Origin of the sequence: Arthrobacter sp. MAHUQ-56, from assembly GCF_019710585.1 — a bacterium.
Lineage (GTDB): Bacteria > Actinomycetota > Actinomycetes > Actinomycetales > Micrococcaceae > Arthrobacter.
The window spans coordinates 169,906-226,805 of record NZ_JAIFZQ010000021.1; the positions used below are offsets into that span (position 1 = coordinate 169,906).

The window sequence follows — 56,900 nt, forward strand, 5'->3', positions numbered from 1 at the left end:
GGAGCAGCTGAGTTCGTCATCAACTACACGGCGGTGCTTTGCTACGTGGTGGGCCTGGCCCTGATCTGGGCCGCCAGGGTGCAGAGCCGGCGAGCCTCCACCGCACGAAAGACATCTACCGAAATGTAACCTTTTCGGCTTTCACAAAATCATTAGAATGTGAAACAATCATAAAAGTGTGAAGGTGGGGCCGCCAAGGGTTCTCGAACGGGGATAAATTCTTGGACGCTGGCCGCCCCGGGGGCCTTCGCACTCATTGGGGGGATGAGTGGTGGCGGCCGTTGGGGACCGCCCCCACTCAGCCTGTTTAAGGCCCTTTACGGCAGCCTAGCCGCGGGCAAACCGCAGCGTCACCAGCTGGAACGGCCGCAGGTTCAGCTCCGCCCCTGTTTCCGTCGCCGCCACTCCGGGCGCCTCGACCGGGCGTTCCAGGAGGTCCGTCGCCAGGACACCCCGTACCGGGAAGTGGGCCGAGACCCTCGCTGTGGAGCGCTGCCCCAGCGACTCGTACAGCCGGACCACAACGTCACCGGAACCATCCTCGGCAAGCTTGACGGCCTCAACCACCACGGCAGGACTGGAGACCGAGAACAGTGCCTCCACCGGCGAGCCACCCCGGACCAGCCGCGGCGCCAGGTTGGTCCGGTAACCCTCCTGCACCGCGTCCATGATGTCCGCCCCCGGGCGGATGGTCACCGCAAGCTCATGGCGTCCACGGTCCGCTTCCGGGTCGGGGAACTTGGGGGCCCGCAGCAGCGAGAGGCGCACCGTGGTGGTGGTCCCGCCGTCGGAATCCCTGATGCTCCTGGCAACATCATGCCCGTACGTGGACGCGTTGGACACGGCAACGCCGTAGCCTGGTTCGCCCACATGGATCCACCGGTGGGCGCAGATTTCGAACTTCGCCGCCTCCCAGGAGGTGTTGGTGTGCGTGGGGCGGAAGACGTGCCCGAACTGGGTTTCCGCCGCCGACCGGTCAGCCCTGACGTCCAGCGGGAAGCCGAGCTTGAGCAGCTTCTCGCGCTCCTGCCAGTCCACCGACGTGGTGATGTGCAGGGAAGGGCTTCCCGGCGCCAGCGTGATGCGCTGGGTCAGGGGCGATGTCCCGGCCAGTCGTTCCACCACGACGACGGCGCTGCCGCCCTCGCACTCCAACCGGACCGCTTGTGCCCGGTCCAGGGGCGTGACATTGCGCCGGTAGAACTCGTCAATGTCCCAGGCGTCCCATTCGTTGGGGGTGTCGCGGTGCAGCTCCAGCAGGTTGCCCCGCTGACCCGGGGCGATGGCTTCCCGGCCGGTGGCATGGTCGCGCAGGGAGGTGAGGAGGCCGTCGGCATCCAGGACGGCGCGGATGATGCCGTTGTCCAGGATATAGCCGCCGCCGGACGCTGTACCCGATGCCGGCTCCGCCGGTTCCCCGGGCTTCCCCGCCGCCAGGGCTGGAACCCCGTTGCGTGCGTGCGGCGCGGCGTTGAGCAGGAATTGCCTGTCACCAGGGCCAAGCAGTGCTGCCGCAGCCTGGCCGATGATGGCTTCGAGTGCGGTTTCGATGGCCTGGTAGTTGCGTTCGGCGTCCTGGTGGACCCACGCAATGGCACTGCCTGGAAGGATGTCGTGGAACTGCTGCAGCAGCACCAGCTGCCAGAGCCGCTTCAATTCCGCGGCAGGATAGTGATAGGCCTCGCCGCACCGGACAGCGGCCGTGGTGCACCACAGCTCCGCTTCGCGCAGCAGGTGTTCGCTGCGCCGGTTGCCCTTCTTGGTCCGCGCCTGGCTGGTGTAGGTGCCACGGTGCAGCTCCAGGTACATCTCACCCACCCAGACCGGAAGCGCACGATAGTCTTCCTCGGCCTGGCGGAAGAAGCTCTCCGGGGAGCCGATCCGGACCTTGGGTGATCCTTCCAGGTCCGCGGCGCGGGCAGCGGCAGCCAGCATCTCGCGGGTGGGACCGCCGCCGCCGTCGCCGTAGCCAAAGGGCACCAGCGACACGCTGCCGCGTCCGTGGTCGCGGTAATTCCGTTCGGCGTGGGCCAGGTCCCGGGCGCTGAGGTCGGAATTGTAGGTGTCCACCGGGGGGAAGTGCGTGAACAGGCGGGTGCCGTCGATGCCCTCCCAGTTGAAGGTGTGGTGCGGCATCCGGTTGGTCTGGTTCCAGGAGATCTTCTGTGTCAGGAACCAGCGGCTGCCCGCGGCCTTGACGATCTGCGGCAGGGCGGCGGAGTAACCGAACGAGTCCGGCAGCCATGCCTCCCGGCATTCGACACCGAACTCGGACAGGAAGAATCCCTTGCCCTCCACGAACTGCCGGGCCATGGCCTCGCCACCGGGCATGTTGGTATCGGATTCGACCCACATGCCGCCCACGGGAACGAACTGGCCGGCCCGGACCTTTTCCCGGATCCGGCTGAAAAGCTCCGGGTAGAACTCCTTGATCCAGGCGAACTGCTGCGCAGAGGAGCAGGAGAAGATGAAGCCGGGGTTTTCATCCATCAGTGACACGACATTCGAGAATGTCCTGGCGCACTTGCGGATCGTCTCCCGGACCGGCCAGAGCCAGGCGGAGTCGATGTGCGCGTGCCCCGTGGCCACCAGCTGGTGCGCAGAGGCATATGCCGGCCGGGACAGGACTTCGGCGAGCGCTTCCCGGCCTGCCGCTGCGGTGCCCGCGACGTCGTCGGGGTCCATCACGTCCATCATGCGTTCGAGGGACCGGAGGATTTCGTGGCGGCGGGGAAGCTCCACGGGAAGCTGTTCCATGAGTCCCGCCAGCGTCCAGACGTCCTGCTGGAGGTCCCAGACGGTCTGGTTCAGCTCGGCGATGGCGATGGTTCCCAGCCGGTACTGCGGCGCATCCCCCGCCGTGGATTTGTCTCCGAGCGGGGTGGCAGCGAAGGTCCAGCCCTGCGCCATGTCAGGGTTGGCAGCCGCCTCGACGTAGAAGTCCACGGCCATGCCGCCGCCGAGCAGCTTCACGGGGATGTACTGGTTCCTGGGCGAGATGGCCTTGATGATGGTTCCGTCCGGCCGCCAGGCAATGCCCTCGCACTGGAAGCCGGGGGCTTCAATGGTGAAGCCCAGGTCCACCACCACCTCAAGGGTGGTGTCCGGCTCGGCGCCCCAGGACTCAGGTACTTCCCCTTGCAGGTGCAGCCACTTGGTGCCCCATGGCTTTCCCCAGGCAGCCCCGTGCTCCTGCGGCTGGAATTCCTGCCTCATCGCTTCCAGCGCGGGGACGGGTTCGTCCGGCGCATCCCAGCTGCTCAGGGCAAGGGGCATGGTCCTGCTGTAGATGGCAGGGGTAAGGCGCTCGCGCACAAACCTCTGCAGGCGGACTTCCGTGATCCGGCGGTCGTCGTGCAATGTGGGTCCTCTTCAACGCTTGAGACTGGATCATCGTGTCCATTCGATGGACAAAAATCTACCCGTTAGTAGTTTGATAAACCACCCCCGCAGCCGAAAGAGGCCGCAGCCGTTTTCAGGCGCGGGCAGTTGCCACAGGCCGGAGCACCCGGTCCACGCCTGCATAGACATTGAAGCTGGTTCCCCGGCTGAAGCCTGCCAGGGTCAGCCCGTTCGCCTCGGCAAGTTCCACGGCAAGGCTGGATGGGGCGCTGACGGCCGACAGCAGGGGGATTCCCGCCAGGGAGGCTTTCTGGACCAGTTCGAAGGACGCCCTGCCGGAAACCTGGAGGACAGTCCCGGCCAGCGGGAGCAGCCCCTCGCGCAAGGCCCACCCCACTACCTTGTCCACGGCGTTGTGGCGCCCCACGTCCTCGCGCAGGCACAGGAGGCTCGCGCCGCCGTCGTCCTCGATCCTGAACAGGCCGGCCGCGTGCACTCCTCCCGTGTCGTCAAAGAGCCGCTGGGATGCGCGCAGCAGTTCCGGCAGGGATGCAAGGACCTCGGCGTCGACCGCCAGGGGGTCCGCCCGTGGACTGTAGTGGGAGGACTTCCGGACCGCTTCAATGGAGTCGGTTCCGCAGATTCCGCAGGAACTGGACGTGTAGACGTTGCGCCCGGTGTCGGGGAGTGGGACGTCCGGCCGCAGTTGGGCCTCCACCACGTTGAACGTCTGGACGCCGTTCTCATCCTCGCCCGCGCAGAACCGCAGTGACACCAGCTGTTCGGGCGCCCAGATGACGCCCTCGGACACCAGGAACCCCGCCACCAGGTCGAAGTCGTCCCCAGGGGTCCGCATGGTCACTGAATAGGAGAGCCTGCCCAGCCGGATTTCGAGCGGCTCCTCGACCGCCAGGACGTCCTCCCGGTGCCGGACCGGGTACTCCAGGGCGCTGGGCGAACCGTCCAGGACATACTTGTGCACCTTCCGGCGCTGGGTTACGCGTCCCATGTTCCACCCTGCCTGTTCATAACTCCATCATGGCACCAACAGGGGCACCTCATCCGAGGAGCGCGCTCCAGTCCACGGGCCCGGCTGGCGCCGGCTTGGTCTTGGGCTGGGCGGCCCTGCCCCCGCTTCGGGGTTTCTGCTTGCCTGGAGCCTCCGGCGGCGGAATTGGCGGCCCCCACGGGAGCGCGAAGGCCGGGACGGGCTCACCCAGCTGCACTCCGTGCGGAGGCACCACCAGGACACCGTCGGCAGACGCCAGTCCGCGCATCATGCCGGGTCCGGTGTGCTGGGCCGGGGATGCCATCCCGAACAGCAGCCGGAACGGCATCAGCCGCGTGCGTCCGGGGTCGGGCTCGATCATCGTTCCGCAGGGCACCTCCTGCACCGCCGGCATGGCGGCGTGTCCCAGCGCGGCGAGCAGCGGAGCCCCGACCGTGGACAGTGCCATCATGGCAGCCAGCGGATTGCCGGGCAGGCCCAGCACGAAGCGGCCATCCGGCAGCTCGGCCAGAACCGCCGGGTGGCCGGGCCGCATTGCCACGCCGTCGATGAGCAGCCGCCCGCCCAACTCAGCCACGGCGCGCCTGAGATGGTCCGTTCCGGAGCGCCCGGTTCCGCCCGTAGTGATGACGACGTCGGCTGGCTGGCCGGGTGCATCCGGATCCTCGGGCACCACGTCTTCGAGGGCGGCGAGCCACTCGGGGTAGGAATCGCCGATCCTCTGCATGCCACCGGGGATTCCGCCCAGCATCCCCACGACGTCCGGAAGCTGCGGGCCGAACGTGTCCCGGACCTGTCCGGGCGCCGGGGTCCCCTGTTCCACGACTTCCGAGCCTGTGAACACCAGGCGCACCACCGGCTTTCCCTCGACGTACAGGTCGTCGTATCCCGCCACGGCTGCCAGTGCCAGGTGGGCAGGGTTGAGGTCAACACCAGCCTTGACCAGGACGTCGCCCTCCAGGGCTTCCTCCCCTGCCTTGCGGATGTGCTCCCCCGCGCGCGGCTCCCCGGGCCGGGCGCTGCCTCCGGTCATCAAAAGGGGCAGTCCTTCATCGTCCTCACCCATCAGGGCACTCTCCGTGCGGAGCACAGCTTTGGCCCCGAGAGGAATAAGCCCCCCGGTCGCGATGGGACTTGCCTGGTGCGGCGCAAGGCGCGTTCCGGGATCCACGGGAATCCAGGGGCCGCTTCCGTTGACGGCCCAGCCGTCCATGGCGGAGGAGGCGTAGTGCGGCATATCCTGCAGGGCCACGATGTCGCGTGCCAGCCTTCGTCCGAGGGCAAGCCGCAGGGGAACCGGCCCGGGTGAAATGGGCGTGGCTGCATCAAAGGCTGCCTGCCGGGCCTCTGCCCAGGTGTGGGCAAGATGGTGGGGGGCGTGCTGTGGTTCGGTTGTGCCCTGCGTCGTCCCCGCTTCGCTGTGGGGTACCTCCGTCATCCGCCGGGAGTCCCGGCGGATTCAGCATCATAGTCGGCGGCGAGGGAACGGGCCACGGCCAGGATCGCCTCCGTGGAGGCGGTGTCCGCTTCGCCCTTGGAGGCCGCCGCCTGCCCGGCGGCAAAACCGGCGATATAAGTGGTGAGGGGCGCGGCGGGCCGGACCACGGAATGGGCGGCGACGCCGGCGAGGGCAAGGACGGCGTTGATATCCACTTGGACGTCCTCCAGCTTGTACGCCTGGAGCAGGGCCCTGCACCACTCTTCCAGTGTTTCGTCCTGGCTTTTCACGAATTGCCTCCCACGTTAGCTCCGCCCGCGCCGGATGTGGCCTCCGCCCCGGTCCCGGCAGCGATCCCCAGTGCGGCAGCATCTTGCCAGGTATCGACGTCGGCGGTGGCACCGGCGGGGACTGTGACAAGCTGCACGTCCAGACTAGCAAGAAGCGCCCGCACGGAACCGTTGACCAGCCTGCCGCGGGCGCCCATCTCTTCGGCGGCCTTTCTTAACCCATGCGTACTATAAAAACCCGCAAGTGGCTGGGCCCTTCCATCCGGGCCGGACGCCATGACTCCTGGCGTGCCGGGGGCTGCCAGCAGGGCGGCGTGCAGCACTGTGACGGCTTCGGACACCAGCGGCATGTCGCAGGCGAGGACCAAGGTGTAGGGGGCAGTGGCTCCGGCTTCAGACAAGGCGTCCAGGCCGGCGGCAATCGCAGCGGCAGGGCCGGCAAAGGCGGGTTCTTCACGGCACCTCAGCAGGCCGGCCGGCAAGGTTCCGGCCGGAACGGCCGCAGTGTCACCCACCACGACGATGCGGCCCGCGCCGGCCGCCGCGGCGAGGGACCGCTCCAGGAGGGACGAGCCCTGGAAGACGAGCGCCTGCTTGGGCACTCCGCCCAAGCGCGAGGACCGGCCGCCGGCCAGGATTACGGCATCAAAGTCACAGCGGCTTTCTTCCACTCCCCCACTGTAGCCACCGCCACGGACTCGGCAGAAGGGAGAAGGAGGCAGCGCGTTCAGGCGGGGCGTTCAAGCAGCGCGATCAGGCAGCACGTTCAGGCAGCAGGAAGGGATCCCAGGCCGGCGTCGGCTTCTCCAGCTCCTTGATCTGCCAGATGGTTCCATGCGGCGGTTCCGGGACAAACCGGAGCGTCCAGCCCATCTCGGAGGGGGTGTGGTCGCCCTTGACGTTGTTGCAGCGCAGGCACGCCGCCACCAGGTTTTCCCAGGAATCTGCGCCGCCGCGGGACTTTGGGTGGACATGGTCGATGGTGTGCGCCGCTTTTCCGCAGTAGGCGCATTTGTGTCCGTCCCGGCGCAGCACCCCCCGGCGGCTCACGGCCGTGGAGTGGTTGTACCGGGGCCGGATGTAGCGGTTGAGGAGGATCACGGACGGGCGGCCCAGGACGTCTGTGGGGCCCACGACGGGGTCGTCCCCTTCGGCTACCACGCTCGCCTTGCCCGTAAGCACAAGCACCAGCGCCCGGCGGAACGTAACAACCGCCAGCGGTTCATATCCAGCATTCAGAACGAGAGTGCGCATGCACGTACCTCTTCACGGCCGCACCCGTCAGGGGCACGAGGGCCGGCTGCCCTCGGCATGTCCGGGCTATGGATCGACACCACAAGAGTAAACAGAGAAATGCAATATCAGGTAATCGGCGCCACATCCAGGCGCGGGAAGGGGCTGCGTCCTGCACCGGTGCCCGGCGGGACGGCAGTACTTAAACTCCACTTAAACTCCAAGGACCCCCGCCTTGCGGCGGAGGTCCTTGGGTACGCGGCGTCCGGTGGTGGCCGGACGAACGGAATGCCTAGCTGACGCGGATGAAGACCGGGCCGGATCCAACGTTCGCGCTGAAGACGACGGTCTGGTTGCCGTTGTAGCCGCCGTGGACTGCCATGCCGTTGCCGGCGTACACGGCGATGTGCGCCATGCCCGCGCCGCCGTCGGCATAGTAGATGAGGTCACCGGGCTGGGCTTCGGATGCACTCACGGTGCGGCCCAGGGACAGGTAACCGGCAGGCCAGTCGTGGAAGTGGATGCCGACGGCGGCCAGGGAGTTGGTGACCAGCATGGTGCAGTCCTGCGTGACGCCGAGCTGGGCGTAGGCGGCGGACAGGATGGCCGCGCCCTTGCCGCTGGCGGACGCCTGGGAAGCGGGTGCAGCAGCAGTGAAAGCCGTCTTGGCAGTGACCTTCGGGGTGGCCGGGGCAGGCGCTGCTTCCTGGACCTTCACCTGGGGCTCGGGTTCGGGTTCGGCCACGGGAGCAGGCGTGGTGGTCACGGCAGGCTTTTCGTAGCTGATGGCGATCGTGGAGGCGGCGGAGATCGGCGCGTCGACGACGGATTCGACTTCCAGTGCAGATGCGGGGGCCGAATCGCGCTTGACGTTGGCGTCGGCAGCGTTTGCCGCGATGCCGCTGGTCAGGACCAGGCCGGATGCGGCGGCGATGACCGCGGCCTGGCGGCCCATGCCGCCGGCGTTGTCGCTGACAGCCTTGGCAATGACAGCGATCGAATTGGTTTTGGTGACCTCGGCGCGGTGCCGTGCGGTAGCACGAGTCGTCATCAGTTCTCTCTTTCGTTTTTCCTCAGGACCGCGGTGGCTTGTCCGAGGGGTGTGGACGCGCCGGCATCTTGGGGGTACGCCGGCGCATCCCGAACGGGGATATGGTGTTGAGCGAAAAGCTTGGGGGCAAAGAAAAAGCCCTAGGACCCGGGGGTCGAAGAACTAGTTCAGGGTGAAGAAGGAAGAGGAGCCGGTAGCCGCTACGGCGTGCAGCAAAGTTCCCTGCGAGGGGTTCAGGGCGCTGATCATCATGCCGTTGCCGACGTAGATGCCTACGTGCGCACCACCGTTCTGCATGACAAGGTCACCAGGCTTCGGGGTGGACGTCGGCTTCATCGCGGTCCACGCGTTCGTGCGGGGGATGCTGATGCCGGCCTGTGCATAGACCCACTGGGTGAAGCCGGAGCAGTCCCAACCGGTCACGGGGCTGGTGCCGCCCCAGACGTACGAGTGGCCGATGCCGGTGTAGGCAATCGCTGCGATGCCGGAGGTGGCTGCCGACGAAACGGCCTCCGCTGCCTTCCCGGCTACGGAGCCATCCTGGCCGGCGGTGCGGTCTGCCGCGGTGGACTGGGTCCGGATGGTTTCCACCTTGGGAGCGGCGGTGGTCTTGACCACGGGACGCTCGAAGGAAACCGTGGCAGTGGGCGCAGCGGTGACAGCCAGGGCGGTCTGCGCAGAGCCGGACTCAGTGGAGGCGGAGACACCAGCGGTGGTGTCCGCTGCGGTGGCCGGCAGTCCCATGCTCAGGATGAGGCCGGAAGCAGCTGCCACAACGGCAGCCTGGCGGCCTACGGTCCCGGCGTTGGCACTAACGGCCTTGGACACGGCGTCCAAGGGGTTGTTGCGAACCGTTTGCGCACGGTGGCGCGCAGAAGTGTGGCGTGAAGACACGAAGGTAGCCTCTCCCAATGCCTGCGAGGTGAGCTGTCGGATTCGGATGGGAGTCACCCGGTCACAGTGCTTCCTGCGAAGCTCGTGACTTAACCCCAAGGCCTTCGAAAATGAAGGCCAAAATTGGTTCCCCCGCCCCTGCCAGACGATGAAATGCGAACGGACCTTGAGCGGTGGCAGAGTTAGGCAATCCACTCAAGAGCGTCAACTTCGGAAAAGTTGACGCGAGTTAGACGGTACAGCAGTTTTGACTGAATGTCACATTCAGGTCACGACCCGTTACCTGAAACTGAGAGCAGACGGTCATTTTCCTAGAGCCAGCCCATCGGATCGACCACTTCGCCGTTGACCTGCACCTCAAAATGCAGATGGCAACCAGTCGAAGCGCCCGTGGTTCCGCTCAAGGCGACAACCTCGCCGCGGGAGACGGTCTGCCCCACCTTCACGTTGAAGGACGAGAGGTGGTTGTAGGTGGTCTCCAGGCCGTTGCCATGGTCAATGACCACCCGGTTCCCACCCCCGAACTCGTGCCAGCCGGCGAAGGTTACGGTGCCCGTGGCAGCCGCAAGGACGGAGGTCCCGCACTGCGCCACGAAGTCCTGTCCACGGTGGAAATCCCCGGAGCCACCCGTGATGGGGCTCACCCGGTATCCAAACGGCGAGGCGGTGGCCAGGGAGGCCAGGGGGGCGGCAAGTGTGCCCGCCGAGGCGGCGCGGCTGACCGAGCCGGCGGATTGGGCACTGAGCAGCTGCTTGAGCTTCCCGTCGGGATCGGCCTGGGTGACGACGGCGGAACGGCTGAAGTCGACCTGGGCGCCGATATCGGCGGAAATCTGGGGCTGCGGGCTGACGGCGGAAGCTGCCACAGGCTTGCCCCCCGCGCCGTCGGTGGCCATGACGGGACTGGTGGCAGGCATGGCGACTGTCAGCGCGATACCGCTGGCGGCAAGGGCGATGCCCGCCTTCTGGCCTATTCCACTGGCGGCCGCAAACTCCGTAACCTGCCGGAAGGGTCCACGGCGGCGGCGCGCGTCGCGGTGCGGATCGCGGGGGCGCTCCGCGGCGGCAACCTCGACGACTCGGGGTGTCGAAGCGGGGCCGGACGCACGGCGGCGGCCCCGGGAGGTCTGCATGGTCAAGTGGGGTTCCTCTCTGGGTAAGCCTGCGGAGTTAGCTGTCGGATTCGGGTCAGAGAGTTCAAAGACCCGGTCCGCCTAAGCAAGCTTCCGCACAGAGGTATCCCCGGAGGATCCTTCACTGGAGAGGCTTGCTGCTGACGGACTTCACCCCAAGGCAGTCCCCCGCTGCCGGTTGTGGTTCCCCCGCCTCTGCCAGTTACGACTCGTGCTCCTGATCCGCTGGCAGAGCTCGGCTCCGGATCAGGTAACGCTTAAGTATCAACGCTCGGTTCAACTATAGGGCCTTAAGTCCCTAAGTAACAATTCTGTTATCTTTGCATGGACGCAGCCCGGTGGGGTACGCGCAGCCTTCCCGCAGCACCCCTACTGGAGGGCAACAAAGACGTGTGCTGCCACTTCCGGCGGCAGTTCCAGTGCACCGTCGATCCCCGGCACACGCACAGAGATGTAGTCGCCCACGCGCTCCAGGGCCACAACGGCGCCGGGCCGGATTCCGCCTTCGTCGAGCTGCGCCAGCAGTTCCGGTTCCACCTGGATGGGTTCTGCCAGCCGGCTGATGGTCACTCCGGAGGAGGGGCCGTAGCTCTTCATTGCCTCGAGCAGGCTGATGGCTCCGTCCGCAAAACCGGGAGCCGGCGGTCCGCCCAGTTCAGCAAGTCCGGGGATGGGATTCCCATAGGGCGATTCCGTGGGGTGGTCCAGCATTTCGTAGATGCGGCGCTCCACCCGCTCGCTCATCACGTGCTCCCACCGGCACGCTTCATCGTGGACGTAGGCCCAGTCCAGGCCGATGACGTCGGCCAGCAACCGCTCAGCCAGCCGGTGCTTGCGCATGACCTCGGTGGCGCGCTTGCGCCCCGTCTCGGTGAGTTCCAGGTGCCGGTCGCCGGATACCACCACGAGGCCGTCGCGTTCCATCCGGCCAATGGTCTGGGAGACGGTGGGCCCGGAGTGGCGCAGCCGCTCGGCAATGCGGGCCCGGAGGGCGACGATGTTTTCTTCCTCGAGTTCCAGGATGGTCCGGAGGTACATCTCCGTAGTGTCAATCAGATCCGTCATCCAGTTCAGCTCCTCGAGCACAGTACCTTGCGTTGTCCCACCGTATCGCCTCTTCCCGCGGCGTGGTCCGGAGGAAAGCTTAGCCTATTTTGACTTTGTCCGAATAGCCGTTCCGGTACGTCTCATTGGCTGGACTATGACAGCCCCGGCTCCCGCCCCTACGGCTGTTCAGGCAGAATGGGAAGGGCCTGTGCTGCCACCCGGTGGCCGGCTGCCACCACCTGTCCGGTCCGATATCCGGACTGAAGCTATGTCACCGCCGAATTGGAGCACCTGTGAGCGAAACCAGCATCACGATTCCCGCCGACCTCCTGCCCAAGGATGGGCGTTTCGGGGCCGGCCCGTCAAAGGTCCGGCAGGAACAGATCGATGCCCTGGCCGCAGTATCCAAGACCATCCTCGGCACCTCGCACCGGCAGGCCCCGGTCAAGAACCTGGTCGGCTCCGTCCGCGAGGGCCTGAGCCAGTTCTTCCGCGCGCCCGAGGGGTATGAAGTGGTCCTCGGCGTCGGCGGGTCCACCGCGTTCTGGGATGTCGCAAGCTTTGGCCTAGTAGAGAAGAAGGCCCAGCACCTGTCCTTTGGCGAGTTCGGATCGAAGTTCGCCTCTGCCACGAACAAGGCGCCGTTCCTGGATGCGTCCTCCATCATCACGTCGGATCCCGGCACCCGGCCCGCAGTGCAGGCCGAAGCCGGCGTGGACGTCTACGCCTGGCCGCAGAACGAAACGTCCACCGGTGTTTCCGCCCCGGTCAAACGCGTTGCCGGTGCGGACGAAGGCTCGCTGGTTCTCGTCGACGCCACGTCGGCAGCCGGCGGCCTGGATGTGGACGTCAGCGAGAGTGATGTCTATTACTTCGCTCCGCAGAAGAACTTCGCGTCCGACGGCGGCCTCTGGCTGGGACTCTTCTCCCCCGCCGCCATTGAGCGTGCCGCGCGGATCAAGGAGAGTGGCCGCTGGATCCCGGATTTCCTGGACCTGCAGACCGCCATCGACAATTCCCGGCTGAACCAGACCTACAACACCCCGTCGCTGTCCACCCTGGTCACTTTGGACGCCCAGGTGCAGTGGCTGAACTCCAATGGCGGCCTGGACTTCGCTGCTGCCCGCACGGCCGATTCCGCGGGCCGGATCTACACCTGGGCAGAGGCCTCGGAGTTCGCGACGCCGTTCGTCTCCAACCCGGACGAGCGCTCCAACGTCATCGCCACCATCGACTTCGACGAGTCCGTGGACGCCGCCGCGGTGGCCAAGGTACTGCGCGCCAACGGCATCGTGGATACGGAGCCCTACCGCAAGCTGGGCCGCAACCAGCTGCGCATTGCCACCTTCGTTGCCATCGACCCCGACGACGTTTCAGCGCTGCTGTCCAGCATCGACTTCGTGGTGGGCGAACTGCGCAAGTAGTCCAGCATTGACGCACGACGGCGCCGCCCGGGTCCTCCCGGACGGCGCCGTTTTGTATCGCCCTGGGTCAGGGGCGCCTAGGCTTCCGGCTGCGGGCCGTCGTCGCCCGTCAGCTCACCGCTGCCGTCAACAGCCGGGGCATCTTCCGCAGCGGGGGCAGCCTCGCCCGCAGGTGGTGATGCCGCTTCCCCTGCGCCGCGGACGTCTGATTCCTGTTCCTGCTCCGGTTCCTGCGCATCCTCGGGCCGGACACGTTCCGCCCACGGCACCCATTCCGGGGCCAGGATCGAATCCTCGGACGGCAGCAGCCCCAGCTCGCTCACCGTCACCGCCTTGGAGCGGGAGTTGCGGGTCAGCACCGCATACCACTGCCAGCCCACGTATCCCGGCAGCCGCGACTCGAACAAGTGCGTCACCAAGCGGTCGCCTTCGCTTTTGGCGGCGAGGTGCGGACCGATCGTGGCCGGCGCCGTGATGCCTTCGATCGCGCTGCGGGCGGCGTCGACGGCGGCGGCCAGGAAGGCATCAGGCTTTCCGGTGCGCCACACGGGCACGCCGGCCTTGCGCTTGGCAGGAGCCTTGGCAGGAGTGTTTGCAGGAGTCTTGGCAGCCTGCTCCTGCACGGGTGTGCCCGGCTGTTCAGCTTCGGGGTCCATGGGCGGCTAGACGTCCAGCTCGTCGGCAACCTTGCGAAGGGCGGCCGCGATTGCCTTGCCTTTGTTCCCGTCCGGGTACTTGCCCTTGGACAGGGTCCCGGACAGGTTGTCCAGGACGGTCACCAGGTCCTGCACCAGCGGTGCGAGGTCCTTGGCGCTGGGACGCTTGGCCTTGGCGATGGACGGCGTCTTGTCCAGGACCCGCAGCCCCAGGGCCTGGGCGCCCTTGCGGCCGTCGGCCACGCCGAACTCGACGCGGGTGCCAGCCTTGAGCTCCGTTACGCCCTCGGGCAGCGACGACTTGGGCAGGAATACCTCCTGGCCGTCCTCGCCCGCGAGGAACCCAAAGCCCTTGTCCTTGTCATACCACTTGACCTTGCCGGTAGGCACGTAATCAACCTTCTTCGTTCTGCTGTCATGAGACACGGCCGGCTGCCACCGCGTCCGCCCTGTTGTGCGGGTTCAAGGTATGGCAACTTCAAACCGTGTTGGTCTGTATCTTTCAAGGTTACCTGCCGGGCGGGCCAATCACGCTTCCAGCCGCCCCGTTCAGCGTTATCTGCACAGTGTTGTCTGCACAGCTCAACGTCAACCCGGCAGTTCAGCCCTCGACCGCCTTGCGCGGTACCGTTACGTCCATGACTCTCTCACGATACCGGCGGCCCCTGACTATCCTCGCCGCCGTTATTGCCGTGCTTTCCCTGGCAGCCGTGGGAGCGGTCATGGCTTATGCCTTCGCCGGGGCAGTGGCCCCCACCTGGGTCACCTACGGCGCGCTTTATGGCCTGCCCGCGGCCTTCGTCCTGATGCTCCTGTTGGTACTGGACGGCGTTGCCGCCCGGCGCCGGGCGGGAAAGCCACAGCGGCGGTAACGTTGGACTGATGTCCCTTATACGCGCGCTTGGCAAGGACCTGGAGGCACGCAGCGACGATTCGTTGCGGGCGCTCTTCGACGCGCGGCCGGACCTGATCTCCCCCGCCGTCCCGGACTTCCCGGCACTGGCTGCCCGGGCCAGTTCCCGGGTCAGCGTGCAACGGGCGCTGGAGCGGCTCAACCGGCCACAGATGCAGGTCCTGGAAACCCTCCACCTGTGCACGAACACGGACACCGGGCACAGCGCGTCAGCGGAAGGGCTGTGCAGGCTGATCAAAGGCTCGTCCCTGGCCACCATTGAACAGCTCCTCGGGTCCCTGCAGGAGCTGGCGCTGGTACACCCCGCCGCTCCCCCGAATGGCACGCCTTCGGCGGGAGAAGGCAGCTATTACCTGCCGGTTGGGTGCCTGAAGGACGTTGTGGGGATCTACCCTGCCGGCCTCGGCCGCAGCTACACGGAGCTGGTCCGCCTGCAGCCGGCGTTCGCCCAGCGGGCCGTGCAGATCGTCTCGGAGCTGCACGCGGGCGGCATGTCCATTCATGACGCCACCACGCCCATGGAGGCAGCCCTGGCTCTGCAGCACTGGACTTCCTCGCCGGAGGCCCTGCAGTCCATCCTCGCCAACGCCCCGGAACGGACGACGGCGTTGCTCGCCCGGTTCCGGAACTGGGCCATGGGTGCCGTCCCCCAGGCGCAACGCAAGGCGTCCGTCACCGCGGAGGGGTCCGACGTCGGGCCCATTGACTGGCTCCTTGCCCGCGGACTGCTCGTCCCGCTGGACGCCGCCCATGTTGAACTTCCGCACAGCGTGGGGCTTGCCCTGCGCGGCGGTGCCATCATCAACGATTTCACCCTCGCTCCCCCGGTCCCGGAGCTCGGCTGGACCACGGCGGCGCTGCGCAGGAACGCTGCCCTGAGCGCGATCTCCGAAACCCTCCGGCTCGTAGCCGAACTGCTGCATGCCGTCCGGGAGCAGCCGCTGGCAACGTTGCGCAGCGGCGGGGTGGGAGTACGGGAGCTGCGCCGCCTCTCGGAGCTGCTCCGGATCGACCAGGGAATGGCCGGGCTGCTGCTGGAACTCGCTGGCCTCGCCGGGCTGATCCGGCTGGACGTCGATTCCTCATCCTGGGTCCAGCCTCCGGAGCTGGAGTGGCTCAACCTCCCTCGCCAGGAACAATGGCTGTGGCTGGTCAACGCCTGGCTGGCCAGCGAGCGCGTCCCGTCGCTGGTGGGGCAGCCGCTGAATGCCTCCCCCGGCGCCCAGGCCGCACGTTCCGCTTCCGGCAGCACCATTCCGGCCTTGTCAGCGGGCGCGCAACGTCCTGACGCCCCTGTGGTCCGCAAGCGCATCCTTGAGATCCTGCATGAGCTCACCACCGAGGCCTCCGCCGCCGACGGCGCAGCGCCGGTGCTCGATGCCGCAGCGGTCCTGCAGCGTGCCGAGTGGTCCCAGCCGCGCATGGCCAGGCGGTTCAGCTCCCTGATCCGCGGCGTCCTCGTCGAGGCCGGGATGCTGGGGCTTGTGGGCTCGGGGGCACTGAGCCAGCTGGGCACCGCCCTCGCCGAGGACCGTCCGGACGACGCGCTGGCCATCCTTGGCGAGCACCTGCCAGCTGCCTTGAACCATGTGCTGCTGCAGGCGGACCTCACCGCCGTGGCCCCCGGCTACCTGGCGCCGGAGCTGACCGGGAAGCTCCTGGCGATGGCGGACGCCGAGGGGCAGGGCCCGGCCACCATCTACCGGTTCTCCAGCGCATCGATCAAGCGGGCGCTTGACGCCGGCTACGATGCCGCAGCCCTGCTGGAGTTCCTGCGCGGGCACTCAGCCACGGCCGTGCCCCAGCCGCTCGAATACCTCGTGGAGGACACCGCCTCCCGGCACGGCAGGCTGCGTGTGGGGCAGATGGCCAGCTTTATCCAGAGTGAGGATGAGGCGGCGCTGCAGGAGTTGCTGAGCGGCCCGAAGGCCGCAGAACTCGGCCTGGTCCGGCTTGCGCCCACGGTGTTGGCGTCGTCGGCGGCGCCGCGGGAAACTGCCGCTGCCCTGCGGAGGCTGGGACTCTCGCCGGCCGTGGACGGCGCGGAACCGGCCGTCCACGGCCGGCGGCCTTCCGCTCCCCAGGACACGCTCCGCCCGGTCTATACGGCGCCGCGGATGGCGCCCGGAGCTGAGGAGGTGGACGCCCAGCTGGACGTCCTGCGCAGGGCAGCCGACGCCGTCGGACACCACCCGGCAGCAGCATCCGGTGGTGAGGCGGCCACCCAGCTGGGACTGGAAGCGCTGCAGCGCGCGATCCGGCTGAAACAGCGCATCAGCATGAACGTGGTGGACAGCCAGGGGAATGCCACCCTGGAAGTCGTTGTTCCGCTATCTGTCAGCGGTGGCCGGGTCCGCGTGTTCGACCCCGCCAGGGAGACCGAGCGCGTCCTGTCCGTCCACCGCATCATCGATATCGAGGCCGCAGAGGAACTGCGCCAGTAAAGGATTCCCCCGCGTGAACGACGGACCCCTGATCGTCCAAAGCGATAAAACGATCCTCCTCGAAGTGGACCATGAACTGGCCACGGAGGCGCGGCACGCCATCGCGCCGTTTGCCGAGCTCGAACGGGCGCCCGAACATGTGCACAGTTACCGGCTGACCCCGCTGGGCCTGTGGAACGCACGCGCCGCCGGCCTGGACGCCGAGAAGGTCCTGGACGCCCTGCTGAAGTACTCCCGCTTCCCCGTTCCGCACTCCCTGCTGATCGACGTCGAGGAGACCATGTCCCGCTACGGCCGGCTGCGCCTTGAAAAGGACCCGCGCCACGGCCTGGTCATGCGGACGGACGACTATCCCGTGCTGGAGGAAGTCATCCGCGCCAAGAAGATCGCCCCGCTGCTCGGGCCACGGATCGACGGCGAGACCGTGGTGGTGCACGCGTCCCAACGCGGCCAGCTCAAGCAGTTGCTGCTCAAGCTCGGCTGGCCGGCGGAGGACCTGGCGGGCTATGTGGACGGCACCCCGCACCTGATCTCCCTCAACGAGGACGGCTGGGAACTGCGCCCCTACCAGCGCCTGGCCAGCGAAAACTTCTGGGCGGGCGGCAGCGGAGTGGTGGTGCTGCCCTGCGGGGCCGGCAAGACCCTCGTGGGGGCCGCGGCCATGGCCACCGGTTCCACCACCACGCTGATCCTGGTCACCAACACCGTGGCCGCCCGGCAGTGGAAGGACGAACTGCTCCGGCGGACCTCCCTCACCGAGGACGAGGTGGGTGAGTACTCCGGTGCGCTCAAGGAGGTCCGCCCCGTCACCATCGCCACCTACCAGGTCCTCACCACCAGGCGCGGCGGCATCTACCCGCACCTGGAACTGGTGGACGGCCACGACTGGGGGCTGATCATCTACGACGAGGTCCACCTGCTTCCCGCTCCGATCTTCCGCATGACCGCGGACCTGCAGGCCCGCCGCCGGCTCGGCCTGACCGCCACCCTGGTCCGGGAGGACGGCCGGGAAGGCGAAGTGTTCAGCCTGATCGGGCCCAAGCGCTACGACGCCCCGTGGAAGGACATCGAAGCCCAGGGCTACATTGCCCCGGCCGACTGCGTCGAAGTGCGCGTGGACCTCCCCAAGGACGAACGGGTGGCCTATGCCATGGCCGAGGATGCGGACAAATACCGGCTGTGTGCCTCCTCCGAGTCCAAGACACTGGTGGTCGAACAGCTCGTGGCCCAGCATGCCGGCGAACAGCTGCTGGTGATTGGCCAGTACATCGACCAGCTGGACGAGCTCGGCGAACGCCTGCAGGCGCCGGTGATCAAGGGCGAGACATCCGTCAAGGAGCGCCAAAAGCTCTTCGACGCCTTCCGGGCCGGCGACATCCAGACCCTGGTGGTGTCCAAGGTGGCAAACTTCTCCATCGACCTGCCCGAGGCATCGGTGGCCATCCAGGTGTCCGGATCCTTCGGGTCGCGGCAGGAGGAGGCGCAGCGGCTGGGCCGCTTGCTGCGCCCCAAGAAGGACGGCAGGGCGGCCCGCTTCTACTCGCTGGTGGCGCGCGACACGCTGGACCAGGACTTCGCGGCCAAGCGCCAGCGCTTCCTGGCCGAGCAGGGCTACGCCTACCGGATCATGGACGCCAAGGACGTGCCGGCGGCGTAGGGCCGCCGGCACGCGTACGCCATGAGGGCACGAATCATCCCCGTCACCCCAGGTCCCGGCCAGGAATCGGTGTGGGACTACCCCCGCCCACCGCGGGTGGAACCCTCCACCGAGCGGATCCGCATTGTCCTGGGCGGCGAAGTCATCGTGGACACCACCGACTCCGTGCGCGTGCTGGAGACCAGCCATCCCCCGGTGTACTACCTTCCCCTGGAGGCATTCAGCCCCGGTGCCCTGGAACCGGCACCAGGCAGCAGCTTCTGCGAGTACAAGGGTGCTGCACGGTACCTGACGGTCCGGGGCGGTGGCGTGGCTGCGGAGGGGGCCGCCTGGCGCTACCCCGAGCCGGCAGCCGGGTTCGAAGCCCTGGCGGACCGGGTGGCTGTCTACCCCGGCAGGATGGACTACTGCGAGGTGGACGGCGAACGGGTCCGGGCCCAGGCCGGGGGATTCTACGGCGGCTGGATCACCGACAGGATTACGGGACCCTTCAAGGGTGAAGCGGGCACCACCGGCTGGTAACCCCCACCAAGCTCCCAACGGACATCCAGACAACTCCCAGTGTCTGGGAGCATGATGGGAACATGAAGAAGAACGGCCCAGAAGCAAAGCTCCTCGTCGTGGACGACGAACCCAATATCCGTGAGCTGCTCTCCACCTCCCTGCGGTTCGCCGGCTTTGAAGTCGTCTCCGCCGCCAACGGCCGCGACGCCCTGGCTGCCGCCGATACGCATACTCCGGACCTGGCCGTGCTGGACGTCATGCTTCCTGACATGGACGGCTTTACGGTCACGCGGCGGCTCCGGGCCGCCGGCAAGCACTTCCCCGTCCTCTTCCTGACTGCCAAGGACGACACCGAGGACAAGGTCACCGGCCTCACCGTTGGCGGCGACGACTACGTCACCAAGCCGTTCAGCCTCGATGAAGTGGTGGCGCGGATCCGCGCCGTGCTGCGGAGGACGCAGCCCCTGCTGGATGACGATGACGCCATCATCCGGGTGGATGACCTGGAGCTCGACGACGACGCCCACGAGGTGCGCCGCGGCGGCACCGTCATCGAGCTGTCCCCCACTGAGTTCAAGCTCCTGCGCTACCTCATGCTCAACCCCAACCGCGTCCTGTCCAAGTCCCAGATCCTGGACCACGTCTGGGAGTACAACTTCAACGGCGACGCTTCCATCGTGGAGTCCTACATTTCCTACCTGCGGCGGAAGGTGGACATCGATCCGGCCGCCCCTGCCCTGATCCAGACCAAGCGGGGCGTCGGCTACGTGCTCCGGACGGCAGAAAAGCGCTGACCTTGCTCAAGCGGTGGAAGGCGGCCTCGCTCCGGTCGCAGCTGGTGGCCATGATTATGGCGCTGCTGATTGTGGCCCTGACGGTCACCGGTGCCGGGACGCTGACGCTGCTCCACAGCTACCTGCAGGCCCAGGTGGATGACAAGCTCAATGCCGCGGTGGAATCGGCCAAGAAGCAGCGCTCATTCACGCAGCTGCAGGCACCCAACCCGACCGTACCCACCGACTATTCCCTGATCCTCTTCGCCCCCGGCGAGGAACCGTATCCGTTCGGCGGGGACCCGGACATCCATCCCGATATCAGCTCCATCAGCGTGGACCAGGCCCAGGCACGCGGCGCGGTCCCCTACCAGGTCCGCGGAACTGACGGCGAAAACTGGCGGGTGGTGGCGGTAACGGTCCAGAACGGCCAGAGTACCGCCGTCGTGGTCATCGGCTTGTCCCTGGAGAGCGTTGACGACGTCCTCCAGCACGCCACCCTGGTGGTCACCGGGGTGGGGCTGCTGACGCTGTTGCTGGCGTCGCTCATTGCGAGCTGGACCGTTTCCCGCGCCTTCCGACCGTTGGCCCGGGTGGAAAAGACTGCCGCCGCCATCGCCGCCGGGGACCTGTCACGCCGCGTGGAATTGGAGAACCCGGCGACCGAACTCGGCCGGCTCAGCAGCTCGCTGAATGCCATGCTGGCCCACATCGAGACGGCCTTCGCCGCCCGCACCGCTTCGGAATCGAGGATGCGGCGCTTCGCCGCCGACGCGTCCCACGAGCTGCGGACTCCCTTGGTGACCATCCGCGGATTCTCGGAACTCTACCGCCACGGCGCGCTGACCACGGACGAGGACGTGGCCACTGCCATGGGCCGGATCGAAAGCGAAGCCAAGCGCATGGGTTCGATGGTTGAGGACCTGCTCCTGCTCGCCCGGCTCGATGAACAGCGGCCGCTGCAGCAAAAACCCGTGGACCTCCAGCTGATTGCCCATGACGCGGTGGTGGACACCCAGGCCAGCGACCGTTCCCGGGTGATCTCGCTGACCGGGCTCGACGGCGGACCGGCCGCGCCCGCCCCGGTGCTGGGTGACGAAGCCAAACTGCGCCAAGTGGTGGGCAACCTCGTCGGCAATGCCTTGCGTTACACCCCCGAAGGCAGTCCTATCGAGTTGGCGGTCGGCGTCCGGCAGGCTGACGGTGCGGCGCGCTCCGTGATCGAGGTCCGGGACCACGGGCCCGGAATTTCGCAGGAGGACGCGTCCAAGGTCTTCGAACGTTTCTATCGGGCCGACACCTCCCGCACGCGCGAGACGGGCGGCAGCGGCCTCGGGCTCGCCATCGTCGCGGCGATCGTGGGATCCCACGGCGGATCGGTGCGGGTGGAGAAGACCGACGGCGGCGGCGCGACTTTGGTGGTAAGCCTTCCCCGGCGGGAGGAGGCACTGCCGGCGCCCGGCGGGGATTCCGCTGCTGCGGCGGCCGTGGACGACGGGCAGGACGCCGAAGGCGGCGGCAGGGTTTTCCACATATAGCAGCCCGCCATGGCACGCTGCCCTGCGGCTCCCTAGGCTCGTGGCAGCAGCCCGGAACCGCCGGGCAGGGAAGCGGCTCCGCCGCGAATCGAAAGGCACGCCATGAGCATCATTTCCGTCGACACCGAACTGCTGCAGCTCAAGTCCGCCAATGTCCAGGCGACCGTGGACAGGATCAGCGCAGACGTGCAGGCCATGAAGTACGGCCTGGATGAGCTGCAGGGTTCCTGGCGGGGATCTGCCGCCACTAACTTCCAGGCGCTCATGACCGAGTGGACCATCACGCAGGGCCGGGTGGAGGCGTCCCTGGCATCGATCAACGCGGCCCTTGCCTCTGCGGCCGCCACGTATGCCCAGGCCGAGCAGGGCAACACGCAGCGCTTCAGCTGATAGCCAGACTAGGTGTACTGCCCAGGCAGGTTGGTTAAGCGGCTGATGGGCGCGTGGCCTCCGATTGCGGTGTGGGGCCTGTGGTGATTGTAGTGGTGCAGCCATGCCGGGAGGGCGTTTCTGCGGGCTGATTCGGTAGCGTAGAAGCGCTTGAATGCCCACCCATCGGCGAGGGTCCGGTGGAAGCGTTCGATCTTTCCGTTGGTTTGCGGGCGGTAGGGCCGGGTCTTCTTTGCCTTTATGTCCAGCTCGCGGCAGGTGTCTCGCCAGAGGTGGGATTTGTAGGCCGATCCGTTGTCGGAGAGAACCCGCTCGACGGTGACGCCTCGGGCGGCGAACCAGGACACTGCACGCCTGAGCACGCCAACTGCGGTGACGGCCGTTTCGTCGCCGTGGATCTCTGCATAGGCGACCCGTGAGTGGTCGTCAATGACGGTGTGGACATAGGCGGTCCCGATCAGCGGGTTATGGTGCCTGCTGCGCGACTTTGGCAGGGTTCCTGCCCGGTTCTGTTTGCCTTGCTGCCGGCCGACGTAGCGCCAGCCGCCGCCGTCGGGGATGTTGCCGAGTTTCTTTACATCGACGTGGATCATCGCTCCGGGAGTCTCGTGCTCGTAGCGGCGGATGACTTCTCCGGTGCGCTTGTCCACGTGATGAAGGCGGTTCAGACGGCACCGGACCAGGACCGCGTGCACGGTCGAGGCCGGCATGGCCAGCTTGGCTCCGATCGCGACCGGACCCAGCCGCTGCTTCCAGCGCAGGTGCACAACCTTGCGCACCAGCTGCTGCGGCGTTCGGTTGGCCACCCTGTGCGGGCACGAGGACCTATCAGCCATACCCGCCTCACCCATCGCGGCGTAACGGGCCGCCCATCGTTTCGCGGTCGGCCAGGAGCAGTTGAACTGCTCGGCAGCCCGGGATACCGGCCAGCCGTGGTCCACGACCAGACGCGCGACGCGTAAACGTTGGCGTGGAGTCAAAGCGGCATTAGCGTGGGACATGAGGACCTCCTGGTCGCTGCAGCGGTTGTCTAAGCAACTCCACTGTGCAACCGGAGGTCCTCACCTTTGGCTCAACGACTCCAGCGAGTCATCACATTCACCGAACCAACGTCCCTGGGCAGTACAACTAGGCCTCGGGGGTGCCCTGGTGGAACCGCAGGCGCCAGCGGCCGCCGTCCAGCACCCACAGGGAACTTCTCAGCGTGGTGCCGGACCGTGCGAAGCTGCGGTAGGTCAGCAGGACAGCGTCGGTGCCTACAGGGTCGGCGCCCAGGATCTCGATCTCCGTGCGTTCCCCCGGGTCCTCTTCGAGGGCCATCATCATCGCATCGCGGGTCCACATCCGCCCGGAGCTGCCGATTTCCATGAAATCCGGGTGCAGCAGGACGGCCGTCCGGCCGATGTCCCCGCGCACCAGCGGGCCCAGCAGCTCGCGTTCGAGTTCCTCCACGAGGGCCTCCGGCGGCACGGCGCTGCCCTGCCGGGTGGCTTCAGCGACCTCAAGTGCTTCATCGTTCAATTCGCTGAACAGGTCAAGCTCATCGAAGGCGGAGACCTGTGCCGGAACGGCACGTGGTGTGCTGCCGGTTGCCGGGGGCAGCCCGACGCCTGAGGGGGCGTGCTCCCCCGCGCCGGCTCCGGTGGCGGGAGCGTGGTGGGCGCCGGGGAACCCCGGACCGGACCGGGCCGCTACGCCCTGCTGGTATGCCGTGGCCGCGGCCCTGGCGCGCTCGTCTGCGGCCTCGTTCAGGTCGTGCCCGGCATGGCCCTTGACCCATTCGAACGTATAGCTCCGGCCTGCCAGTGCCCGGTCGAGTTCCTTCAGGAGTTCCACGTTGAGGACGGGCTTGCCGTCGGCCTTGCGCCAGCCCTTGCGTTTCCAGCCCGGCATCCACTTAGTGATGGAGTTGATCACGTACTGGCTGTCGCAAAGGATCCGCAAGTCCTCACCGGGGAGGTGCGCGGTGGCGCGCAGAAGATCCAGGACCGCCATTAGCTCGCCCTGGTTGTTGGTGCCGTGCGGCCAGCCGCCGGCCCGCCAGCAGTCGTCATTCACATACCAGGCCCATCCGGCAGGACCGGGATTGCCCAAGGCCGAGCCGTCAGCCGCTGCAGTAATCGTCACCGGTCCATCCTGCCAGACCGGGACGGCAATGGAAGGTTGCAGCGCCCCGGGCTCCACCGGGAAGGACGAAATGGCACCGCTGCGCCTTCGCGGGAAAACGTTTACCGAAATCTCTTGACGCCGCCGGGCGGTTCGCGAAACAATCGCTGAACAAGCCAGAAAACGCTTTCTCGTCGCGGAAGCTCACCACTCCCAGGACGAGGGCAACCCTCCCGGAAGGAACATCAATGACGATTCCAGTCGTAAGCCGGCGGAAATTCCAGCTGGGCGCGGCCGCCCTGGCCCTCTCCATCCTGGCCACGGGCTGCGGCGCGCCCGGCGGCTCGGGCGATAACGGCCAGGTCACCCTGCGGTTCGCATGGTGGGGCAACGAATACCTGAACGCGCAGACCGAAAAGGTCATCGCCGCGTTCGAGGCATCCCACCCCAACATCAAGATCAAGACGGAGCCGGGCGAGTGGTCCAGCTACTGGGACAAGCTGGCCACCAAGACTGCGGCCAACGATGCTCCGGACGTCATCCAGATGGACCAGAAGTACATCGCCGAATACGGCGGCCGCGGAGCCCTGATGGACCTCTCCAAGCAAAGCGGCATCGATACCGCCAAGCTGGACAAGGAAGCCCTGGCCTCAGGCCAGTACGACGGCGCCCAGTATGGCCTCAGCACCGGCCAGAACGCCTACGTGATCATGGCCAACACCAAGGTTTTCGAGGCAGCAGGCGTTCCACTGCCAAACGACAAGACCTGGACCTGGAAGGACTTCGTCGACACGGCGGCGAAGATCAGCGCCGCCGGCGACGGGAAGAACTACGGAGCCGCCTATGGCAGCAACGAGGCAGACCTCATCATCTGGCTGCGCCAGCACGGCGAGAATCTCTACTCCCAGGACGGCAAGCTCGACTTTGACACCGCAACGGCCGCGTCGTTCTGGGAACGGCTCAAGGAGCAGCGTGACTCCAAGGCCAGCCCGCCGGCGAACGTGGCCACGGAAGACTCGGGGGCGAGCCTCGAACAGAGCCTGTTCGGCACCAACCGCGTCGGCATGGCCTGGTGGTGGACCAACCAGCTCGGCTCGCTCCAGTCCACCACGGGAAGCAGCATCAAAATGCTGCGGGCTCCAAGCACCGAAGGCGCATCGGCCAGCAACGGAATGTACTACAAACCCACCATGTTCTGGTCCGCGTCCTCACGTTCCAAGCACCCTGCACAGGCCGCTGAGTTCATCAACTACCTCACCAACAGCCCGGAAGCGGGCAACATCCTGATGACGGACAGGGGCGTTCCCACGAATGCCGACATCGTCAGCAGCATCACCGCCTCGTTGAAGCCGGCCGACACCACCGTGGTTGGCTTCCTCAAGGACATTGCCCCTGACATCAAGGATGCGCCGCCGGTGCCCCCGGTTGGCGCCGGCAGCGTCCAGAACGTGATCAAGCGATACACCGACGAGGTTCTGTACGACCGGCTGACGCCGCAGGCAGCCGCCGAAGCGTTCAAGAAGGAAGTCCAGGGAATGCTGGATTCGGCACGGAAGTAGCCTCCCGCCCTGGAACAAAATGCATCCTGGAACAAAAATGCGGCCCCCTCCACGAGGGGGCCGCATTTCATGTCAGCGGGACAGGTCCCGGCAGGAAGGCTTAGAAGCCGCCCATGCCGCCCATGCCGCCCATGTCGTCTCCACCGGCGGGGGCAGAAGCCTTCTCGGGCTTGTCTGCCACCACTGCTTCGGTGGTGAGGAACAGGCCGGCGATGGAGGCCGCGTTCTGCAGGGCAGAGCGGGTCACCTTGACGGGGTCGTTGACGCCGGCGGCCAGCAGGTCGGTGTATTCACCGGTCGCGGCGTTCAGGCCGTGGCCTGCGGGCAGGCCGCGGACCTTGTCGACGACTACGCCCGGCTCCATGCCTGCGTTGAAGGCAATCTGCTTCAGCGGAGCGTCGATGGCAACGCGGACAATGTTCGCGCCGGTTGCTTCGTCACCGGACAGCTGCAGGTTGGCGAACGCCTTGGCGCCGGCCTGGATCAGTGCCACGCCGCCACCAGCGACGATGCCTTCTTCCACAGCAGCCTTGGCGTTGCGGACTGCGTCCTCGATGCGGTGCTTGCGCTCCTTGAGCTCAACCTCGGTGGCGGCACCGGCCTTGATGACTGCAACGCCGCCGGCCAGCTTGGCCAGGCGCTCCTGCAGCTTCTCGCGGTCGTAGTCGGAGTCCGAGTTCTCGATCTCGGCGCGGATCTGGGACACGCGGCCGGCGATCTGGTCGGCGTCGCCTGCACCCTCGACGATGGTGGTCTCGTCCTTGGTGACAACCACCTTGCGTGCCTGGCCCAGGAGTTCCAGGCCGGCGTTCTCCAGCTTGAGGCCAACCTCTTCGGAGATGACCTGGCCGCCGGTGAGCACGGCGATGTCGGCCAGCTGGGCCTTGCGGCGGTCACCGAAGCCCGGAGCCTTGACGGCGACGGACTTGAAGGTGCCGCGGATCTTGTTGACGATCAGGGTGGCCAGGGCCTCGCCCTCGATGTCCTCGGCGATGATCAGCAGCGGCTTGTTGGACTGCATGACCTTTTCCAGGACAGCAACCAGTTCCTTGACGTTGGAGATCTTGGAGTTGACGATCAGGATGTACGGGTCCTCGAGGACCGTTTCCTGGCGCTCTGCGTCCGTGACGAAGTAAGCGGAGATGTAGCCCTTGTCAAAGCGCATGCCTTCGGTGAGCTCGAGCTCCAGGCCGAAGGTGTTGGACTCCTCGACCGTGATGACGCCTTCCTTGCCCACCTTGTCGAGGGCTTCGGCGATGAGGGCACCGATTTCGTCGTCACCGGCGGAGATGGATGCCGTTGCGGCGATCTCTTCCTTGGTTTCGATTTCCTTGGCGGAGTTCAGCAGTTCGGCGGTGACGGCCTCAACAGCCTTCTCGATGCCGCGCTTGAGGGACAGCGGGTCGGCGCCGGCGGCAACGTTGCGCAGGCCTTCCTTGACCAGGGCCTGGGCCAGCACGGTTGCCGTGGTGGTGCCGTCGCCTGCGACGTCGTCGGTCTTCTTGGCAACTTCCTTGACCAGCTCAGCGCCGATCTTCTCGTAAGGATCGTCCAGCTCGATCTCCTTGGCGATGGACACACCATCGTTGGTGATCGTGGGGGCGCCCCACTTCTTTTCGAGGACGACATTGCGTCCACGCGGGCCGAGGGTGACCTTAACGGCGTCGGCGAGGGTGTTCAGGCCACGCTCAAGGCCGCGGCGTGCCTCTTCATCAAATGCAATGATCTTGGCCATAACGGCAGTAGTCCTTTCGGGACAGTCGTTAAGAATGAACCTTCGCTGCAGTGCCCGCGACGGACGATCCTTTGACGGCGGCCTCTGTATGCCTCCGGGCAGGGATCTCACTGAAGTGAGGTGTTTCCTTCGCTCCTTGACCGGTGCCCGCTCCGCCGGCCGGAACCAGGCTTTGCTTAGCAGTCGGTGCGTCAGAGTGCTAAGTCAATAATTAGCACTCCCCAGGTGAGAGTGCAAGCGATAAGGCGCCGCTGCGGCCTCTGGACGGGACACTTCGCTATCGGCGATCAGCCCGTATGTCCTGCCGTCTCGTGGCCGGTGGGAGCGGGGTTGTTGTCCTCGCCGTAGGTGAACACGGTGAAGGTGGCCGTGGTGATGTCCCCGTGGGCGTCGAAGGCAACCGGGCCGGATTCGCCGTCGTAATTTACCGGCCCGCCGCCGGCAAGGCCGGAGAGACACTCTTTGTAGGTGCGGCACGGGGCAGATGGCTGCGCCGCGCCTGCCGCTGCAGGCCCGCCCGGGGTGGCGGCTGCACCTGAAGCAGCGCCGCCCGAGACCGCGACCAGGTTGGCGGCGATGGACCGCCCGGCGTCGTCCTGGGCGCGGGCCGCGGCCAGGGCCGCGAGGGTTACGGCGTCATACGTTTCCGCGGCGTAGGACACGTCCTTCAGGGCACTGTCGACGCCGAGCAGCCTCCCTTGGAAAGCGGCAGTGGGAAGCTGGCCCGGGACTACGGCCCGCGCCCCGTCGAGTGCGCGGGAGCCGAGCCGGGACCCGTAACGCCCGAAGGCGCCGTCGCTGAGGAGGATCCTGGACCCGCTCAGGCCGGCGTTGTTCAGTTCCGCCAGGGCACCCTGCGCCCCCTCCCGCGCCACCAGGACGACGGCGTCGGGATTGGCCTTGCCCGCTGCCGTTGCGGCAGGTGCGGCGTTGCCTGGCTTAAAGACGCCGCCCGGCAGGACAGTGAGCCCGGCTTGCCGGGCCGCGTCGGTCACCGCGGCCGCGACGTCCTTTCCGTAGGCACCGTCCTGGGACACCACGCTGATGGAGGCGGCGCCGGCGTCCTTGGCCAGTTTGGCCAGGACCGGCCCCTGGGCGACGTCGGCCGCCACGGTGCGGAAGTAGAACCCTCCGCTGTCGATTCCCGTCAGGGCGGCGGCAGTGTTGGCGGGCGAGATCAGCGGAGTTCGGGCCCGGGAAAGGACCTCGACGGCGGCGGCGGCATGGCTGGAGTCGGTGGGTCCGATGACCACATCCGCCTTGGCCGCCACCAGGGCGTGGGCCTGCCCGGAGGTGTCCTGGTCCTGGTGGACGGGCAGCAGTTCCACCGGCCGGCCTTTGTGGCCGCCTGCCGCATTGATTTCCTGGACGGCCAGTTTGGCGGCGGCAAGCTGGGGCGCGTTGAGGAAGGCGTTGCCCCCGGTGTTGTCCAGGATCAGGCCCACGCGGAGGACTCCGTCGCCGGAGGCCTCCACCGGTTCCACCCGGGCATTGCCGGTGGTGCCGGCGCAGCCTGTGACTGCGAGCAGAGCGGCCAACGACAGGGTGGCGGCCGCCCGGGAAAAGGCAGCGGAGCGGACGGCCTGCTTCACTCTGCCGGCCGGACGTTTTCCGCCTGCGGGCCCTTTTCGCCTTCGCCCACTTCCAGTTCCACGCGCTGGCCCTCGTCGAGTGCCCGGTAGCCCTCGCCCAGGATGGCTGACCAATGGACAAAAATGTCATCCCCCGAGCCGTCAACGGTGATGAAGCCGTAGCCCTTTTCGGCGTTGAACCATTTGACGGTTCCCAGTGCCATAGTGAACAACTCTTTCCGTTGGGACCGGGCGGGTCCGTGCTGTTGGGTGCAGTCCGGCCGGGCCGGTTGAAAGCCACTCTAGCCAATACCGGTGGCCGCCACGGGCCGGCAGCGTCATCGGTCCGCGAACGTTATCCAGGCGTGACTGGAGCTGCGGCTACCGGTATCCGGGGCCGAGCACCACCACCAGGGGTGACTGGAATTCCGAGCTGTTCACCACCGTGGAAACGTTCAGCAATGCGGCCAGCTCCTGTGCGCTTGCCAGTTGCGCTTCGCCGGCGTAGAACACCACGGAGGTCTTCTGCGGGGCACCCGCCCAGTTGCCTACCGGCCCCAGCTTCCAGCCGTCGGCCTGGACCGTTCCGCCCACCCGGCTCGCCAGGCCGCCAACGCCCGTGGCGTTGTAGACCGCGACTGCCTGCGCCTTGTTGACGACGGCCTGCCGGGTGGCCGAAGCTGTGGGCTCCGGCCCGCTGGCGGCGGAGGACTCCGGGGATACCGACGGCGCTGCCGTGGCAGGGGGCGCGGAGCCGATGGCCTGGGCCGAAGGGGTTGCTCCGGTCACCGCGAGGGGGCTGGCTTCCATGCTTGCCGATGCCTGGCTCCCGATTCCGCCGAAGCCAAGCTTCGGGAGGATGAGGAAGGACACCAGCCCGATGGCCAGCGCGGCCACGCCAACCGCCAGGATGGGCCACAGCCGTACCCGTGCCGGGGCTGACGCCGTCCGGTGGACACCTTGTCGAGACCCGGTTTCCGGAACCTTGTCGAATTCATCGCGGGCGTATTTGGTCATGGATGCATCCTTGGGAATTGCTGCGGGAGGCCTTGGCGGGGGTCCTAGGCGTGGGACCCCAGGCGCCGCGCGGTACGTGCACGGTGGCGCGACGTACGTAGTCTACGCAATCTCTTGACCAGCATGGGATCGTGGGCCAGCGCATCCTCGCGGTCTATCAGGGCGTTGAGCAGCTGGTAATAGTGGGTTGCGGAGAGGTCGAACAGCTCGCGGATGGCCTGTTCCTTGGCTCCGGCGTACTTCCACCACTGCCGTTCCAGAGCCAGCATCTGCTGCTCACGCTCGCTGAGGGAAGACTCACGGAGGGAAAAGTCTGCCAGGAGGGACTTCCGCGGTTCCTGCTCCGGCAGGTGTTCCCGGGCCGGTTCCGCCACGGCACACTCCTTCGCTGGTTACGGTCAATGTCTCACCCCTATGCTACGGGCGAATAACAGCCATGTCATTTGGAGGCCAAAACCCGGCATCGCTCCAGCACTGCCACGGCTCCTGCCAGAATGGAACGATGTTTGAATCCGACGCGCTGTTCGAACTGCGGCAGGACCCCACCGATGCCCTGGCCTTCGCGGACCTGGCTCAGCTGCCGCTGGTTGAGCTCATGGCCCCTGACTGGGCCGCTGCGCTGGCGGGCGTTGAGGGAAAGCTGCGCGCGGTCCTGGACTTCCTCGCCGCGGAAGAGGCCGCGGGGCACGCACTGCTGCCGCCGCCGTCGAACGTCCTGCGCGCCTTCCGCCAGCCGCTCAACGGCGTGAAGGTCCTCATCGTGGGGCAGGACCCCTACCCCACGCCCGGCCACGCAGTGGGGCTGTCCTTCTCCGTGGACCCTCGCACGCGGCCCCTTCCCCGCAGCCTGGTCAACATCTACCGGGAACTCGAATCGGATCTCGGCTTCCCGCCGCGCGTCCACGGGGACCTTTCGGCGTGGGCCGACCAAGGGGTTCTGCTTCTGAACCGCGTGCTCACCGTGCGGGCGGGGGCGGCGGGCTCGCACCGCGGCAAAGGCTGGGAGGAGATCACGACGGCGGCCGTCACCGCCGTCGCCAACCGGCGGGCGGCGGACGGGTCCAGGGTGCCGCTAGTGGCCGTCCTGTGGGGGAAGGAGGCGGAGGGCGTCCGGCAATACCTGGCCGGCACCCCGGTGGTGGCGAGCGCCCATCCGAGCCCGTTGTCCGCCTCCCGCGGATTCTTCGGCTCCAAGCCCTTCAGCCGCGTGAACCAGCTGCTCCGGGAGCAGGGTGCGCTGGACGTAACCTGGGAGCTCCCGGCGGTGGCCTAGCTTAGGCTGGCCTTATGAGCATTGTTCCCACCGCCACCAGCGCCACCAAGAAGAACCGGCCCCAGGTCAACCTGTCGGTACTGCGCACGGAGCAGCTCTCGCCCCATATGGTCCGTATCGTGGCCGGCGGGGACGGCTTCGCCGACTTCGTCAACAACGGCTTCGTGGACCGGTACGTGAAGATCGTCTTTCCGCAGCCCGGCGTCGAGTACCCCTCTCCGCTGGATCTTTGGGCCATCCGGGAGACGATGCCGCGTGAGCAGTGGCCGTTCACCCGCACCTACACCCTGCGGTGGGTGGATCCCGAGGCCAGGGAGCTGGCCATCGACTTCGTGGTCCATGGAGACGACGGCCTGGCGGGGCCGTGGGCGGCAAGGGCGCAGCCGGGTGACGCGCTGACGTTCACCGGCCCCGGCGGCGCCTACAACCCCAATCCTGAGGCGGACTGGTATCTGTTCGCAGGGGACGAGGCCGCTTTGCCGGCCATCGCAGCGTGCATTGAATCGTTGCCCCCCGAGGCCAAGGGGCTGGCCTTCCTGGAGGTCGCATCCGACGCGGACATCCAGCCAATTTCCGCCCCCGCCGGCGTGGCCGTCACCTGGCTTGCCCGCAATGGAGCCCCTGCCGGCGCCAGCGACGTCCTGGTCAATGCCGTGGCCGACGCCGTGTGGCCGGAGGGCACGGTGGACGTCTTTGCGCACGGTGAACGCGGCTACATGAAGGCGCTGCGGGAGGTCTTCTTCAAGCAGCGAGGCCTGGACCGGCGGCAGGTGTCGCTCTCCGGATACTGGGCACAGGGCCGCGTGGAGGACGTCTTCCAGGCGGAGAAGAAACTGCCGGTAGGCCAGATCTAGCGGCCGCTGCCCCTGTGCTGCCTAGCGGCGCCGGGCGCGGCGCCGCTCATTGCTGGCCAGGCTCCGTGTCAGTGGGCGGGCCAGGACGTCGCCCAGGACGATGCCGCCGGCCGTGCCCAGCACAATGGCGCCGGCGCTGAGCATACCCCCGGCACCGGCGAGGATCTCAGCCTCCTCAACGGTCAGTACGTACATGGAACGGAAGATCGTGAGGCCCGGCAGGAGGATCAAAGCCGCCGGGACGGCCACCACCAGCTGCGGGGCACCCATCCGCAGGGCCACCACCCGCGCCAGCAGGCCGATGACAACGGCGGCCAGGGCGGGTGAGAAGCGGTCCCCGATCCCCAGCAGTCCGGCGCCGAGCAGCACCAGGTATCCCGCGACGCCTACGGCTGCCGTGGGCAGCAGGAGCTTCCATGTGGTTTGTTCGGTAATGCCGATGGCCATCACGGCCGCGGCAACGAAGAGGATGAGGACCCACAGGTCGTAGGCGGGCGGGAAGGTCTGCGTGACGTCGATGCGCTGCAGGCCGGTCAACTCCCCCACCACGAAGGCCACCGCGATGCCTGCCACAATGGCGCCGAAGGTCAGCAGGGTCGAGAGGAACCGGCCGGCTGCCGTCACCGGGAAGCCGTTAATGGCGTCCTGCACCGAGGAAACCAGCCTCCCCGTCGGCAGGAGCAGCAGGATGCCGCCCACCACCACGATGGAGGGGGAGTTGGTGAGGCCGAACTGCCACAGCAGCAGGGCGAGCATGGTGACCACGAACGAACAGCTGGCCGTGATGAAGAAGTCGGGCACCCGCCAGCGCCCCAGTCGGCGGGCGAGCAGGCTGACAGCAATGTTGGCCACGAAGGCTATGGCGGAGGAGACCGGTCCCCCACCCAGGACGCCGACGAACACGGCGGCGAAGATGCCAAAGGCCACCGTGACCATCCAGCGCGGGAACGGTTTGGGGCTGGTGATGGCCTCGTTGAGCCGGCGGATGGCCTCCTCACGGCCCACTCCCCCGGCCACGATGTCTGTGACTAGCTGGTGCACCTTGGCCAGGCCCGCGTAGTTGTTCGTCCAGGAGCGCACCACGCGCAGCAGGGCGATGGGTGTCTGGTCCTTGGGCGCATAGTTGATGCCGACGGACTGGTTGGTGATGTCCACTTCGATGTTCTTCAGCCCCAGGGCCGCGGTGACGGCAATAATGCTGGTCTCCACCTCCAGGGCGCCTGCACCGTAGCGGAACATGGTTTCGGCCAGGTGCAGGGCGAAGTCAAGGGTCTTCCGGGCGGACGTGTCCACCCCGCCCACCTGGATGGTGGGATTCGCATAGGGGCTGCCGGCCAGCCTGTCCACGATGCTCAACGGTGCTGTGGGCGGGTTTTCACCCTGCACCAGGCGGCGCAGCATCCTCTTGGCCGCAGCATCCTGGCGAAGTTGCGCGGGGGTCAGCGGCTCGGTTTTGGGCAGGCCGTCAGTCTTCGGCCGGCGGCCGGGGCGTTCTGGCCGGTCAGTCAAGGTCGCCTCCTCCCAGTGCGCGATCTACGTTCGGTCAGGCTTTCCGCTTCAGTGGCAGCTTGCCCAGGATGGTGCGGGCTGCCGCTGCGGCGTTCCTGGCGATCCGGTTGGCGTGGAAGGCGGCAGGCCGGACGGGCAGGACGAAGTCGCCCACCAGCTGGACCACTTCCCCGCCGAAGCCCTTCTTGAATTCGTACCCGCCGTGGCCTTCCTCATCCTGTCCGGAGATGCCGAACGTGCCGTAGAAGTTATACCGCGGGTACCCCTTCTCCAGCGCGTGCAGCATCATCCCCCAGTAGAGGGAGGTGGCGCCGTTGAAGTAGATGTAGTCCTGGACGGTGCCGCCGATGACGCACACCACCTCGTCGCCGTAGCAGACGAAGTGGATGGCTGCGACGGTGGCCGTGCCTACTGAGTCGGGGAACCGTTCGATGTCCTTCAGGCTGCGCTCGTAGCTGTCTACGAGGTCCTGGACCACCTTAAGCCGGTTGGCTTTCTTCTTGCTGCCGGTTTCCTCCACCTCACGGCGGAGGTCGGCGGCGGTGGCCGACTCCGCGGCCAGGCGTTCGGTGATGGATTTGCGGTAGGCCGGGATGTCGATCTTGGCCATCATGAGCTTGGTGAACTCGGGCGAGGTGGTGCGGAGCAGGTGCTCGTAGTAGGCGCGTTCGCGGTAGACGAACCCCTTTTCGTCACCGGCCCGGCTCAGTGCCCCGTAGAAGTCGTCCAGGGTTTCCAGGGTGGCCTGTTCCAGGAAGACGCCGTTCTTCTCCGCTTTGCGGATCGCTTTGCGGGTCCGGTAGCTGGTGCTCATGATCAGTTCCTCGGCATCCTGGATGCCTGTGAGGTCCTTGATGAACATCCAGTTCACGTTGACGAAGTTCATGTCCAGTCCCTGGTGCCGGAACCCGAGGCGTTCCAGTTCCGCCACCAGCGGCCGGTTGTCCTCGATTTCGGGGTGCTCGGCTCCCTCGGCATCACGGGCAATGTAGTGCAGATTCGGCGAGATGCGCAGCTCGGCAGCCTTGCGCCCGGCAGCGTGCTTGCGGAGAAGTTCGACGACGGCGCCCACCAGTTCGCGGTCCGTGTAGTCCATCAGGGGGCCCTTGGCGCATTCGCAGACGGTGTAGCCAAGCCGGGTGGTGGTGTAGTTCAGCTTTCCGGCAGCCACAAGCTCGCCGTCGCGCCGGACTCCGAACAGTTCCACCTGTTGCCCCCGTGCGCGCTGGAAGCGGGCGAAGTCGATGGACTGCAGGAAGCTGTTCTGCGGGTGCTTCAGGACGAAGGCCTCGAAGTCGGCGTCGCTGAGGATGGCGTACTCGAGTTCGGTAGCGGCGGAAACTGTATTCAAGGAATGACCTTCTTCTGAACTCTTCGCGGCCTGGCGGGGCACGCGCTGGGCGGGACGTTGTGCGGTGGCGGGAGCCGGGCTGGCGGCAGACGGCGGTGGCGCGGCAGCGCCGGACGCCGGGCCGGACCGGTCAGTAGAACTGCTGGCCCGTGCGGGCGGTTTCAATCCGGCGGAAGACCTTCTCTCCGCCGTTGACCCAGAGCCGGTGCTTGAGCGGGGCAAGGACGTAGTCGTAGCAGCCCACGAAGTCGGTCACAGTCTTGGTGAAACTGGTTTTGAACATGCCCATGCCGTACAGGTTGTGGCTCTTGTCCTTGATGCGGGAGGAGGGCGGGGTGCCGCAGAAGTCGTACTCGGTGCAGCCGAGCTCCTGCATCCGGCTGATGGCCGCCCACTGCACCAAGTGGGAATCGCCGTACTGCTTGCGGTTCTGGGTGGAGCCGCCGTCCTTGTAGGTTGCTTTCGCGCCGTAGTTGATCACGAAGGCTCCTACGCTGGGCTTACCGTCCTCGTAGGCGAAGAAGAAGTTTCCCTGGCCGCGGTTGCAGAATTCGTCCCAGAAGCGGGCGTAGTAGTCGTAGCTGCGCAGGGGCATGGAGCCTTTGGCCTTGACTGTGTCAGCCATGAGGTCGTACAGGGCGCGGTACGTTTCCGGTCCCTGTTCCTGCCGGACCACCTGGCAGCCCTCGCGCTCGGCGCGGCGGATGGCGTTGCGGGCCCGCGAGGAAATCGCTTTGAAGACTTCCTCCCCGGTGCCGGAGATGTCCAGCAGCGCGGTGGAATCGTTGGACTGGATGTTGGGGGCCTTCACCAGGTGGGCGGCCGCCAGCCGGGCCCGCGCGTCCTCGGAGTCCACGACGTCGGGCTCGATCTTGATGGTGAAGACGTTCAGCTTCTGGCTGCGGACGAAGGCCGCGCAGGCTTCAAGGGCGCGTTTCAGGTCCGCCGCGGACTGCAGGTCCGGGCCCTTGATGAGGTACCAAAGGCGGCCGAGGACCGGGAACTTCTTCTCCAGCACCAGGTTGTAGCTGGTGCTTCCCTCGCTCTCCAGCACCAGGAAGCGGACTTTCCAGCCGCTGCCGTTCTTGACCGATGCGTAGGCCGCGGACTGCAGCATGTTGCCGCCGTTCGGGTTGGCCGTGACGTGCTTGTCCCAGTTCTCAATTTCCTCGGCTGTGGCAAAACGTGCGGTGAATTCTCGCAAGGGGGCCGTGTCCAATCGGGTTTGTGCGCGGTTTCGGTGGTTCTGGATGCGTGCGGACATGCAGCCTCAAGTCTAAAGCCTCAGCCACTCCAGCCTTCTCCCCCGGGCGTCCTTGGCATGGCGCCGGCTGTCCGCGGAGCTGCACCTTGACGGGGCTGACGGGGTTCGGCAAGGGTTGGAGCATGAGGCCGGACGGGGAACAGAGCACTACTTCCGTGAAGAGCGGGCGGCCGTACAGTGCCGGGGCCCAGGCTGCCGCGCTTGCCGCGTTCCTGGTGGCGTCCCTGCTGGTGGCAGGGCTGGGCGGGCTGGCATCGGCCAGCAACGTCAATGGCTGGTACGCGACGGCGGACAAGGCGCCCTGGTCCCCGCCCAACACCGTGTTCGGTCCGGTCTGGACAATCCTCTATGCGGCAATGGCCGTTGCCGCGTGGCTCGTGTGGCGCAAGCGGTCGGAGAAGACCCGGCCGGCGCTGGCTGTTTACGGGATCCAACTGGTCCTCAACCTCGCCTGGACCCCGGTGTTCTTCGCCCTCTACCCCGCGTTGGGAACCGCTGCACTGTGGCTGGGCCTTGCCGTCATCATTGCCCTCATTGCAGCAGTCGCCGTGACTGTCCTTTACTTCGGCCCCATCAGCCGCACCGCCGGGCTGCTCCTCCTGCCGTATATCTCGTGGCTGGTGTTCGCCGCCTCCCTGAACTGGTGGGCAGCCGCCCACAACTAAGTGGCCTGCACCGGCCCCCGGGGACCGGCCCCGCCCAGGGCTTTCAGCATTCCACGACGTTGACGGCGAGGCCGCCCATCGCTGTTTCCTTGTATTTGTCGCTCATGTCCTTGCCGGTTTCGCGCATCGTGATGATGACCTCGTCCAGCGAGACGCGGTGGGTGCCGTCGCCCCAGAGCGCCATCTTGGCGGCGTTGATCGCCTTGGCCGCGGCGATCGCGTTCCGCTCGATGCACGGAACCTGGACCAGCCCGCCGATCGGGTCGCAGGTCAGGCCCAGGTTGTGCTCCATCGCGATCTCCGCGGCGTTCTCCACCTGGGCAGGGGTCCCGCCCATCACCTCGGCCAGGCCCGCGGCGGCCATCGACGACGCGGACCCCACCTCGCCCTGGCAACCCACCTCGGCCCCGGAGATCGAGGCCTGCTCCTTGTAGAGCACCCCGACGGCGCCGGCGGCGAGCAGGAACTTCACCACCACACCGTCGCGGTCCTCCTGCGTGGCGGACTCCATCCCGGGCGCGAAATGCAGGGCGTAGAACAGCACGGCGGGGATGATGCCGGCGGCGCCGTTCGTCGGGGCGGTGACCACCCGCCCGCCTGAGGCGTTCTCCTCGTTCACCGCCAGGGCCACCAGGTTCACCCACTCCTGCCAGTATCGCGGATCATAGGAAGCGCGGCCCAGCTCCCTTCCCTGGTCCCCGTCCTGGTCCGGGTCCTCGCCGTTGGCGCTTTCCTTCTGGATCCGGTCGAACCAGTCGGGGGCGCGGCGGCGGACCTTCAACCCACCGGGCAGTACGCCCTCGCGCTGCAGGCTGGTCTGCACGCAGGCCTCCATGACGGACCAGATGTGCAGCAGGCCAGCGCGGATCTCCTCCTCATCCCGCGAGGACTTCTCGTTGAGGAGCATGATGTCGCTGATCCCCAGTCCGGTGTCCCGGCAGTGCTCCAGCAGTTCGGCGGCGGTCCGGAACGGCAGCGGCAGCTCCTTCTTCGACTCCTCGAGTTCCTGCTGCGCTGCGTCCTCTTCGCCTTCACGGACGATGAACCCGCCGCCCACCGAAAAGAACGTGGCCGTGTGCAGCACGTTCCCTTCGGCGTCGGAAACCGTAAACGTCATGCCGTTCGTGTGCCGCGGCAGTACCGTCAGCGGCCGCAGCACCATGTCCTGCACGCCGTACGGCAGCGGCACCGCGCCCGCCAGGTTCAGGGTCCCCGTCTCCGCAATCGCGGCCAGCCGCTCCTCCACCTCCTCGGGCAGGATCAGCTCAGGATGGAACCCCTCCAACCCCAACAGGATTGCGGTCATCGTCCCATGCCCGTGACCAGTCGCAGCGAGGGACCCATAAAGATCCACCCGCAGCGACGCCACCTGCGCCAGCAACCCGGAAGCCTTCAGCTCCTCCGCGAACACGGCAGCAGCCCGCATCGGCCCCACAGTATGGGAAGACGACGGGCCAATCCCGATCGAAAACAGGTCGAAGACGCCAACGGCCATGACGGGGTTTCCTAACTACAGGTTCAGAGGGAGCGATCACCCAGGCGACGGGCGCACGAGGGGCCGGCGAAGCCAGCCACGGGGCACGAAGGACTACTTGAGGCGCTTGTAGAACGGGAGTTCGACGACTTCGAACGGTTCGGCCTTGCCGCGCAGGTCGATGTCCAGGGCGGTGCCCGGGGCTGCGTGTTCGACGTCGACGTAGGCCATGGCGATGGGATACCCGAGGGTGGGCGAGGGCTGGCCGGAGGTGACTTCACCGACCGTCACGCCGTCCTTGAGGACCGGGTAGTGGGCCCGGCCCGCGCGTCGGCCCTGGCCTTTGAGCCCTACGAGGCGGCGGCCGGACGTGCTTCCGGCGCCGGCTTCCTTTTTGGCGGCCAGCGCGGCCTTCCCCACGAAGTCGCCTTCCTTGGAAAGCGCGACGACGGGCCCCAGTCCGGCGGCGAACGGGTCGCCCTGCAGTGACAGTTCGTTGCCGTACAGCGGCATGCCGGCCTCAAGGCGCAAAGAGTCGCGCGCCGCCAGGCCTGCGGGGGTCAACTCCCCCTCGTCGGCAATTGCGATGAACGCCTGCCACAGCGCCGCGGCATCCTGGTTGGCCACGAAGATTTCGAACCCGTCCTCGCCCGTGTAGCCCGTGCGCGCCAGCAGGAGTTCGAGGCCGGCGCCGTTAACCAGGAAGGGAACCTCCACTGCGGCGTAGTACTTAAGGCCGGTAACGTCTGCGTGCCGGGCTGCAGGGACCAGCCGGAGCAGCAGTTCCTGGGCTTTGGGGCCCTGGACGGCGATCAGGGACGTGGCGGCGGAGGCATCGTCCACCGTGACATCGAACCCGGCGGCCCGTTCCTGCAGGGCAGCGGCGACGACGGCGGCGTTCCCGGCGTTGGGAACCACCAGGAACACGTCGGTACCGTCCTGCGCGGCCGGGCGGCGGTACGTGATCAGGTCATCGATGATGCCGCCATCGGCGTTGCAGATCAGCGAGTACTTGGCCTTGCCCACGGCCATGGCGGACATCTTTCCCACCAGGGCGTAGTCGAGGAAGGCGGCAGCCTGGGGTCCGGTCACCCAGACCTCCCCCATGTGGGAGAGGTCGAACAGGCCGGCCGTCTTGCGGACGGCATGGTGTTCGGCCAGTTCGGAGCTGTATTTCAGGGGCATCTGCCAGCCACCGAAGTCGGTGAAGGAGGCGCCCAGCTTCTTGTGTTCGTCGTACAGCGCGGTGTACTTCTCGGTCATGGTGCCGGTCCTTAGTTTTCGAACTCTTCGAGGGGCGGGCAGGAGCAGATCAGGTTGCGGTCCCCTGCTGCACCGTCGATGCGTCCCACGGGCGGGAAGTACTTGTCCTGCTTGTGGTGGGCGGGGAAAGCGGCCTGTTCACGCGGGTAGGCGCGGTCCCAGTCGGAGCTGACGACGGCGGCTGCCGTGTGGGGTGCGCGGCGCAGCGGCGAGTCCGCCACGGCAAAGTCACCGTTGGCCACCTGGTCGATTTCCTTGCGGATGGTGATCATGGCCTCGATGAAGCGGTCGATCTCGGCGAGGTCCTCGGATTCGGTGGGCTCCACCATCAGGGTTCCGGCGACGGGGAACGCGAGCGTGGGGGCGTGGAAGCCGAAGTCGATGAGGCGCTTGGCAACGTCTTCGGCGGTGACCCCGGTCTTGGCGGTCAGGGCGCGCAGGTCCAGGATGCACTCGTGCGCCACCAAGCCGCCTTCACCGGTGTAGAGGACGGGGAAGTACTCGTTGAGGCGCGAGGCGACATAGTTGGCGGCGAGCAGCGCGGATTTGGTGGCCTCGGTCAGGCCCTCACCGCCCATGAGCTTCACGTAGGCCCAGGAGATGGGCAGCACGCCGGCGGACCCGAAGCGGGAGGCGGAGATCGGCACGTCGGTGGCACCGGAACCGGCGTTCCAGGTATTCGCGTCGCCGGGCATGAACGGTGCCAGGTGCGCCTTCGCAGCGACCGGTCCGACGCCGGGTCCGCCGCCGCCGTGCGGGATGCAGAAGGTCTTGTGCAGGTTCAGGTGCGACACATCTCCGCCGAACTGGCCCGGCTGGGCCAGGCCCACCAGCGCGTTGAGGTTGGCACCATCGATGTAGACCTGGCCGCCTGCCGCGTGGATGGCGTCGCAGACCTCGCGGACGTCCCCGTCGTACACGCCATGGGTGGAGGGGTAGGTGATCATGATGCAGGACAGCACGTCCCGGTTGGCCTCGATTTTGGCCTCGAGGTCGGCGTGGTCGATGGTGCCGTCCGCTGCGGTGGCGACGACGACGACCTTCATGCCCGCGAGGACAGCGGAGGCCGCGTTGGTGCCATGGGCCGACGCGGGGATCAGGCAGACATTGCGCTGCGACTCACCGCGGGAGTGGTGGTAGCCGCGGATCGCGAGCAGGCCGGCCAGCTCGCCCTGGGATCCGGCGTTGGGCTGGATCGAGACCTGGTCGTAGCCGGTGATCGCAGTCAGGTCCGCCTCCAGGCCGGCGATGAGTTCGCGCCAGCCTTCGGTCTGCGAGTCCGGGGCGAACGGGTGGATTGAGGCGAACTCCGGCCAGGAGATGGCCTCCATCTCGGCGGTGGCGTTCAGCTTCATGGTGCACGAGCCCAGCGGGATCATGGTGCGGTCCAGCGCCAGGTCCCGGTCCGACAGCTTGCGGATGTAGCGCAGGAGCTGGGTTTCGGACCGGTGGGTGCTGAAGACCGGGTGCTGCAGGTAGTCGGAGGAACGCTCGACGCCGGCATCCAGTGCAAAACCTTCGCTCGCGGCCACCGTGGCGCCAAAGACGTCCGCGACCTCGGCGACGATGGCCGCCGTCGTCGTTTCGTCCAGGGAGATGCCCACGGTGTCGGCGTCGACACGGCGCAGGTTGATGCCACGCGCCTCGGCATCGGCAACAACCGCAGCCGCACGGCCCGGGACCCGGACGGTCAGGGTATCGAAGAAGCTCCGGTGGGCCACGTCGATTCCGGCAGCTGCGAGGGAGGCCGCGAGGGTGCGCGCGTGGCTGTGGGCGGTCTCGGCGATCGCCTTCAGCCCGTCCGGGCCGTGGTAGACGGCGTACATGGAGGCAACGATGGCCAGGAGCGCCTGGGCGGTGCAGATGTTGGACGTGGCCTTCTCGCGGCGGATGTGCTGCTCACGGGTCTGCAGCGCCAGCCGGTAGGCCGGGACACCGGCGTCGTCCTTGGACACACCCACCAGGCGGCCTGGCAGTGAGCGTTCCAGGCCCTTGCGGACAGCCATGTAGGCAGCATGCGGGCCACCGAAGAACAGCGGGACGCCGAAGCGCTGGGCCGAGCCGACGGCGATGTCGGCCCCCTGCTCGCCGGGAGGGGTGATCAGGGTCAGGGCCAGCAAGTCGGCGGCCACCGTCACCAGCGCGCCCCGTTCCTTGGCGGCGGCGATCACGGCGGACTGGTCCCACACCCGGCCGGAGGCGCCCGGCTGCTGCAGCACGATGCCGTTGATGTCGCCGTCGGGCAGGCCCTGGGACAGGTCCGCGACCTCCACCTCAAAGCCGAGCGCCTCGGCCCGGCCCTTGACGATCGCAATGGTCTGCGGCAGCACGTCGATGTCCAGGACGGTCTTGCCGTCGGCGGCGGGCTTGGTCTTGTTGGACCGGCGCATCAGCAGCACGGCCTCTGCCACTGCCGTGGCTTCATCGAGCAGCGACGCGTTGGCGATAGGCAGGCCCACCAGGTCCTGCACCATGGTCTGGAAGTTCAGCAGCGCCTCGAGCCGGCCCTGGGAGATTTCGGGCTGGTAGGGCGTATAGGCGGTGTACCAGGCCGGCGCCTCAAGGACATTCCGGCGGATGACGGCCGGGGTGATGGTGTCGTAGTAGCCCTGGCCGATCAGCTGAACGGCGGTCTTGTTCTTCCCGGCGAGCTTCCGCAGTTCGGCCAGGACCTCAACCTCGCTGAGGGCGTCCTGGAGTCGAAGGGCGGTTTCCTGGCGAATGACCTTGGGAACGGCCGTGTCCACCAGGGAGTCGACGCTGTCATACCCGACGGCCTTGAGCATGGTCTCGACGTCGGCCTGGCGGCGCGCGCCGATATGGCGGTCTACGAAGGTGGTGGAGGCTGAATTAACAGACACGAAGGAACTCCATTTACTCAGGCGGCGCAGGGTACGCCACAGCGATTCGGGTTCCTCCCCGCTCTGTATTGGACCTGAGAGTTTCCGCGTTGCCTGCCTGGACAGGACCCGCTTGCACCGTCGGTGAGCACAGCAGCTTTGCACTCCCCACAGGGAGACAGGGAACGCTGCCTGCTACTTTCCAGAGGTGCCTCGCCGCGGCGGTACATGGGCCTGCGAGATTCCTGGGGAGGATTTGCTCCTACGGCGCCTGCTTGTACTTCCGGCAGGACTCTCCCGCCGCAGATCAAAGGCTATTCATTTGGATTTGCCGGGGAGCAGCCCACGACGGCTCCCACAGCGCTTAATTCTCCTACGCCGGAGCCCGCGGGGCAAATGGTTCCTACCGCCGGAGCCGCTCCAGCGCGGCCAGCAACTCGTCCACGTCCGCCGCCGCTCCACCTTCGGGAACCGGGCCCACGGAGAGCATGGCGTTGAAGTACAGGCCGTCGCCCATGTACAGCACGGCCTTGGCCAGGGCGGGTCCCACATCCGCGGCGATCTCGTCGAGCCAGCGCCGCTGGATCGCGGCAAACCGCCGCCTCGTTTCTTCGTGCGCCACCTCGGCAAGCCGGGTGGCCGCGACGACGGCCCGGTCCAGGGGCGTGTCCGCCCAGACCGAGGACCGGATGAAGTAGGCCGCGGCTCCTTCCGGAGCTTCGGCCATGGCGTCGGCATCGGCGCCGGCCAGCACATCCAGCCGTTCCAGCAGCACCTCAATGAGCGCTTCCTTGTTGGGGAAGTGATAGAGCAGGCCGCCCTTGGAGACGCCTGCCTTCCGGGCGACGGCGTCGAGGGTGGCCGCCCTCTCCCCCACCTCAATGAGGAGGGATTCAAAGGCGTCGAGGACGGCGTCGCGGGCTACAGGCTTCCGGGGCATGCCTCCCATCATGCCCCCGAGCATGGTGAAACCCGGAAATTTCGAAACTATACCGTCTGGACGGTATAGTTATTTCACTACCTCGACCAGCTCCTTTGCACCAGGCCAGACGGGAAGCCCCGGGACGCCTTCACCGAGGCGCGACTGGCTGGCCTTGGCGCTGCTGATGTTCCCGGTACTGCTCGTGGCCGTGGACAACACGGCCCTGACGTTCGCCCTCCCAGCCATAACGCATGCCCTCGAGCCTTCCGGCGTGCAGCTGCTGTGGATCGTGGACGCCTACCCCCTGGTGCTGGCCGGGCTGCTCGTATCGATGGGGAGCCTGGGTGACCGGATTGGGCGGCGGCGGCTGCTGACCATCGGCAGTACCGGATTCGCAGCGATCTCTGCCGCCACGGCCTTTGCCCCCAGCCCGGAATGGCTGATTGCCGGCCGGGGAGCCCTGGGATTTTTCGGCGCCATGCTGATGCCGTCCACCCTGTCGCTGATCCGCAACATCTTCCCCGAGCCCGGCCGCCGGAGGCTCGCCGTCGCCATCTGGGCAGCAGGCTTCTCCGGCGGCGCGGCCCTGGGGCCGATTTTCGGCGGCTGGCTGGTGGAGCAGTTCTGGTGGGGAGCGGTTTTCCTGGTCGCACTGCCCCTCATGCTTCCCCTGCTGGTGTTCGCGCCCGCGTTCATTCCGGAATCAAGGGATCCGGCACCCGGGGCGGTGGACATCCCCAGCGTCCTGCTCTCGATGCTTGCCATGGTTCCCGCGGTATACGGGATCAAGGAGGTTGCCACCCAAGCCTCCGGCCCGGCGGGTTTTGCCGGCATTGCCTTCGGCGTGGCGATGGGCGCGGTGTTCGTGCGCCGGCAGCACAGCCTCAAGCACCCGCTGCTGGATATGTCCCTGTTCCGGAACAGGGTCTTCAGCATGGCGATCGGCGCCAACATCCTGGCGCTGTTTTCCTTCAACGGATTCATCCTGTTCCTGGCCCAGCACCTCCAGCTGCTCGAAGGAATGACCCCGTCCGCCGCAGGCATCGCGATGATCCCTGCCCTGGCCGCCACCGTGGTGGCGGGACTGGTGGTGGTGCCGCTGGTCCGGAAGGTCCGGCCGGGCTTCGTGGTGGCTGCGGGCCTGGCCTTCAGCGCGGCCGGATACAGCCTGGTGGCATTCGGAAACCACGACGGCGGACCTTCCGTCCTGCTGGCGGCGCTGCTCATCCTGGCGCTCGGCGTGGGGACGGCGGAAACCATCTCGAACGACCTCATCCTGGGCTCTGCGCCGCAGGAAAAATCGGGGGCGGCGGCCGCCATTTCGGAAACAGGCTATGAGGTGGGCGCACTGTTGGGCACGGCGGTGCTGGGGTCGATCCTGACCGCCTCCTACCAGCAAAACCTGCGGCTGCCGGCAGGTGTGGAGGGCGCGCTGCCCGGGCACACCCTCCATAACGCGGGCGAAACGCTGGCGGGCGCCATGGACGCTGCAGCAGCCCTGCCCGCTCCCCTGGCAGCAGCACTGCGGGAGGCGTCAGCGGCCGCTTTTGACTCGGGTGTCCACATCACCGCGGCCATCGGGCTGGTACTGATGACCGCTGCGGCGGTCCTTGCCGCCGTCGTGCTTCGAAAAGTCCCGAAAGCCGGCTGACGGGACGTGCGGGCAGCAAAAAGGGCGCCCGGCTTCGGAGGATTGCCCCGGAGCCGGACGCCCCTGCCGGACTACTTGGAGTCGGCGGTGGTGACGCTCGCAGTGGGCTTGAGGTTTTCGGCCTGCACCATCCAAGCGAACTGCTCGAGCCGGGCGATGAACTCGTGCAGGAGATCGGCGGAGGTGGGGTCCTCCTCATCCACTTCGTCATGGACCTTCCGCATGGTGCCGACTGCGGCCTCAAGGGCGGCGACGATCCGCTCGATCGCGTCCTTGGTGCTGATCAGCCCTTCGGGGAACTGGGCCAGGCTGGTGGTATCGGCAACGGTGGAGCTGCGGCCGTCCGGAAGGGCGTGCAGGGCGCGCATGCGCTCGGCGGTGTCATCGGCGAACTGGCGGGCGGCATCAACGATTTCATCCAGCTGCAGGTGGAGGTCGCGGAAATTCGTGCCCACGATGTTCCAGTGCGCCTGCTTGCCCTGAACGTGGAGTTCGATCAGGTCCGCGAGCACGGCCTGCAGGTTGTTGGTCAGTGTCGGTGAAGCTTTCATGCATCCTCCTCGATTGGTCCAGTGCTGCCGAGGCTACCAGCCGGGCAGGGGCCGCGGGAGGCAGTTTCTCAGTGAGCTTACTAATGCGCGGCGGTCATAAAAGAATGTTGTTCATATTGCGTCTTGCATCACAGAGCCGGCGCCCCCATACTAAATGAACGCCATTCATATAGTGACTTCCGTCTCACAGCCTTCCAGAAAGTGGTGCCATGACAGAGACAATCCGCACCAGTACATCCAAATCAGGCCCCCATGCCCACGCGCCCTCCGCGGGCGGCGTCAGCGACAAGGGACTCAAGGGCGGGCAGCTCGGCCTCCTCGCCGTCGTCGTCCTGGGCATCTCCACCATTGCTCCCGCCTACACCCTCACCAGCGCACTTGGACCCACCGTCAACGAGGCCGGACTCCAGCTGCCGGTCATCTTCCTGATCGGGTTCATCCCCATGATCCTGGTCTCGCTTGCCTACCGGGAGCTCAACGCCGATTCCCCGGACAGCGGCACCACCTTCACCTGGGTCACCAAGGCCTTCGGCCCCTGGGTCGGCTGGATGGGCGGCTGGGGCCTGCTGGCCGCCAACATCATCGTGCTCTCCAACCTGGCCGGTGTCGCCGTCGACTTCTTCTACCTCTTCCTGTCCCAGCTCACCGGCTCCCCCGAACTGGCGGACCTGGCGGACAACAAGGCGCTGAACGTGCTCACGTGCTTTGTCTTCGTGGCACTCGCCGTCTGGGTCAGCTACCGGGGCCTGCACACCACCAAGCTGGTGCAGTACAGCCTGGTGGGATTCCAGCTGCTGGTGCTGGGCCTGTTCGTGGGCATGGCCTTCGCCAACTGGTCCACCTCTGAAACGGCGATCCCGTTCAGCTGGGACTGGTTCGATGTGACCAGGATCGAGACGTTCGGCCAGGTGGCCGCGGGCATCTCCCTGTCGATCTTCGTCTACTGGGGCTGGGACGTGTGCCTGACGGTGAATGAGGAAACCGCCAACGGCAAGAAGACCGCGGGGTTCGCAGGCACCCTGACCGCCGTCATCGTCCTGGCCATCTACCTCCTGGTCAGCATCGCCACCATGATGTTCGCCGGCGTGGGCGATACCGGCAACGGCCTGAACAACGCCGACAACCACGAGAACATCTTCACGGCCTTGGCCTCCCCCATCATGGGCCCGTTCGCCATCCTGATGTCCCTCGCCGTGCTCTCCAGCTCCGCCGCCTCCCTGCAGTCGACCTTCATGTCGCCGTCGCGCAGCCTACTGGCCATGGCCCACTACGGCGCCCTGCCCGAACCGTTCAGCCGGATCAGCCGGAAGTTCGCGACACCGGGCTTCGCCACCATCGCCGCCGGCGTGCTGTCCGCAGGGTTCTACGCGATCATGCATGTGGTCAGCGAGAACGTCCTGAACGACACCATCCTGGCCCTGGGCCTGATGATCTGCTTCTACTACGGGCTGACCGCACTGGCGTGCACATGGTACTTCCGCCACAGCCTCTTCAACAGCGCACGCCACTTCCTGTTCCGGCTGGTCTGCCCGGTGGTGGGCGGCGTGGGCCTGTTCGTGGTGTTCGTCCAGACCGCGGTGGATAGCCTGGCACCGGAATTCGGCAGCGGTTCGGAGGTATTCGGAGTGGGCCTGGTGTTCATCCTGGGCGTCGGCATCCTGGCACTGGGCGCCGTCGTCATGCTGGTCATGGCCCGGACCCATCCCGGCTTCTTCCGCGGCCAAACCCTCAAGCGGGACACCCCCGCACTGGTGGTTCCCGAATAGGCCCCACACTGAAAAGGTGCCGTGTCCCGTTTCCGGGGCACGGCACCTTTTGGTTGACGACGGCGGAGCGGTCACCAATAGTGGGCGACGTCGATCACCAGGCGGGAGCCGTCGTCCGGCCCGGCCAGGGTGAAGACGCGGAACGGCAGGCGGGCGCGCACTCCCAGGCCCAGGCTTGTATACCCCTCGAAGCTTCCGGCGTAGGCAACCTGTCGGAACGTCTGGTAACCGGCCACGTTGGAGAGCTCAGACTTGTCAGCCGGGCTGTAGGTAGGGTTGCCGCCGGCGTCGTAGGCAGGGGCGTTGACCGTGACCTGCAGGCGCGCTCCGCCCCGGAGCGGGACAGGAAGCCCGGACCCGTCCTGGACCACCTGGGGCACATACTTCACGGTGTATCCGGCGGCCGGCCCGTTGAGGTCCACCACCATACGGTCAAAGCAGTAGTGCTGCCCGGCCCGGACGCCGGTGACGGATGCCGAACTCATGCCCTCGCCGCTCTTAACCAGCGATCCCCACGTGAGCCCGCAATACGATGTGCTTGCCGAGGCTGGCCCCGGCAGCAGCAGTCCCAGCCCCGCGGCCAACATGATGGCGGTAAGCCAGGTAAGGAATTTCTTCATGGTGGTGCCATCCAGGAATGAGGCAATTGGATGGATTAAGCGTAGGAGCCTGCACAGCCTGAAACGAGGCCTGTTTTGGTAACGGGCGGCCTGTGCCCGATAACGACGGCGGCGGGAACCAAAAAGCGCCGCCCACCTCGGGGGTGGGCGGCGCCGGGCGAAGCGAAAGGATCTTTAGCCTTCGCACTCGCGGCAGTACTTCAAGCCGTCCTTTTCGCGGGCAACCTGGGAACGGTGGCGGACCAGGAAACACGAGGAACAGGTGAACTCATCCGACTGTTCGGGGACCACGATGACCGTCAGTTCCTCGTTGGAAAGATCGGCGCCGGGCAGGTCGATACCTTCCGCGGTGTCGTTCTCGTCGAGGTCGATGACCGCGGTCTGTGCGTTACCGCTCCTGGACGCTTGGAGGGCTTCGAGGGAGTCCGCGGGAGACTCTTCTTCCTGCTTGCGTGGAGCATCGTAATCGGTAGCCATAGCCTGTTCACTTTCGTTGCCGCACAGCGCCATTTCAGGCGCTTCAGGAAGTCTAGGGCATCATCCCGGTACTAAGGCAATAGTGTGCTCAACCAGACAACCCGCTGCCGTCGGGAAGGGTTTCGGCGTACTTGGCGCGGGCCAGATCGGCCCCCACGGCGACGCCGCTCAGGGCCGGCAGCCAGGCCCAGCGTGCAGCGTCCGCCATGGGGTCGGCCGCCAGGGCCTCGGAATCGAAAGTGAAGGTCTGCATGAGCCAGGCGCGGAGCCGCGCGCGAAGGGTTGCCGTCATGCCTGAAACCTACGCAGCTATTGTTGTGGCTTCGTTTCATGCCGGTCTCGCGGCCATTAACACTGTGCACCTGTCAGGCGGGTGCGGCGGTGCTGCTGCGCAGGACGAGTTCGGGCTCCACCACCAGCGTCCGCGGTCCTTCCGTGCCGTTGAGCGCCGTCAGCATGATGTCCATGCACCGCCGGCCGAGCTCTTCGAAGTCCTGCCGGACGGTGGTCAGCGGCGGGCTGAAATAGGCGGCCTCGGCCTGGTCGTCGAAGCCCACCACCGACACCTCCTGCGGCACCTTGATGCCCGCCTCGTTGAAGGCGCGCAGCACGCCCATGGCCATCTGGTCGTTGGCCACGAAGAGGGCCGTGGCGCGGTGGCCGGCCGCCAACTGCCGGCCGATCTCATAGCCGCTGCCGGCGCTCCAGTCCCCTTCGACCATGAGGTCGGAGTCGAGTCCTGCGGCGTCAAGCGTGGCCTTCCAGCCGTCGGCACGGGCCACGGCGTCGATCCAGTCCTGCGGCCCGGCAACATGACCTATCCTGCGGTGCCCCTGCTCGATCAGGTGCCGGACGGCCAGTTCGGCTCCGCGGCGCTGGTCCACGCGCACACCGCCCACGGCCTCGTTCCCGTCCGAGCCCACGGCCACCACCGGCACCCCGATGGGCAGCTCCGCCAGGGCGGCCAGTGTTCCCACGTGCGGAACGATCACCACGATCCCGTCCACCGACTGGTCCAGGAAGTGCCGGACGGCGTCCAGGATGGCTTCCCGGCTGACCTCCCGCAGCGCGGCAATGCTCACGAAGTATCCGGCGTCGCGCGCCGCCTGTTCCACTCCGAGCAACGTGTTGGCCGGGCCGTACTGGGAGAGCTCGTTGCCCAGCACGCCGATGGTCTGCGAGCGCCGGGTCACCAGGCTCCGGGCTGCGGTGTTGCGGCGGTACCCGAGCTGGGCAATGGCCGCCTCAACCTTCTCCCGCGTCGCCTTGCTCACGTTGGGGTGGTTGTTGACCACCCGTGAGACGGTCTGGTGTGAGACTCCCGCCAGCTCCGCCACGTCCTCGAGCCGTGGCAGGCGGGGCGGCTTACTTTGTGTCATGAGGCTATTGTCCGTGAGAGCGGCCGCCGCCGGGGCAACGACGGCGGCCGGGCGGCGGATTCACAGTCCGCCGGCTAGCCGGTAGTACGCGGCGTTCCAGTTCAGGTCCTTCTTGAACTGGCGGATGGTGGTGCCCTCGTCGATGGTGAGCAGCTCGGTCTTGGCGATTTCCGCGAAGTCCTCGAACACGTCCATGCCCACCTGGGTGGAGAGCACGGTGTGGTGTGCTGCGCCGGCGGTGAGCCAGGCGGCGGCGGACGTGGCGAAGTCCGGCTTGGGCTGCCAGAGTGCGCGTGCCACCGGCAGGTTGGGCAGGGGCTGGTCCAGCGGGACCACGTCGACGGCGTTGGCCACCAGGCGGAACCGGTCCCGCATGTCGGAGAGGGCGACGACGACCCCCGGGGAGGCATCGGCGTCGAACACCAGCCGGACGGGGTCTTCCTTGCCGCCGATGCCCAGCGGGTGGATTTCCAGCCGCGGCTTGCCCGCCGTAAGGGAGGGGCAGACCTCCAGCATGTGGGCGCCCAGGATCTTTTCGGAGCCCGGTTCCAGGTGGTAGGTGTAGTCCTCCATCAGGGATGCGCCGCCGGGCAGGCCGGCGCCCATCACTTTCGCGGCGCGGACCAGGATGGCGGTCTTCCAGTCGCCCTCGGCGCCAAAGCCGTAGCCGGCGGCCATGAGCCGCTGCACGGCCAGGCCGGGCAGCTGGCGGAGCGCGCCCAGGTCCTCGAAGGAGGTGGTGAAGGCTGCGGAGCCGTTGCCTTCGAGGAAGCTGCGCAGCCCCAGTTCGATCCGGGCGCCGTACCGCAGCGATTCGTGCCGGGCCGCGCCTGCGCGGAGTTCCGGCACCACGTCGTACAGGTCCTCGTACTCGGCAACCAGGGCGTCGACATCGGACTCCGCAGCGCCGTGCACGGCGTCGGCGAGCTCGTTGACGGACCAGGTGTTGACGGCGACGCCGAAGCGCAGCTCCGCCTCGGTCTTGTCGCCTTCAGTGACAGCGACGTTGCGCATGTTGTCGCCGAAACGGGTCAGCTTCAGCGTCCGGACGGCGGCCCAGCCGGCGGCGGCGCGCTGCCAGGAACCCACCTGGCGCGCCACCTCGGGGTTGGAAACGTGGCCGACGACGGTCTTGCGGGCGATGCCCAGGCGGGACTGGATGTACCCGAATTCGCGGTCGCCGTGCGCGGCCTGGTTCAGGTTCATGAAGTCGAAGTCGATGTCCGCCCAGGGCAGGTCGCGGTTGGCCTGCGTGTGCAGGTGCAGCAGCGGCTTGCGGAGCAGGTCCAGGCCGGAGATCCACATCTTGGCCGGGCTGAAGGTGTGCATCCAGGCCGTCACGCCGATGACGGAATCGTCCGCGTTGGCCTCCAGCGCGGTCCGGCGGATCGCATCGGAATCTGTCAGGACGGGTTTCCAGACGATCCGGACCGGCACGGCCGAGGACGCGTTGAGCTGGTTGGCGATCTCCCGGGACTGGGCGGCCACCTGCTTGAGGACGTCTTCCCCGTAGAGGTGCTGGCTGCCGGTGAGGAACCAGACCTCGTAGCCGTCAAGGGAAGTGTTTGCTGCAGTGCTCATGGGTTCTCCTGGGAAGTCGTAAGGTGACGGCGTTGAACTACTGGCCGTAGACGTTCTGGTAGCGGGCGTAAAGGGAATCGATGTGGCCCTGGTCGATGGGCAGCGGGTCACCGAGCTGCCGGGCGATGTGGACGGTTCGGGCCACTTCCTCGCACATGACGGCGGCCTTCACGGCGGCCCGGGCATCCTTGCCGATGGTGAAAGGACCGTGGTTCTGCATCAGGACCGCCGGTGAGTTCGAGTTCTTCAGGGTCTCCACGATGCCGTGGCCGATCGAATCGTCGCCGATCAGCGCGAACGGGCCCACCGGTATCTCCCCGCCGAATTCATCCCCCATCATGGTGAGCACGCACGGAATCGCCTCCCCGCGGGCCGCCCACGCGGTGGCATAGGTGGAGTGTGTATGCACCACGCCGCCGACCTCCGGCATGTGCCGGTAGACGTAGGCGTGGGCTGCGGTGTCCGAGGACGGCGACAGCGCAGGGTTGCCCCACTCGCCGTCCCCATTGCCCGGCACCGGAACGCCGTACAGATCGGTGACGATCATCTGCTCCGGCGTCAGGTCCTGGTAGGACACGCCGGAGGGCTTGATGACCATGAGGTCCGTGCCGGGAACCCGTGAGGAGACGTTGCCGGCTGTCCACACCACCAGTTCGTACCGGGTCAGTTCTGCGTGCAGCGCGCACACTTCCTCCCGGACGCGGGCGATGGTTTCGAGGATTGCGCTCATGCGGACACCTCCACGGTTGTTCTGGCGGCGTTGCGCTGGATGGCCTTGAGCCGGTGCATCACGTCGTTGCCGCCCCGGCCGAAGTAGTCGTGCAGCGCCGTGTACTCCTGGAACAACTCGTCGTATGCGGCCACGTTTTCCGGGATCGGCGTGTACACCTCGCCGGGTTCGGCGCCCATCGCGGCGGCGGCCTCGCGGATGTCAGCATACTCACCCGCAGCCACCGCGGCGTGGATGGCCGATCCCAGCGCCGGGCCCTGCTCTGAACCGATGGTGGACAACTGCAGGCCCGTGGCATCCGCATAAATCTGCATCAGCAGCCTGTTCTTCAGCAGGCCGCCGGCAACGATGAATTCCTTGACCGGCACCCCCGCGGCCCGGAAGGCCTCCACGATGGTGCGGGTCCCGAATGCGGTGGCTTCCAACAGCGCCCGGTACGTGTCCTCCGGCCGTGTGGCCAGGGTCTGGCCCACTACGATCCCGGACAGCTCGTGGTCCACCAGGACCGAACGGTTGCCCGAGTGCCAGTCCAGCGCGATCAGGCCGTGCTCTCCGATGGCCTGCCGCGACGCCAGATCGGTGAGGTATTCATGGATCCCCAGGCCTGCACCCTTGGCAGCCTGGTGGTACTCGGGCGGGACGCCGTACTTGGTGAACCAGCCGAAAATGTCACCCACGCCGGACTGCCCGGCCTCGTAGCCCCACAGCCCGGGCACGATCCCGCCATCCACCACCCCGCACATCCCCGGTACCTCACGCAGATCCGTGCCGTTCATCACGTGGCAGGTGGAGGTTCCCATGATCGCCACGAGCTGGCCGGGGTCCACAGCCTTGGCAGCCGGGGCCGTGACATGCGCGTCAACGTTTCCCACGGCCACGGCAATGCCCTCCGGCAGCCCCGTCCAGGCCGCCGCCTCGGCCGTCAGGGTGCCCGCGGCATCGCCGAGCCGCCCGATGGTGTGCTCCAGCTTGCTGCTGACAAAGTCCTTGAAATCCGGGTTCAGGGCGGCCAGGAAATCCTCCGACGGATACCGGCCGTCCTGGTAAATGCCTTTGTAGCCGGCAGTGCAGGCATTGCGGACATAGCGGCCGCACAGCTGCCAGACGATCCAGTCCGCCGCCTCCACCCAGTGGTCCATCGCGGCGTAGGCCTCCGGATCCTCTTCCAGCAGCTGCAGCCCTTTGGCGAATTCCCATTCCGAGGAGATCAGGCCCCCGTAGCGCGGAAGCCAGTCCTCGCCGCGCTCGGCGGCCAGCCGGTTAATCCGGTCGGCCTGCCCCTGCGCCGCGTGGTGCCGCCAGAGTTTCACATAGGCGTGCGGCCGGTTCCCGTAGCCGGGCAGTTCGTTCAGTGGCGTGCCATCGGCCTTGACCGGCACCATAGTGCAGGCGGTGAAGTCCGTGGCAATCCCGACGACGGCGGCCGGGTCGATCCCGGCGGCCGCCACCGCGGCAGGTACGGCATTGCGCAGCACTTCACGGTAGTCGTTGGGCACCTGAAGCGCCCACTCACCGGGAAGCCGCACGGCTTGTCCGTTGGATCCCGCGCCTGCAGTGTCCTCCGGAAGCCGGTCCGTGACCACGGCGTGCGGGTATTCGTGGACGGCGCTGCCGAGCTCCTGGCCGTCGCGCACCCGCACTACGACGGCGCGCCCCGAAAGGGTCCCGTAGTCCACTCCGATGACGCAGGGCTCGGAGCTGGATCTGTTCAACGTCTCTGGCATGGTGCCTCCATCCGGGAGGCAGCGGCCTCATTACCGGGGGTTGTAGGGTCTGGGTCGAGGTAAGTTCTGGAGCAAGTGTGAACGCTAACAAGGAAAGATGTCAACGAGAGCGAAAAACTTTCGAGATTCTGCGAGGCCGGTCTTGTTAGCGTTCACAAGTCGGTCTATATTGAACCGACACATCAACAATGTGGCCAGGGCCAGGGAGCGTCGGCGCTGCCCGGTCCACCAACACTTCGTGGCAGTGCTGCCGCGGAAGGAGAAAATGGTGAGAATCAAAAAACTCATGGGCGCGGTGGCTCTTGTCCTCGCCCTGACGGTGGGCGCCACCGGTTGCGGCACCCGGGGCGGGGCCAGCACTGAATCCGGCAGCGCGGCCAAGCCCAGCGATTCGCTCGTGGGAATCTCGATGCCCACGCAGACGTCCGAACGGTGGATTGCCGATGGCGCAAACGTGGAAAAGTCGCTGAAGGACCTCGGGTACAAGACTGACCTGCAGTTCGCCAATGACGACATCCCCACCCAGGTCTCGCAGATCGAAAACATGCTGACCAAGGGCGCCAAGGCTTTGATCATCGCTGCCATTGACGGCACCACCCTGACCGACGTCCTGGCCAAGGCCAAAGAGCAGAACGTCAAGGTCATTGCCTACGACCGCCTGATCAACGGCACCCCCAACGTGGATTACTACACCACGTTCGACAACTACACCGTCGGCGTCCAGCAGGCTACCTCGCTTCTGACCGGCTTGGGCCTTATCGACTCCAGCGGCAAGAAGGTGGATGGCAAGGGCCCCTTCAACATCGAGCTTTTCGCCGGAAGCCCCGACGACAACAACGCCAACTTCTTCTGGACCGGTGCCATGGACACCCTCAAGCCGTACATGGACGCCGGCACCCTGAAGGTCCCCAGCGGCCAGACCAAGTTCGAGCAGGCCGCGATCCTTCGCTGGCAGGCACCCGTGGCACAGAAGCGCATGGAGGACATCATCACCTCCGCCTACAGCTCCGGAACCAAGCTGAACGGCGTCCTGTCTCCGTATGACGGCCTGTCCATCGGCATCATCTCGGCCCTCACCAGCACCGGCGGCTACGCCAAGGGAAGCCTGCCGGTGGTCACCGGCCAGGACGCCGAAAAGGGCTCCGTGAAGTCCATCATCGCCGGCGAGCAGTACTCCACCATCTTCAAGGACACCCGCCAGCTGGGCGCCCAGGCCGTCAAGATGGTTGATTCTGTCCTCAAGGGCCAGGAACCGGAAACCAATGACACCAAGACCTACAACAACAAGGTCAAGGTTGTCCCGGCCTTCCTGCTGAAGTCCGTGATCATCACCAAGGACAACTATAAGAAGGAACTGATCGACTCGGGTTACTACACCGATGCCGACGTGAAGTAGTCAGCGTCCGGGGCTGTGGCCCGGCTCGTCGCCGGGCCACAGCCCCTCCCGCAACCTCCTGCAGCAGCAGGAAGGCCAAGCTTCGACCAGTCAGTGGGAATTGACGATGAACACACCCATTCTTCAAATGCGAGGAATTACCAAAACGTTCCCCGGCGTGAAAGCGCTGCAGGACGTCACCCTGGATGTGAACCGTGGAGAGGTCCACGCCATCTGTGGTGAAAACGGAGCCGGCAAATCAACGCTCATGAAAGTGTTGTCCGGCGTCTATCCACACAACAGCTTCGACGGGGAAATCCTCTTCGAGAACGAACCCTGCAACTTCTCCAGCATTTCGGACAGCGAGAAGCGGGGAATTGTCATCATCCACCAGGAACTTGCTCTGAGCCCGTACCTGTCAATTGCCGAGAACATTTACCTGGGCAACGAACAGGCCACCAACGGCTGGGTGGACTGGCGCAAGACAAACCTGGAGGCCGCCAGGCTGCTGGCCCGAGTCGGCCTGGACGAAAACCCGGTCACCCCCGTGCAGCACATCAGCGTGGGCAAGCAGCAACTGGTGGAGATCGCTAAGGCGCTTTCCAAGGAAGTGAAGCTGCTCATCCTGGACGAGCCGACGGCCGCCCTCAACGACGAGGATTCCGGCCACCTGCTGGACCTGATCCTCCACTTGAAGGGCCAAGGGGTTACCAGCATCATCATCAGCCATAAACTCAACGAAATCCGCAAGGTGGCCGATGCCGTCACCATCATCCGGGACGGCAAGACCATCGAGACCCTGCGCCTTGACGAAGGCCAGATCACGCAGGAACGGATCATCCGCGGCATGGTGGGCCGGGACCTGGAGAGCCTGTATCCGGACCGCGAACCGAACATCGGCGAGGAAGTCCTGCGGATCGAAGACTGGTCCGTGCGCCACCCCCAGGACCACACCCGCATGGTGGTCAACAACGCCAACCTGCATGTCCGGAAGGGCGAAGTCGTGGGACTCGCCGGACTGATGGGCGCCGGCCGCACCGAACTGGCCATGAGCGTTTTCGGCCGCACCTACGGCACCGCCACGTCAGGAAAGGTCTATAAGTACGGCAAGGAAATCAACACCGCCACGGTGTCGGACGCGATCAGGCACGGCATTGCCTACGCCACCGAGGACCGCAAGCACTACGGCCTGAACCTCATTGAGGACATCAAGCGGAACATCTCCCTGGCAGCGCTGCGCAAGCTCGCCAAGCGCGGCTTCGTCGACAAGAACCAGGAGACCGTGGTGGCCAACGGCTACCGCAGGAGCATGAACATCAAAGCGCCGTCGGTGGCTGCCATCACCGGAAAGCTCTCCGGCGGCAACCAGCAAAAAGTGGTACTCAGCAAATGGATGTTCTCCGACCCTGACGTGCTTATCCTCGATGAACCCACCCGCGGGATCGATGTCGGCGCCAAATTCGAGATCTATACGATCATCGCCAAACTTGCGGCCGAAGGAAAAGCAGTCATTGTGATTTCCTCTGAGCTGCCGGAACTGCTCGGAATCTGCGACCGCATCTACACGCTCGCCGCCGGCCACATCACAGGCGAAGTTCCCATCGCCGAGGCCACCCAGGAAACACTGATGCACTACATGACCAAAGAGAAGGAATAGCGAAATGTCCGCCTTACGAGAATCGCTCGGATTCCTCACAAGCCGCCTCCGCCAGGTTGGCATCTTCGTCGCCCTTATCCTGATCGTCCTGCTGTTCCAGGGACTCACGGGCGGGATCCTGCTGGAACCCCAGAACGTCACCAACCTGGTGGTCCAGAACAGCTACATCCTCATCCTGGCCATCGGCATGGTGATGGTGATCATTGCAGGGCACATCGACCTTTCCGTCGGTTCGGTGGCCGGGTTCATC

Annotated in this window: 52 protein-coding genes and 3 riboswitches (2 of these 55 only partly in view); of the genes, 18 read left to right on the forward strand and 34 right to left on the reverse strand. The window is 66.6% G+C overall.

The window, feature by feature from the left end; all coding sequences use genetic code 11:
- Nucleotides 1-129: the 3' end of a hypothetical protein gene (locus tag K4G53_RS18430; protein ID WP_221387127.1), read on the forward strand. Its footprint begins 609 nt before the window's first position; 129 of the gene's 738 nt are visible here — the last part of the coding sequence; the start codon falls outside the window, past its left edge; the stop codon is at nt 127-129.
- A 198-nt stretch (nt 130-327) separates the two neighbouring features.
- On the opposite strand, the gene K4G53_RS18435 is transcribed toward K4G53_RS18430, so the two are convergent.
- The 10 genes from K4G53_RS18435 to K4G53_RS18480 form a co-directional block, all read right to left on the reverse strand.
- Nucleotides 328-3,360, reverse strand: a complete 3,033-nt coding sequence (locus K4G53_RS18435) for a glycoside hydrolase family 38 C-terminal domain-containing protein (protein WP_221387128.1) — start codon at nt 3,358-3,360, stop codon at nt 328-330.
- Between the two features lie 115 nt (nt 3,361-3,475).
- Nucleotides 3,476-4,351 carry a formate dehydrogenase accessory sulfurtransferase FdhD gene (gene fdhD / locus K4G53_RS18440; protein WP_221387129.1) on the reverse strand — a complete coding sequence of 292 codons (876 nt, stop codon included), beginning with the start codon at nt 4,349-4,351 and terminating at the stop codon, nt 3,476-3,478.
- Between the two features lie 49 nt (nt 4,352-4,400).
- Nucleotides 4,401-5,789 carry a molybdopterin molybdotransferase MoeA gene (locus tag K4G53_RS18445; RefSeq protein ID WP_221387130.1) on the reverse strand — a complete coding sequence of 463 codons (1,389 nt, stop codon included), beginning with the start codon at nt 5,787-5,789 and terminating at the stop codon, nt 4,401-4,403.
- The gene (locus K4G53_RS18450) at nt 5,786-6,079 is read right to left on the reverse strand and encodes a DUF6457 domain-containing protein (protein WP_221387131.1); all 294 of its coding nucleotides are present in this window, start codon (nt 6,077-6,079) and stop codon (nt 5,786-5,788) included. Before K4G53_RS18450 ends, K4G53_RS18445 begins: the two co-directional genes overlap by 4 nt.
- Entirely contained in the window at nt 6,076-6,750 is a 675-nt protein-coding gene (locus K4G53_RS18455) for a molybdenum cofactor guanylyltransferase (RefSeq protein ID WP_221387132.1), read from the reverse strand. Before K4G53_RS18455 ends, K4G53_RS18450 begins: the two co-directional genes overlap by 4 nt.
- An 82-nt stretch (nt 6,751-6,832) precedes the next feature.
- Nucleotides 6,833-7,333: an HNH endonuclease gene (locus K4G53_RS18460; protein WP_221387133.1), complete on the reverse strand. Its 501-nt coding sequence runs from the start codon at nt 7,331-7,333 to the stop codon at nt 6,833-6,835.
- A gap of 271 nt (nt 7,334-7,604) precedes the next feature.
- Complete coding sequence (locus K4G53_RS18465; RefSeq protein ID WP_221387134.1) at nt 7,605-8,363, reverse strand: NlpC/P60 family protein; 759 nt, start codon at nt 8,361-8,363, stop codon at nt 7,605-7,607.
- Between the two features lie 162 nt (nt 8,364-8,525).
- A complete protein-coding gene (locus K4G53_RS18470; RefSeq protein WP_221387199.1) occupies nt 8,526-9,191 on the reverse strand; it encodes a C40 family peptidase in 666 nt (221 codons plus the stop codon).
- 70 nt (nt 9,192-9,261) lie between these two features.
- Nucleotides 9,262-9,456: riboswitch (cyclic di-AMP (ydaO/yuaA leader) on the reverse strand.
- A gap of 112 nt (nt 9,457-9,568) precedes the next feature.
- Nucleotides 9,569-10,390 carry a M23 family metallopeptidase gene (locus K4G53_RS18475; protein ID WP_221387200.1) on the reverse strand — a complete coding sequence of 274 codons (822 nt, stop codon included), beginning with the start codon at nt 10,388-10,390 and terminating at the stop codon, nt 9,569-9,571.
- 10 nt (nt 10,391-10,400) lie between these two features.
- Nucleotides 10,401-10,641, reverse strand: a riboswitch (cyclic di-AMP (ydaO/yuaA leader).
- Between the two features lie 118 nt (nt 10,642-10,759).
- Nucleotides 10,760-11,455: a metal-dependent transcriptional regulator gene (locus K4G53_RS18480; RefSeq protein ID WP_221387135.1), complete on the reverse strand. Its 696-nt coding sequence runs from the start codon at nt 11,453-11,455 to the stop codon at nt 10,760-10,762.
- A gap of 275 nt (nt 11,456-11,730) precedes the next feature.
- On the opposite strand from K4G53_RS18480, the gene serC reads away from it, so the two are divergent.
- Nucleotides 11,731-12,861, forward strand: a complete 1,131-nt coding sequence (gene serC / locus K4G53_RS18485; protein ID WP_221387136.1) for a phosphoserine transaminase — start codon at nt 11,731-11,733, stop codon at nt 12,859-12,861.
- A 77-nt stretch (nt 12,862-12,938) separates the two neighbouring features.
- On the opposite strand, the gene K4G53_RS18490 is transcribed toward serC, so the two are convergent.
- Together K4G53_RS18490 and K4G53_RS18495 are read right to left on the reverse strand one after the other, a co-directional pair.
- Nucleotides 12,939-13,517 (reverse strand): DUF3027 domain-containing protein, encoded by a 579-nt coding sequence (locus K4G53_RS18490; protein WP_221387137.1) that lies wholly within the window; start codon nt 13,515-13,517, stop codon nt 12,939-12,941.
- 6 nt (nt 13,518-13,523) lie between these two features.
- Complete coding sequence (locus K4G53_RS18495; protein ID WP_018762148.1) at nt 13,524-13,907, reverse strand: cold-shock protein; 384 nt, start codon at nt 13,905-13,907, stop codon at nt 13,524-13,526.
- Between the two features lie 248 nt (nt 13,908-14,155).
- On the opposite strand from K4G53_RS18495, the gene K4G53_RS18500 reads away from it, so the two are divergent.
- The 7 genes from K4G53_RS18500 to K4G53_RS18530 all read left to right on the forward strand — a co-directional run bounded on the left by K4G53_RS18500 (nt 14,156) and on the right by K4G53_RS18530 (nt 21,736).
- Nucleotides 14,156-14,389 (forward strand): hypothetical protein, encoded by a 234-nt coding sequence (locus K4G53_RS18500; RefSeq protein ID WP_221387138.1) that lies wholly within the window; start codon nt 14,156-14,158, stop codon nt 14,387-14,389.
- 10 nt (nt 14,390-14,399) lie between these two features.
- On the forward strand, nt 14,400-16,874 hold the full coding sequence (locus tag K4G53_RS18505; RefSeq protein WP_221387139.1) for a helicase-associated domain-containing protein: 2,475 nt from the start codon (nt 14,400-14,402) through the stop codon (nt 16,872-16,874).
- Between the two features lie 13 nt (nt 16,875-16,887).
- A complete protein-coding gene (locus K4G53_RS18510) occupies nt 16,888-18,531 on the forward strand; it encodes a DNA repair helicase XPB (RefSeq protein WP_221387140.1) in 1,644 nt (547 codons plus the stop codon).
- A 21-nt stretch (nt 18,532-18,552) separates the two neighbouring features.
- Nucleotides 18,553-19,053 (forward strand): DUF427 domain-containing protein, encoded by a 501-nt coding sequence (locus K4G53_RS18515; RefSeq protein ID WP_221387141.1) that lies wholly within the window; start codon nt 18,553-18,555, stop codon nt 19,051-19,053.
- Nucleotides 19,054-19,115: 62 nt separating this feature from the next.
- Nucleotides 19,116-19,829: a response regulator transcription factor gene (locus tag K4G53_RS18520; protein ID WP_221387142.1), complete on the forward strand. Its 714-nt coding sequence runs from the start codon at nt 19,116-19,118 to the stop codon at nt 19,827-19,829.
- A 2-nt stretch (nt 19,830-19,831) separates the two neighbouring features.
- Nucleotides 19,832-21,346, forward strand: coding sequence for a cell wall metabolism sensor histidine kinase WalK (locus tag K4G53_RS18525; protein WP_221387143.1), 1,515 nt, complete (start codon nt 19,832-19,834; stop codon nt 21,344-21,346).
- A gap of 102 nt (nt 21,347-21,448) precedes the next feature.
- Complete coding sequence (locus K4G53_RS18530; protein ID WP_221387144.1) at nt 21,449-21,736, forward strand: WXG100 family type VII secretion target; 288 nt, start codon at nt 21,449-21,451, stop codon at nt 21,734-21,736.
- Nucleotides 21,737-21,744: 8 nt separating this feature from the next.
- Here the strand turns inward: K4G53_RS18530 and K4G53_RS18535 are convergent, their stop codons facing one another.
- Together K4G53_RS18535 and K4G53_RS18540 are read right to left on the reverse strand one after the other, a co-directional pair.
- Complete coding sequence (locus K4G53_RS18535) at nt 21,745-22,737, reverse strand: IS481 family transposase (protein WP_221383631.1); 993 nt, start codon at nt 22,735-22,737, stop codon at nt 21,745-21,747.
- Nucleotides 22,738-22,864: 127 nt separating this feature from the next.
- Nucleotides 22,865-23,863, reverse strand: a complete 999-nt coding sequence (locus tag K4G53_RS18540) for a ribonuclease HI family protein (protein WP_221387145.1) — start codon at nt 23,861-23,863, stop codon at nt 22,865-22,867.
- 227 nt (nt 23,864-24,090) lie between these two features.
- Between K4G53_RS18540 and K4G53_RS18545 the strand changes: the two genes are divergently transcribed.
- Nucleotides 24,091-25,401 (forward strand): ABC transporter substrate-binding protein, encoded by a 1,311-nt coding sequence (locus K4G53_RS18545; protein WP_221387146.1) that lies wholly within the window; start codon nt 24,091-24,093, stop codon nt 25,399-25,401.
- 100 nt (nt 25,402-25,501) lie between these two features.
- Here K4G53_RS18545 and groL read toward each other — a convergent pair whose 3' ends face one another.
- The 5 genes from groL to K4G53_RS18570 form a co-directional block, all read right to left on the reverse strand.
- Nucleotides 25,502-27,136, reverse strand: coding sequence for a chaperonin GroEL (groL, locus tag K4G53_RS18550; RefSeq protein WP_221387147.1), 1,635 nt, complete (start codon nt 27,134-27,136; stop codon nt 25,502-25,504).
- 287 nt (nt 27,137-27,423) lie between these two features.
- On the reverse strand, nt 27,424-28,728 hold the full coding sequence (locus K4G53_RS18555) for an ABC transporter substrate-binding protein (RefSeq protein WP_221387148.1): 1,305 nt from the start codon (nt 28,726-28,728) through the stop codon (nt 27,424-27,426).
- Nucleotides 28,725-28,931: a cold-shock protein gene (locus K4G53_RS18560; RefSeq protein ID WP_221387149.1), complete on the reverse strand. Its 207-nt coding sequence runs from the start codon at nt 28,929-28,931 to the stop codon at nt 28,725-28,727. The genes K4G53_RS18555 and K4G53_RS18560 overlap by 4 nt, the downstream gene beginning before the upstream one ends.
- A gap of 157 nt (nt 28,932-29,088) precedes the next feature.
- Nucleotides 29,089-29,724 carry a LytR C-terminal domain-containing protein gene (locus K4G53_RS18565; RefSeq protein ID WP_221387150.1) on the reverse strand — a complete coding sequence of 212 codons (636 nt, stop codon included), beginning with the start codon at nt 29,722-29,724 and terminating at the stop codon, nt 29,089-29,091.
- Nucleotides 29,725-29,768: 44 nt separating this feature from the next.
- Entirely contained in the window at nt 29,769-30,098 is a 330-nt protein-coding gene (locus tag K4G53_RS18570; RefSeq protein ID WP_221387151.1) for a DUF3263 domain-containing protein, read from the reverse strand.
- 128 nt (nt 30,099-30,226) lie between these two features.
- Here K4G53_RS18570 and K4G53_RS18575 point away from each other — a divergent pair, with 128 nt between their 5' ends.
- Nucleotides 30,227-30,997 (forward strand): uracil-DNA glycosylase, encoded by a 771-nt coding sequence (locus tag K4G53_RS18575; protein WP_221387152.1) that lies wholly within the window; start codon nt 30,227-30,229, stop codon nt 30,995-30,997.
- Nucleotides 30,998-31,011: 14 nt separating this feature from the next.
- Nucleotides 31,012-31,851 (forward strand): siderophore-interacting protein, encoded by an 840-nt coding sequence (locus K4G53_RS18580; RefSeq protein WP_221387153.1) that lies wholly within the window; start codon nt 31,012-31,014, stop codon nt 31,849-31,851.
- A 21-nt stretch (nt 31,852-31,872) separates the two neighbouring features.
- Here K4G53_RS18580 and K4G53_RS18585 read toward each other — a convergent pair whose 3' ends face one another.
- The 3 genes from K4G53_RS18585 to K4G53_RS18595 all read right to left on the reverse strand — a co-directional run bounded on the left by K4G53_RS18585 (nt 31,873) and on the right by K4G53_RS18595 (nt 35,975).
- Entirely contained in the window at nt 31,873-33,360 is a 1,488-nt protein-coding gene (locus K4G53_RS18585) for a threonine/serine exporter ThrE family protein (protein ID WP_221387154.1), read from the reverse strand.
- Between the two features lie 34 nt (nt 33,361-33,394).
- Nucleotides 33,395-34,711, reverse strand: coding sequence for a peptidoglycan bridge formation glycyltransferase FemA/FemB family protein (locus tag K4G53_RS18590; protein ID WP_221387155.1), 1,317 nt, complete (start codon nt 34,709-34,711; stop codon nt 33,395-33,397).
- A 130-nt stretch (nt 34,712-34,841) separates the two neighbouring features.
- Nucleotides 34,842-35,975: a peptidoglycan bridge formation glycyltransferase FemA/FemB family protein gene (locus K4G53_RS18595; RefSeq protein WP_221387156.1), complete on the reverse strand. Its 1,134-nt coding sequence runs from the start codon at nt 35,973-35,975 to the stop codon at nt 34,842-34,844.
- Nucleotides 35,976-36,097: 122 nt separating this feature from the next.
- Here K4G53_RS18595 and K4G53_RS18600 point away from each other — a divergent pair, with 122 nt between their 5' ends.
- Nucleotides 36,098-36,640 carry a TspO/MBR family protein gene (locus K4G53_RS18600; protein WP_221387157.1) on the forward strand — a complete coding sequence of 181 codons (543 nt, stop codon included), beginning with the start codon at nt 36,098-36,100 and terminating at the stop codon, nt 36,638-36,640.
- Nucleotides 36,641-36,683: 43 nt separating this feature from the next.
- Here K4G53_RS18600 and K4G53_RS18605 read toward each other — a convergent pair whose 3' ends face one another.
- From K4G53_RS18605 to K4G53_RS18620, 4 genes are all read right to left on the reverse strand, one after another.
- Entirely contained in the window at nt 36,684-38,135 is a 1,452-nt protein-coding gene (locus K4G53_RS18605; RefSeq protein ID WP_221387158.1) for an L-serine ammonia-lyase, read from the reverse strand.
- 93 nt (nt 38,136-38,228) lie between these two features.
- Nucleotides 38,229-39,377: a glycine cleavage system aminomethyltransferase GcvT gene (gene gcvT / locus K4G53_RS18610; protein WP_221387159.1), complete on the reverse strand. Its 1,149-nt coding sequence runs from the start codon at nt 39,375-39,377 to the stop codon at nt 38,229-38,231.
- Nucleotides 39,378-39,388: 11 nt separating this feature from the next.
- Nucleotides 39,389-42,238 carry an aminomethyl-transferring glycine dehydrogenase gene (gene gcvP / locus K4G53_RS18615; protein ID WP_221387160.1) on the reverse strand — a complete coding sequence of 950 codons (2,850 nt, stop codon included), beginning with the start codon at nt 42,236-42,238 and terminating at the stop codon, nt 39,389-39,391.
- Between the two features lie 191 nt (nt 42,239-42,429).
- Nucleotides 42,430-42,527, reverse strand: a riboswitch (glycine riboswitch).
- Between the two features lie 93 nt (nt 42,528-42,620).
- Nucleotides 42,621-43,157, reverse strand: a complete 537-nt coding sequence (locus K4G53_RS18620) for a TetR/AcrR family transcriptional regulator (protein WP_221387161.1) — start codon at nt 43,155-43,157, stop codon at nt 42,621-42,623.
- 166 nt (nt 43,158-43,323) lie between these two features.
- On the opposite strand from K4G53_RS18620, the gene K4G53_RS18625 reads away from it, so the two are divergent.
- Nucleotides 43,324-44,790: an MFS transporter gene (locus tag K4G53_RS18625; RefSeq protein WP_374226183.1), complete on the forward strand. Its 1,467-nt coding sequence runs from the start codon at nt 43,324-43,326 to the stop codon at nt 44,788-44,790.
- 71 nt (nt 44,791-44,861) lie between these two features.
- Here K4G53_RS18625 and K4G53_RS18630 read toward each other — a convergent pair whose 3' ends face one another.
- Nucleotides 44,862-45,341, reverse strand: a complete 480-nt coding sequence (locus K4G53_RS18630) for a Dps family protein (RefSeq protein WP_221387162.1) — start codon at nt 45,339-45,341, stop codon at nt 44,862-44,864.
- Between the two features lie 209 nt (nt 45,342-45,550).
- On the opposite strand from K4G53_RS18630, the gene K4G53_RS18635 reads away from it, so the two are divergent.
- Nucleotides 45,551-47,107, forward strand: coding sequence for an APC family permease (locus K4G53_RS18635; protein WP_221387163.1), 1,557 nt, complete (start codon nt 45,551-45,553; stop codon nt 47,105-47,107).
- 71 nt (nt 47,108-47,178) lie between these two features.
- Here K4G53_RS18635 and K4G53_RS18640 read toward each other — a convergent pair whose 3' ends face one another.
- The 7 genes from K4G53_RS18640 to araB all read right to left on the reverse strand — a co-directional run bounded on the left by K4G53_RS18640 (nt 47,179) and on the right by araB (nt 53,618).
- On the reverse strand, nt 47,179-47,727 hold the full coding sequence (locus K4G53_RS18640; RefSeq protein WP_221387164.1) for a hypothetical protein: 549 nt from the start codon (nt 47,725-47,727) through the stop codon (nt 47,179-47,181).
- A gap of 174 nt (nt 47,728-47,901) precedes the next feature.
- Nucleotides 47,902-48,204: a DUF4193 domain-containing protein gene (locus K4G53_RS18645; protein ID WP_221387165.1), complete on the reverse strand. Its 303-nt coding sequence runs from the start codon at nt 48,202-48,204 to the stop codon at nt 47,902-47,904.
- 88 nt (nt 48,205-48,292) lie between these two features.
- On the reverse strand, nt 48,293-48,496 hold the full coding sequence (locus K4G53_RS18650) for a hypothetical protein (RefSeq protein WP_221387166.1): 204 nt from the start codon (nt 48,494-48,496) through the stop codon (nt 48,293-48,295).
- Nucleotides 48,497-48,569: 73 nt separating this feature from the next.
- A complete protein-coding gene (locus K4G53_RS18655; RefSeq protein WP_221387167.1) occupies nt 48,570-49,583 on the reverse strand; it encodes a LacI family DNA-binding transcriptional regulator in 1,014 nt (337 codons plus the stop codon).
- Between the two features lie 60 nt (nt 49,584-49,643).
- Entirely contained in the window at nt 49,644-51,164 is a 1,521-nt protein-coding gene (gene araA / locus K4G53_RS18660; RefSeq protein WP_221387168.1) for an L-arabinose isomerase, read from the reverse strand.
- 37 nt (nt 51,165-51,201) lie between these two features.
- The gene (locus K4G53_RS18665; RefSeq protein ID WP_221387169.1) at nt 51,202-51,894 is read right to left on the reverse strand and encodes an L-ribulose-5-phosphate 4-epimerase; all 693 of its coding nucleotides are present in this window, start codon (nt 51,892-51,894) and stop codon (nt 51,202-51,204) included.
- A complete protein-coding gene (gene araB, locus K4G53_RS18670; protein ID WP_221387170.1) occupies nt 51,891-53,618 on the reverse strand; it encodes a ribulokinase in 1,728 nt (575 codons plus the stop codon). The genes K4G53_RS18665 and araB overlap by 4 nt, the downstream gene beginning before the upstream one ends.
- A 265-nt stretch (nt 53,619-53,883) precedes the next feature.
- On the opposite strand from araB, the gene chvE reads away from it, so the two are divergent.
- From chvE to mmsB, 3 genes are all read left to right on the forward strand, one after another.
- Entirely contained in the window at nt 53,884-55,014 is a 1,131-nt protein-coding gene (gene chvE, locus K4G53_RS18675) for a multiple monosaccharide ABC transporter substrate-binding protein (RefSeq protein WP_221387171.1), read from the forward strand.
- Between the two features lie 106 nt (nt 55,015-55,120).
- Complete coding sequence (gene mmsA, locus K4G53_RS18680; RefSeq protein WP_221387172.1) at nt 55,121-56,650, forward strand: multiple monosaccharide ABC transporter ATP-binding protein; 1,530 nt, start codon at nt 55,121-55,123, stop codon at nt 56,648-56,650.
- A gap of 4 nt (nt 56,651-56,654) precedes the next feature.
- Nucleotides 56,655-56,900, forward strand: the beginning of a protein-coding gene (mmsB, locus tag K4G53_RS18685) for a multiple monosaccharide ABC transporter permease (RefSeq protein WP_221387173.1). It continues 1,035 nt past the right edge of the window; the window shows 246 of its 1,281 coding nt (coding positions 1-246); the start codon lies at nt 56,655-56,657; the stop codon falls past the right edge of the window.

Coding starts and splice junctions, on each gene's coding strand:
- fdhD (WP_221387129.1), bottom strand. CDS start 4,351: ATGGGACGCGTAACCCAGCGCCGGAAGGTGCACAAGTATGTCCTGGAC.
- K4G53_RS18445 (WP_221387130.1), bottom strand. CDS start 5,789: ATGACGGAGGTACCCCACAGCGAAGCGGGGACGACGCAGGGCACAACC.
- K4G53_RS18460 (WP_221387133.1), bottom strand. CDS start 7,333: ATGCGCACTCTCGTTCTGAATGCTGGATATGAACCGCTGGCGGTTGTT.
- K4G53_RS18465 (WP_221387134.1), bottom strand. CDS start 8,363: ATGACGACTCGTGCTACCGCACGGCACCGCGCCGAGGTCACCAAAACC.
- K4G53_RS18475 (WP_221387200.1), bottom strand. CDS start 10,390: ATGCAGACCTCCCGGGGCCGCCGCCGTGCGTCCGGCCCCGCTTCGACA.
- K4G53_RS18480 (WP_221387135.1), bottom strand. CDS start 11,455: ATGACGGATCTGATTGACACTACGGAGATGTACCTCCGGACCATCCTG.
- K4G53_RS18490 (WP_221387137.1), bottom strand. CDS start 13,517: ATGGACCCCGAAGCTGAACAGCCGGGCACACCCGTGCAGGAGCAGGCT.
- K4G53_RS18500 (WP_221387138.1), top strand. CDS start 14,156: ATGACTCTCTCACGATACCGGCGGCCCCTGACTATCCTCGCCGCCGTT.
- K4G53_RS18505 (WP_221387139.1), top strand. CDS start 14,400: ATGTCCCTTATACGCGCGCTTGGCAAGGACCTGGAGGCACGCAGCGAC.
- K4G53_RS18515 (WP_221387141.1), top strand. CDS start 18,553: ATGAGGGCACGAATCATCCCCGTCACCCCAGGTCCCGGCCAGGAATCG.
- K4G53_RS18520 (WP_221387142.1), top strand. CDS start 19,116: ATGAAGAAGAACGGCCCAGAAGCAAAGCTCCTCGTCGTGGACGACGAA.
- K4G53_RS18530 (WP_221387144.1), top strand. CDS start 21,449: ATGAGCATCATTTCCGTCGACACCGAACTGCTGCAGCTCAAGTCCGCC.
- K4G53_RS18535 (WP_221383631.1), bottom strand. CDS start 22,737: ATGTCCCACGCTAATGCCGCTTTGACTCCACGCCAACGTTTACGCGTC.
- K4G53_RS18545 (WP_221387146.1), top strand. CDS start 24,091: ATGACGATTCCAGTCGTAAGCCGGCGGAAATTCCAGCTGGGCGCGGCC.
- groL (WP_221387147.1), bottom strand. CDS start 27,136: ATGGCCAAGATCATTGCATTTGATGAAGAGGCACGCCGCGGCCTTGAG.
- K4G53_RS18560 (WP_221387149.1), bottom strand. CDS start 28,931: ATGGCACTGGGAACCGTCAAATGGTTCAACGCCGAAAAGGGCTACGGC.
- K4G53_RS18565 (WP_221387150.1), bottom strand. CDS start 29,724: ATGACCAAATACGCCCGCGATGAATTCGACAAGGTTCCGGAAACCGGG.
- K4G53_RS18575 (WP_221387152.1), top strand. CDS start 30,227: ATGTTTGAATCCGACGCGCTGTTCGAACTGCGGCAGGACCCCACCGAT.
- K4G53_RS18580 (WP_221387153.1), top strand. CDS start 31,012: ATGAGCATTGTTCCCACCGCCACCAGCGCCACCAAGAAGAACCGGCCC.
- K4G53_RS18595 (WP_221387156.1), bottom strand. CDS start 35,975: ATGTCCGCACGCATCCAGAACCACCGAAACCGCGCACAAACCCGATTG.
- K4G53_RS18600 (WP_221387157.1), top strand. CDS start 36,098: ATGAGGCCGGACGGGGAACAGAGCACTACTTCCGTGAAGAGCGGGCGG.
- K4G53_RS18605 (WP_221387158.1), bottom strand. CDS start 38,135: ATGGCCGTTGGCGTCTTCGACCTGTTTTCGATCGGGATTGGCCCGTCG.
- gcvT (WP_221387159.1), bottom strand. CDS start 39,377: ATGACCGAGAAGTACACCGCGCTGTACGACGAACACAAGAAGCTGGGC.
- K4G53_RS18620 (WP_221387161.1), bottom strand. CDS start 43,157: ATGCCCCGGAAGCCTGTAGCCCGCGACGCCGTCCTCGACGCCTTTGAA.
- K4G53_RS18625 (WP_374226183.1), top strand. CDS start 43,324: ATGTTCCCGGTACTGCTCGTGGCCGTGGACAACACGGCCCTGACGTTC.
- K4G53_RS18630 (WP_221387162.1), bottom strand. CDS start 45,341: ATGAAAGCTTCACCGACACTGACCAACAACCTGCAGGCCGTGCTCGCG.
- K4G53_RS18635 (WP_221387163.1), top strand. CDS start 45,551: ATGACAGAGACAATCCGCACCAGTACATCCAAATCAGGCCCCCATGCC.
- K4G53_RS18640 (WP_221387164.1), bottom strand. CDS start 47,727: ATGAAGAAATTCCTTACCTGGCTTACCGCCATCATGTTGGCCGCGGGG.
- K4G53_RS18645 (WP_221387165.1), bottom strand. CDS start 48,204: ATGGCTACCGATTACGATGCTCCACGCAAGCAGGAAGAAGAGTCTCCC.
- K4G53_RS18650 (WP_221387166.1), bottom strand. CDS start 48,496: ATGACGGCAACCCTTCGCGCGCGGCTCCGCGCCTGGCTCATGCAGACC.
- K4G53_RS18655 (WP_221387167.1), bottom strand. CDS start 49,583: ATGACACAAAGTAAGCCGCCCCGCCTGCCACGGCTCGAGGACGTGGCG.
- araA (WP_221387168.1), bottom strand. CDS start 51,164: ATGAGCACTGCAGCAAACACTTCCCTTGACGGCTACGAGGTCTGGTTC.
- K4G53_RS18665 (WP_221387169.1), bottom strand. CDS start 51,894: ATGAGCGCAATCCTCGAAACCATCGCCCGCGTCCGGGAGGAAGTGTGC.
- araB (WP_221387170.1), bottom strand. CDS start 53,618: ATGCCAGAGACGTTGAACAGATCCAGCTCCGAGCCCTGCGTCATCGGA.
- chvE (WP_221387171.1), top strand. CDS start 53,884: ATGGTGAGAATCAAAAAACTCATGGGCGCGGTGGCTCTTGTCCTCGCC.
- mmsA (WP_221387172.1), top strand. CDS start 55,121: ATGAACACACCCATTCTTCAAATGCGAGGAATTACCAAAACGTTCCCC.